This is a genomic window from Pollutimonas bauzanensis, assembly GCF_900129885.1.
Classification (GTDB): domain Bacteria; phylum Pseudomonadota; class Gammaproteobacteria; order Burkholderiales; family Burkholderiaceae_B; genus Pollutimonas; species Pollutimonas bauzanensis.
The window spans coordinates 261,870-317,511 of the sequence record NZ_FQXE01000005.1 but is presented as its reverse complement, the minus strand read 5'-3'; the positions used below and the strand labels follow the sequence as shown (position 1 = coordinate 317,511).

At 64.1% G+C, this 55,642-nt stretch carries 52 protein-coding genes and 1 pseudogene (2 of these 53 only partly in view); 22 read left to right on the top strand and 31 right to left on the bottom strand.

The window, feature by feature from the left end; all coding sequences use genetic code 11:
- Positions 1-748 carry the 5' portion of a CAF17-like 4Fe-4S cluster assembly/insertion protein YgfZ gene (gene ygfZ, locus BUB23_RS11985; protein ID WP_073103344.1) on the bottom strand. The gene continues 284 nt to the left of window position 1, outside the view, so 748 of the gene's 1,032 nt are visible here — the first part of the coding sequence; its start codon is at positions 746-748; its stop codon lies beyond the left edge, outside the window.
- A 150-nt stretch (positions 749-898) separates the two neighbouring features.
- Between ygfZ and mltG the strand changes: the two genes are divergently transcribed.
- The 5 genes from mltG to BUB23_RS11960 all read left to right on the top strand — a co-directional run bounded on the left by mltG (position 899) and on the right by BUB23_RS11960 (position 5,567).
- Positions 899-1,909, top strand: coding sequence for an endolytic transglycosylase MltG (mltG, locus tag BUB23_RS11980; protein ID WP_073103343.1), 1,011 nt, complete (start codon positions 899-901; stop codon positions 1,907-1,909).
- Positions 1,909-2,553 (top strand): dTMP kinase, encoded by a 645-nt coding sequence (tmk, locus tag BUB23_RS11975; RefSeq protein WP_073103342.1) that lies wholly within the window; start codon positions 1,909-1,911, stop codon positions 2,551-2,553. The genes mltG and tmk overlap by 1 nt, the downstream gene beginning before the upstream one ends.
- Positions 2,550-3,608 carry a DNA polymerase III subunit delta' gene (gene holB / locus BUB23_RS11970; protein ID WP_073103341.1) on the top strand — a complete coding sequence of 353 codons (1,059 nt, stop codon included), beginning with the start codon at positions 2,550-2,552 and terminating at the stop codon, positions 3,606-3,608. The genes tmk and holB overlap by 4 nt, the downstream gene beginning before the upstream one ends.
- Positions 3,609-3,705: 97 nt before the next feature.
- The gene (locus BUB23_RS11965; protein WP_073103340.1) at positions 3,706-4,476 is read left to right on the top strand and encodes a TatD family hydrolase; all 771 of its coding nucleotides are present in this window, start codon (positions 3,706-3,708) and stop codon (positions 4,474-4,476) included.
- 173 nt (positions 4,477-4,649) lie between these two features.
- The gene (locus BUB23_RS11960; protein ID WP_084135984.1) at positions 4,650-5,567 is read left to right on the top strand and encodes an ankyrin repeat domain-containing protein; all 918 of its coding nucleotides are present in this window, start codon (positions 4,650-4,652) and stop codon (positions 5,565-5,567) included.
- 379 nt (positions 5,568-5,946) lie between these two features.
- Here BUB23_RS11960 and BUB23_RS11955 read toward each other — a convergent pair whose 3' ends face one another.
- The 4 genes from BUB23_RS11955 to BUB23_RS11940 all read right to left on the bottom strand — a co-directional run bounded on the left by BUB23_RS11955 (position 5,947) and on the right by BUB23_RS11940 (position 8,637).
- Positions 5,947-6,747: a DUF3298 domain-containing protein gene (locus BUB23_RS11955; RefSeq protein ID WP_073103339.1), complete on the bottom strand. Its 801-nt coding sequence runs from the start codon at positions 6,745-6,747 to the stop codon at positions 5,947-5,949.
- Between the two features lie 10 nt (positions 6,748-6,757).
- Positions 6,758-7,456, bottom strand: a complete 699-nt coding sequence (locus BUB23_RS11950) for a glutathione binding-like protein (protein ID WP_073103338.1) — start codon at positions 7,454-7,456, stop codon at positions 6,758-6,760.
- A gap of 25 nt (positions 7,457-7,481) precedes the next feature.
- Complete coding sequence (locus BUB23_RS11945) at positions 7,482-7,973, bottom strand: glutathione peroxidase (protein ID WP_073103426.1); 492 nt, start codon at positions 7,971-7,973, stop codon at positions 7,482-7,484.
- 103 nt (positions 7,974-8,076) lie between these two features.
- Positions 8,077-8,637 (bottom strand): peroxiredoxin, encoded by a 561-nt coding sequence (locus BUB23_RS11940; RefSeq protein ID WP_178372308.1) that lies wholly within the window; start codon positions 8,635-8,637, stop codon positions 8,077-8,079.
- A 72-nt stretch (positions 8,638-8,709) separates the two neighbouring features.
- Between BUB23_RS11940 and arsC the strand changes: the two genes are divergently transcribed.
- Both arsC and BUB23_RS11930 read left to right on the top strand, forming a co-directional pair.
- A complete protein-coding gene (gene arsC, locus BUB23_RS11935) occupies positions 8,710-9,054 on the top strand; it encodes an arsenate reductase (glutaredoxin) (RefSeq protein ID WP_073103336.1) in 345 nt (114 codons plus the stop codon).
- A gap of 34 nt (positions 9,055-9,088) precedes the next feature.
- Positions 9,089-9,961, top strand: a complete 873-nt coding sequence (locus tag BUB23_RS11930; protein ID WP_073103335.1) for a DMT family transporter — start codon at positions 9,089-9,091, stop codon at positions 9,959-9,961.
- Positions 9,962-10,033: 72 nt separating this feature from the next.
- Here BUB23_RS11930 and BUB23_RS11925 read toward each other — a convergent pair whose 3' ends face one another.
- From BUB23_RS11925 to BUB23_RS11910, 4 genes are all read right to left on the bottom strand, one after another.
- Positions 10,034-11,101 carry a sulfate/molybdate ABC transporter ATP-binding protein gene (locus BUB23_RS11925; protein ID WP_073103334.1) on the bottom strand — a complete coding sequence of 356 codons (1,068 nt, stop codon included), beginning with the start codon at positions 11,099-11,101 and terminating at the stop codon, positions 10,034-10,036.
- Positions 11,102-11,103: 2 nt separating this feature from the next.
- A complete protein-coding gene (cysW, locus tag BUB23_RS11920; RefSeq protein WP_425439544.1) occupies positions 11,104-11,973 on the bottom strand; it encodes a sulfate ABC transporter permease subunit CysW in 870 nt (289 codons plus the stop codon).
- A 34-nt stretch (positions 11,974-12,007) separates the two neighbouring features.
- Positions 12,008-12,874: a sulfate ABC transporter permease subunit CysT gene (gene cysT, locus BUB23_RS11915; protein ID WP_073103332.1), complete on the bottom strand. Its 867-nt coding sequence runs from the start codon at positions 12,872-12,874 to the stop codon at positions 12,008-12,010.
- 75 nt (positions 12,875-12,949) lie between these two features.
- The gene (locus BUB23_RS11910; protein WP_073103331.1) at positions 12,950-13,960 is read right to left on the bottom strand and encodes a sulfate ABC transporter substrate-binding protein; all 1,011 of its coding nucleotides are present in this window, start codon (positions 13,958-13,960) and stop codon (positions 12,950-12,952) included.
- A 229-nt stretch (positions 13,961-14,189) separates the two neighbouring features.
- Between BUB23_RS11910 and BUB23_RS11905 the strand changes: the two genes are divergently transcribed.
- The 4 genes from BUB23_RS11905 (at position 14,190) to BUB23_RS11890 (ending at position 18,935) form a co-directional block, all read left to right on the top strand.
- Complete coding sequence (locus tag BUB23_RS11905; RefSeq protein ID WP_073103330.1) at positions 14,190-14,627, top strand: MbcA/ParS/Xre antitoxin family protein; 438 nt, start codon at positions 14,190-14,192, stop codon at positions 14,625-14,627.
- Entirely contained in the window at positions 14,602-15,336 is a 735-nt protein-coding gene (locus BUB23_RS11900; protein WP_073103329.1) for an RES family NAD+ phosphorylase, read from the top strand. The genes BUB23_RS11905 and BUB23_RS11900 overlap by 26 nt, the downstream gene beginning before the upstream one ends.
- Before the next feature lie 47 nt (positions 15,337-15,383).
- Positions 15,384-16,733: an NAD(P)H-dependent oxidoreductase gene (locus BUB23_RS11895; RefSeq protein ID WP_073103328.1), complete on the top strand. Its 1,350-nt coding sequence runs from the start codon at positions 15,384-15,386 to the stop codon at positions 16,731-16,733.
- Between the two features lie 99 nt (positions 16,734-16,832).
- The gene (locus BUB23_RS11890; protein ID WP_143160957.1) at positions 16,833-18,935 is read left to right on the top strand and encodes a DUF8189 domain-containing protein; all 2,103 of its coding nucleotides are present in this window, start codon (positions 16,833-16,835) and stop codon (positions 18,933-18,935) included.
- Between the two features lie 12 nt (positions 18,936-18,947).
- On the opposite strand, the gene BUB23_RS11885 is transcribed toward BUB23_RS11890, so the two are convergent.
- Positions 18,948-19,727: a PRC-barrel domain-containing protein gene (locus BUB23_RS11885; RefSeq protein WP_073103327.1), complete on the bottom strand. Its 780-nt coding sequence runs from the start codon at positions 19,725-19,727 to the stop codon at positions 18,948-18,950.
- A gap of 193 nt (positions 19,728-19,920) precedes the next feature.
- On the opposite strand from BUB23_RS11885, the gene BUB23_RS11880 reads away from it, so the two are divergent.
- A complete protein-coding gene (locus BUB23_RS11880; RefSeq protein WP_218598959.1) occupies positions 19,921-22,206 on the top strand; it encodes a heavy metal translocating P-type ATPase in 2,286 nt (761 codons plus the stop codon).
- On the opposite strand, the gene BUB23_RS11875 is transcribed toward BUB23_RS11880, so the two are convergent.
- Positions 22,197-22,421: a heavy-metal-associated domain-containing protein gene (locus BUB23_RS11875; RefSeq protein WP_073103325.1), complete on the bottom strand. Its 225-nt coding sequence runs from the start codon at positions 22,419-22,421 to the stop codon at positions 22,197-22,199. The two genes, BUB23_RS11880 and BUB23_RS11875, sit on opposite strands and share 10 nt — an antisense overlap.
- Before the next feature lie 123 nt (positions 22,422-22,544).
- Between BUB23_RS11875 and cueR the strand changes: the two genes are divergently transcribed.
- Positions 22,545-22,940, top strand: a complete 396-nt coding sequence (cueR, locus tag BUB23_RS11870) for a Cu(I)-responsive transcriptional regulator (RefSeq protein ID WP_073103324.1) — start codon at positions 22,545-22,547, stop codon at positions 22,938-22,940.
- A gap of 4 nt (positions 22,941-22,944) precedes the next feature.
- On the opposite strand, the gene BUB23_RS11865 is transcribed toward cueR, so the two are convergent.
- On the bottom strand, positions 22,945-24,228 hold the full coding sequence (locus BUB23_RS11865) for an arsenic transporter (RefSeq protein ID WP_073103323.1): 1,284 nt from the start codon (positions 24,226-24,228) through the stop codon (positions 22,945-22,947).
- Between the two features lie 2 nt (positions 24,229-24,230).
- Positions 24,231-24,566 carry a YnfA family protein gene (locus tag BUB23_RS11860; protein ID WP_073103424.1) on the bottom strand — a complete coding sequence of 112 codons (336 nt, stop codon included), beginning with the start codon at positions 24,564-24,566 and terminating at the stop codon, positions 24,231-24,233.
- A 187-nt stretch (positions 24,567-24,753) separates the two neighbouring features.
- On the opposite strand from BUB23_RS11860, the gene BUB23_RS11855 reads away from it, so the two are divergent.
- Positions 24,754-26,901, top strand: a complete 2,148-nt coding sequence (locus tag BUB23_RS11855; protein ID WP_073103322.1) for a TonB-dependent receptor family protein — start codon at positions 24,754-24,756, stop codon at positions 26,899-26,901.
- Here BUB23_RS11855 and BUB23_RS11850 read toward each other — a convergent pair.
- Positions 26,898-27,170, bottom strand: coding sequence for a hypothetical protein (locus BUB23_RS11850; RefSeq protein WP_073103321.1), 273 nt, complete (start codon positions 27,168-27,170; stop codon positions 26,898-26,900). The genes BUB23_RS11855 and BUB23_RS11850 overlap by 4 nt on opposite strands.
- Before the next feature lie 236 nt (positions 27,171-27,406).
- On the opposite strand from BUB23_RS11850, the gene BUB23_RS11845 reads away from it, so the two are divergent.
- Together BUB23_RS11845 and BUB23_RS11840 are read left to right on the top strand one after the other, a co-directional pair.
- Positions 27,407-28,660 carry a PQQ-dependent sugar dehydrogenase gene (locus tag BUB23_RS11845; RefSeq protein WP_178372307.1) on the top strand — a complete coding sequence of 418 codons (1,254 nt, stop codon included), beginning with the start codon at positions 27,407-27,409 and terminating at the stop codon, positions 28,658-28,660.
- On the top strand, positions 28,647-29,012 hold the full coding sequence (locus tag BUB23_RS11840; RefSeq protein ID WP_342743840.1) for a c-type cytochrome: 366 nt from the start codon (positions 28,647-28,649) through the stop codon (positions 29,010-29,012). Before BUB23_RS11845 ends, BUB23_RS11840 begins: the two co-directional genes overlap by 14 nt.
- A gap of 2 nt (positions 29,013-29,014) precedes the next feature.
- Here the strand turns inward: BUB23_RS11840 and BUB23_RS11835 are convergent, their stop codons facing one another.
- Positions 29,015-30,277 carry an NAD(P)/FAD-dependent oxidoreductase gene (locus BUB23_RS11835; RefSeq protein ID WP_073103319.1) on the bottom strand — a complete coding sequence of 421 codons (1,263 nt, stop codon included), beginning with the start codon at positions 30,275-30,277 and terminating at the stop codon, positions 29,015-29,017.
- Positions 30,278-30,566: 289 nt separating this feature from the next.
- Here BUB23_RS11835 and BUB23_RS11830 point away from each other — a divergent pair, with 289 nt between their 5' ends.
- Positions 30,567-30,989 (top strand): low affinity iron permease family protein, encoded by a 423-nt coding sequence (locus BUB23_RS11830; RefSeq protein WP_084135997.1) that lies wholly within the window; start codon positions 30,567-30,569, stop codon positions 30,987-30,989.
- Between the two features lie 161 nt (positions 30,990-31,150).
- Complete coding sequence (locus tag BUB23_RS11825; RefSeq protein ID WP_073103317.1) at positions 31,151-32,251, top strand: porin; 1,101 nt, start codon at positions 31,151-31,153, stop codon at positions 32,249-32,251.
- A 40-nt stretch (positions 32,252-32,291) separates the two neighbouring features.
- On the opposite strand, the gene BUB23_RS11820 is transcribed toward BUB23_RS11825, so the two are convergent.
- From BUB23_RS11820 to azu, 8 genes are all read right to left on the bottom strand, one after another.
- Positions 32,292-33,305 carry an FAD:protein FMN transferase gene (locus BUB23_RS11820; RefSeq protein ID WP_073103316.1) on the bottom strand — a complete coding sequence of 338 codons (1,014 nt, stop codon included), beginning with the start codon at positions 33,303-33,305 and terminating at the stop codon, positions 32,292-32,294.
- Positions 33,302-33,868: a nitrous oxide reductase accessory protein NosL gene (locus BUB23_RS11815; protein ID WP_342743838.1), complete on the bottom strand. Its 567-nt coding sequence runs from the start codon at positions 33,866-33,868 to the stop codon at positions 33,302-33,304. Before BUB23_RS11815 ends, BUB23_RS11820 begins: the two co-directional genes overlap by 4 nt.
- On the bottom strand, positions 33,865-34,695 hold the full coding sequence (locus tag BUB23_RS11810; protein WP_073103314.1) for an ABC transporter permease: 831 nt from the start codon (positions 34,693-34,695) through the stop codon (positions 33,865-33,867). Before BUB23_RS11810 ends, BUB23_RS11815 begins: the two co-directional genes overlap by 4 nt.
- Positions 34,692-35,600, bottom strand: coding sequence for an ABC transporter ATP-binding protein (locus BUB23_RS11805; protein ID WP_073103313.1), 909 nt, complete (start codon positions 35,598-35,600; stop codon positions 34,692-34,694). Before BUB23_RS11805 ends, BUB23_RS11810 begins: the two co-directional genes overlap by 4 nt.
- The gene (locus BUB23_RS11800; RefSeq protein WP_073103312.1) at positions 35,597-36,892 is read right to left on the bottom strand and encodes a nitrous oxide reductase family maturation protein NosD; all 1,296 of its coding nucleotides are present in this window, start codon (positions 36,890-36,892) and stop codon (positions 35,597-35,599) included. Before BUB23_RS11800 ends, BUB23_RS11805 begins: the two co-directional genes overlap by 4 nt.
- 6 nt (positions 36,893-36,898) lie before the next feature.
- The gene (gene nosZ, locus BUB23_RS11795; protein ID WP_073103311.1) at positions 36,899-38,812 is read right to left on the bottom strand and encodes a TAT-dependent nitrous-oxide reductase; all 1,914 of its coding nucleotides are present in this window, start codon (positions 38,810-38,812) and stop codon (positions 36,899-36,901) included.
- 104 nt (positions 38,813-38,916) lie between these two features.
- Entirely contained in the window at positions 38,917-41,145 is a 2,229-nt protein-coding gene (locus BUB23_RS11790; RefSeq protein WP_425439538.1) for a 4Fe-4S binding protein, read from the bottom strand.
- A 598-nt stretch (positions 41,146-41,743) separates the two neighbouring features.
- Positions 41,744-42,193, bottom strand: a complete 450-nt coding sequence (gene azu / locus BUB23_RS11785; protein WP_073103309.1) for an azurin — start codon at positions 42,191-42,193, stop codon at positions 41,744-41,746.
- Positions 42,194-42,553: 360 nt separating this feature from the next.
- Here azu and BUB23_RS11775 point away from each other — a divergent pair, with 360 nt between their 5' ends.
- Together BUB23_RS11775 and BUB23_RS11770 are read left to right on the top strand one after the other, a co-directional pair.
- A complete protein-coding gene (locus BUB23_RS11775) occupies positions 42,554-44,128 on the top strand; it encodes a methyl-accepting chemotaxis protein (RefSeq protein ID WP_073103307.1) in 1,575 nt (524 codons plus the stop codon).
- 76 nt (positions 44,129-44,204) lie between these two features.
- Positions 44,205-45,266: a DNA topoisomerase IB gene (locus tag BUB23_RS11770; RefSeq protein ID WP_245801242.1), complete on the top strand. Its 1,062-nt coding sequence runs from the start codon at positions 44,205-44,207 to the stop codon at positions 45,264-45,266.
- Positions 45,267-45,325: 59 nt separating this feature from the next.
- On the opposite strand, the gene BUB23_RS11765 is transcribed toward BUB23_RS11770, so the two are convergent.
- From BUB23_RS11765 to BUB23_RS27680, 5 genes and pseudogenes are all read right to left on the bottom strand, one after another.
- A complete protein-coding gene (locus BUB23_RS11765; RefSeq protein ID WP_073103421.1) occupies positions 45,326-45,628 on the bottom strand; it encodes a glycine zipper domain-containing protein in 303 nt (100 codons plus the stop codon).
- A gap of 65 nt (positions 45,629-45,693) precedes the next feature.
- A complete protein-coding gene (locus tag BUB23_RS11760; RefSeq protein ID WP_073103306.1) occupies positions 45,694-47,463 on the bottom strand; it encodes a thiamine pyrophosphate-requiring protein in 1,770 nt (589 codons plus the stop codon).
- Between the two features lie 70 nt (positions 47,464-47,533).
- Positions 47,534-48,523: an L-histidine N(alpha)-methyltransferase gene (gene egtD / locus BUB23_RS11755; protein ID WP_073103305.1), complete on the bottom strand. Its 990-nt coding sequence runs from the start codon at positions 48,521-48,523 to the stop codon at positions 47,534-47,536.
- The gene (gene egtB / locus BUB23_RS11750; protein WP_425439543.1) at positions 48,517-49,788 is read right to left on the bottom strand and encodes an ergothioneine biosynthesis protein EgtB; all 1,272 of its coding nucleotides are present in this window, start codon (positions 49,786-49,788) and stop codon (positions 48,517-48,519) included. The genes egtD and egtB overlap by 7 nt, the downstream gene beginning before the upstream one ends.
- Positions 49,789-49,903: 115 nt before the next feature.
- Positions 49,904-50,014 (bottom strand): annotated as a pseudogene (locus BUB23_RS27680) (SDR family oxidoreductase); the annotation flags it as partial.
- A 327-nt stretch (positions 50,015-50,341) separates the two neighbouring features.
- Here BUB23_RS27680 and BUB23_RS11740 point away from each other — a divergent pair.
- Entirely contained in the window at positions 50,342-51,187 is an 846-nt protein-coding gene (locus BUB23_RS11740; RefSeq protein WP_425439542.1) for a ZIP family metal transporter, read from the top strand.
- Positions 51,188-51,208: 21 nt separating this feature from the next.
- Here the strand turns inward: BUB23_RS11740 and BUB23_RS11735 are convergent, their stop codons facing one another.
- Positions 51,209-52,561: an APC family permease gene (locus tag BUB23_RS11735; RefSeq protein ID WP_073103302.1), complete on the bottom strand. Its 1,353-nt coding sequence runs from the start codon at positions 52,559-52,561 to the stop codon at positions 51,209-51,211.
- 223 nt (positions 52,562-52,784) lie between these two features.
- Here BUB23_RS11735 and BUB23_RS11730 point away from each other — a divergent pair, with 223 nt between their 5' ends.
- Positions 52,785-53,660 (top strand): SAM-dependent methyltransferase, encoded by an 876-nt coding sequence (locus BUB23_RS11730; protein ID WP_084135979.1) that lies wholly within the window; start codon positions 52,785-52,787, stop codon positions 53,658-53,660.
- 31 nt (positions 53,661-53,691) lie between these two features.
- On the opposite strand, the gene BUB23_RS11725 is transcribed toward BUB23_RS11730, so the two are convergent.
- Complete coding sequence (locus BUB23_RS11725; protein WP_073103301.1) at positions 53,692-54,642, bottom strand: aldo/keto reductase; 951 nt, start codon at positions 54,640-54,642, stop codon at positions 53,692-53,694.
- Positions 54,643-54,692: 50 nt separating this feature from the next.
- Positions 54,693-55,642, bottom strand: the 3' portion of a protein-coding gene (locus BUB23_RS11720; RefSeq protein WP_073103300.1) for an aldo/keto reductase. It continues 85 nt past the right edge of the window; 950 of the gene's 1,035 nt are visible here — the last part of the coding sequence; the start codon falls outside the window, past its right edge; it ends in the stop codon at positions 54,693-54,695.

Below are 55,642 nucleotides of genomic sequence, written 5' to 3'. Positions count from 1 at the left end.
TGCGCGCCACGACTTCCTGGCCGGGGTAGCAGCCCTTGGTGAAACTGACCGCGTCGATCAGGTCCAGGTTGAGCGTCTGCGGAATAAAGACATCCTGCGTGGCGGCTTCGATCCAGGGCAGGCCGGCGGCGATGTCGGCGGCGCGCCAGCAATCGGCGGCCTGCCGCGCCTGCGGTCCCGCCATGGCGGGCGCCGGCGCGGCGTCGTCGTCGGCGTCGTCGGCGTCGGCCGGGACAAACCACCAGCGCGCGGTATCGGCGCCGGCCGACGGCGCGGCAATCCAGCTTCCGGCGCTGGTCCGCGCCACGTCCCAGGCCCGGGCCTGGGACGAAAGCACGGCAGCCTCCTTGATGAGTTCTTCGCCCGGGAGCCGGCCGGATTCCGCGGCCAGCCCGCCGGCGGGCGCGCCGGCCAGCGTCACGCCCAGCACACGCAGGCGGGTCAGCCGCAAGCTGGCCTTGGCGCGCAGCACGAACATGGAAAGGCGCTTGACCAGGGCCGGCGCGATGTCGGCCCGGACCATGGCGTACAGGGCGGGGGACGGGCCCTGGCGCCCCTGCCACAGCACCATGCTGCCCAGCAGCCGCCCCTTGGCCGTGCAATAGCCAGCCAGGCGGGCACGGTCGGGCGCCAGGCCCGTCACGTCATGGGTCAACTGCCCATGCAGGAAACCGGCCGCGTCCGGCCCGGCGATTTCGATGACGGCAAGATCATCCAGCGGCGCAACAAAGCTTGAAAAATTGTTCATGTAAGAAATATGACTCGCAGCAACAGACAGGGGCAAAGCTAGCGTTTATGATAACGGGCTTCGGGAAATCATGCTGCGATAACCCTTGCCATCCCGAGGCCTGGTTTCCACCGGCGAGCGGGCCGCTGCGCTGGGCTACACTTTGCCTTAATGACGAAATTCAAATTATTCATCCTGTATCTGCTTTTGCTGCTGGCCATCATCGCCACCGGCCTGAGCGCCGCCGCCTGGTATTGGGTGGAGCATCCCGTCGCCATGGACAGCGAACGCGTCGACTACGTGGTCGAGTCGGGCAGCCGTCCGCGCTCCATCGCGCGACTGATGAACAAATCCGGCATCCATTTCAATGAAGATGCGTTCGTGGCGCTGGCCCGCTTGAGCGGGCGCGATATCCTGCTCAAAGCCGGGGCCTACGAGGCGGTGCGCGGCGACACGCCCCGGACGCTGCTGGAGCGCATGGCCAACGGCGACATGACGCAGACCCAGATAACCTTGCTGGAAGGATGGACGTATCAGCGCATTCGCCAGGCATTGCGGGAAGATCCGCAAGTCAGGCAAACGCTGCTGGCCGTGCCCGATGACGAATTGCTCAGGAAACTGGGCGCGCCGCAAGCCAGCCCCGAAGGCCTGTTCTATCCCGACACCTATGTCTTTGTTCCGGGTTCCACCGATTTCGACATCCTGCGCCGCGCCTACCATGCGCAGCAGCAACTGCTGGACGCCGCCTGGAATGAACGCGATCCGCAAGTGCCCCTGAAAACGCCTTACGAGGCGCTGATACTGGCCTCCATCATCGAAAAGGAAACAGGCCACAGTTCCGACCGGGACCGGGTCGCCGGCGTCTTCGTCAACCGCCTGCGCCTGAGCATGCCCCTGCAGACCGATCCCACCGTCATCTACGGCATGGGCGACGCCTATCAGGGGCGGATACGCAAGAAAGACCTGACGACGGACACGCCCTGGAATACTTATACGCGGGGCGGGCTGCCGCCCACTCCCATCGCCAGCGCGGGGCGCGCGGCGCTGCTTTCGGCCCTGCACCCCGAGGCGCACAAATTCCTCTACTTCGTTTCGCGGGGCGATGGCACCAGCGAGTTTTCCGAGAGCCTGCTGGATCACAACCGGGCTGTGTCTAAATACATATTGGGACGGCGCAACTAATGCAAGGTCGGCGCGGCTGCTTTATTACCCTTGAAGGGCTGGATGGCGCGGGCAAGAGCACGCATGTCGGATGGCTGGTCGAGCGCTTGCAGCAGCATGGGCTGGCGGTGGTTTCCACGCGCGAACCCGGCGGCACCGCGCTGGGCGAACAGCTGCGGCAATTGGTCCTGAGCCAGCCCATGAACCTCAAGACCGAAACCCTGCTCATGTTCGCGGGCCGCTGCGAGCACATAGAAACCGTCATCAAGCCCGCTTTGCTGGCAGGGCAGTGGGTCGTCTGCGACCGGTTCACCGATGCGACTTACGCCTACCAGGGCGGCGGACGCGAACTGGGCGGCGACCGCATCAGCGCGCTGGAGCAATGGGTGCATGCCGATCTGCAGCCCGACCGGACCTGGCTCTTCGATGTGCCTCTGGCGGTCGCCCGCGAGCGCCTGAGCCGCAGCCGCGAGCTGGACCGCTTCGAGCGGGAGGGCGAGGCTTTCTTCGAGCGGACCCGCCGCGCCTATCATGAGCGCGCGCGGCAGCATCCGGAGCGCCTGCGCATTGTCGATTCGACCTTGCCCATAGAGGATGTAAGGCGCAGCCTGGCCGAGCAGATCGACGAGCTGGTGCGAGCACAGCGGATGGGCGGCCAATCATGAGCGACCTCGCGCAATTCCTGCCATGGCAGGCGTCGCTGGCGGCGTCCTGGCTCAGCCAGCGCGAGCGTTTTGCCCATGCCTGGCTGATCCATGGCTTGCCGGGCATAGGCAAGCGCCAGTTCGCGCTGGCGGCGGCGGCAAGCCTGCTGTGCGAGTCGCCGCTGCAGGGCCTGGCTTGCGGCCATTGCGCGGCGTGCCTATGGCTGGCCAGCGGCAACCACCCTGATTTGCGCCGTATCCGGCCCGAAGCGGTGGCGCTGGAAGAGGGCGCCGCGGCCGGCGGCGCCGAGGACGACGGCGAGGCCGCGGCCAGCGCCGCCAAGAAGGCGCCGTCCAAGGATATCCGGGTCGAGCAGCTGCGCGTATTGAGCCCCTGGTTCAATACCGCGACCCATCGGGGCGGCTGGCGCGTCGCTGTGCTCTATCCGGCGCAGGCCATGAACAGCATCTCGGCCAATGCCTTGCTCAAAGTGCTGGAGGAGCCTCCGGAGCACACCGTGTTCCTGCTGGTGGCGGATGCCCCGGACCGCCTGCTGCCTACGCTGGTGTCGCGCTGCCGGCGCCTGCCGCTGCCCGTGCCGGGCAAGCCGGAAAGCCTGGCCTGGCTGGAAGCGCAAGGGGTGGCCGAGGCCGGGCAGTGGCTGGCCGCCGCTGGCGGCGCGCCCTTGCTGGCCATGCAACTGGCGCAAACCGGGGCCAGCCCTTGCCCCGAGTGGTTGAACCAGCTGGTCGCGCCGCTCGCCCGCGCGCAGGCGCCCGATATCGGGCAACTGGCCGACCATCTGGAAAAAATGCCCGCCGATGTGTGGATCGACGCCTTGCAGCGCCTGTTCCTGGACCTGCTGCTGGCGGCGTCGGGCGCGCCGGTGCGCTATTTTCCCAGCCTGGAAAAACAGACCCGGCTCGCCGCCCGGCACGCCGCCATGGCAAGCCTGGCCGACACGGCCAAATGGCTGGCGCAGCAACGCGCCGTCGCCGGCCATCCGCTCAATGCCAAGCTGCTGGTGCACAGCACTTTGCAGCGCGTGGCCATGGCCTGCCGCCCGGCCTCATAGCCCGGCCTCGCAGCGCGGTAAAACCGCTACACTACGTCATGGATGGCGGCCAGCCATGCGCCGCCCATTTTCCGACTGATTAGCGCAAGAAAAAATTATGTATGTAGACTCCCATTGCCATCTGGATTTTCCCGAGCTGGCCAAGAACTTGCCCGATATCTTGAGCCGCATGGCCCAGAACCGGGTAAGCCATGCCTTGGTGGTCAGCGTGAACCTGCCGAACTGGCCGGGGCTCATGGAACTGGTCGCCCCGCAGCCGCATCTATATGCCTCGGTAGGCGTGCATCCCGATTACGAGGATACGCCCGAGCCGACCGTCCAGGAACTGGTCGATCTGGCGCAGTCGCCCAAGGTCGTCGCCATCGGCGAAACCGGCCTGGATTACTTTCGCCTGTCCGAACCGCTGGAATGGCAGCGCGAACGGTTCCGCACCCACATCCGGGCCAGCCGGGCCAGCGGCTTGCCCCTGATCATACATACCCGCTCGGCCAGCGCCGACACGCTGCGCATCATGAAGGAAGAGGGCGCCGACCAGTATGGCGGCGTCATGCACTGCTTTACCGAGTCCTGGGAAGTGGCGCAAGCCGCGATGGAACTGAATTTCTATATTTCGCTCTCCGGCATAGTCACCTTCAAGAAGGCCGAGGACCTGCATGAGCTGGCCAGGAAGCTGCCGCTGGATCGCCTGTTGATCGAAACCGATTCGCCCTACCTGGCACCCGTCCCGTATCGCGGCAAGGTCAACGATCCCTCCAAGGTGATGCACGTGGCCGAGAAAATCGCCGACTTGAGGGGCATACCGGTAGCCGAGGTGGCGGAATGCTCCACGAACAATTTCTTTAATCTTTTCAGTAAGATAGAGAGATAAGCTAAAGTTTTGCATGATATAACGCTTCTAAAGTAAAATATTTAAAGCAATAGATTAACTTTACTTTAAATATTCATACAAATCATTAGGTTATAGAGATTATTTAAAGTAGTTCAGTTAAAGTAAATTATCCATAGCAGCCGTCGCTTCAATTGCGGCGCCGGGAATCAGTCATGACATTCTTTTCCAATCTCGCACCGGCGCTAGGCCGCTATTTCATAGGTCTGGCCGGCGCGCTGCTGTGCGTTGCGGCGCATGCCGCCAATCCCGCCGACTGGTGGGTGGATATCGCGAACGATCGCGTCGCCCGCGTCCAGGCCATGCTGGCGCAAGGCGCGGACCCGAACGAATTGAGCGACAAGGGCCAGCCCGCCATCATGCAGGCCATGCGCGATGGCGCCTGGAAGGTGTATGACGCGCTGGCGGCCAACCCCAAGACGGCGCTCAACGCCATCAACGTCAATCGCGAAACGCCCCTGATGTATCTGGCGGTGCTGGGGCAGACCAAGCGCGCCCAGGATCTGATACGGCGCGGCGCCATGGTCAACCGCCTGGGCTGGACGCCTTTGCAATATGCCGCCTCCACCGGCAAAGTCGAAACGGCCCGGATGCTGCTGGCCAAGAAGGCCCTGGTCAACGCTCCGGCGCCCGACGGCACCACCGCCTTGATGATGGCGGCCCATTCCGGCAGCGTAGCCATGGTCCAGCTGCTGCTGGATCACGGCGCGGAGGTCACGACGCGGAATTTGCAGAAGCTGGACGCGGCCGACTGGGCGCGCAACAATAAGCACGATGCGCTGGCGGCCAAGCTCGATGCCCTGACCGATAAAGTCCTGAAGCAGCGCGCCGCCTTGCGGGCGCAGGGCAAGGCGCCGGCAAGCCCTGGAACGCCCGCCACCGGCGGCAGCCGGCAGCAGGGCGCAAGCCGCGGCGGGTCGGGGGAAACGGGAACACTGAAGCTGGAAGATGCGGGCACCGCGCCGGCCGGGAAAACGATTCCGGCGGAATCCGCGGGAAAGCCGGCGCCGGAGCCCTCCTCGGGTTCGCGCTATTTCGATCTGGACCGTTTCAATGAAAAACCGAATCCGTAAAAGGGGGCGCGGCTTGTGCGGTGGATTTCTAAACCCGTCGCCGTGGGCGAATGTGGGTTGGGCTCAATATCGCTGCGGTCCCGGGCTTCGCCCGTGACTGCCCGCGCAGGCGGCCTGTTTCGGGGCGCCCGCGAACTCGCGGAACGGGCAGCCCCCGGCTGCCCGTAAGCACTCGCTCAAACAAGCGCGGGCTTGCCTCCCCGAAACAGGCCGCCTGCGCGGCTTGCTCAAACTTTCGCCCAACCCACATTCGCCCACGGCGCCTGGACATTGGGTTGGTGTCAGAAGAACCACAATGAAAACGACCCGGCATACGTCTAAACTAAAGAGCCACGACTCGTCACCCGCGCCTGGGCAGGCCTCGCGCCGGCTACATCGCTCATGCAGGCATGAACTCCGGCCGCAGTATCCCTTGTAAATCGCCATAAGGGATCAACAGCTCCGGCTGCCCCGACGAGTACGGCGCGATCTGATAGGAATCGTACTTCACCAGCAAACCCTGGTCGGTAAAAGCGAAATTCGTGCTCGCCTGGAAAGGCCAGATCCGGTTGTAGCTTTCCGGATCCTGCCGCGCGTCGGCGTTCTTTGCCAGCCAGAGGCCGTGCGCCGCTTTCAGCGCCGCGACATAGGCGTCCTGCTTGCCAGGCTCCAGCACATTGGCCAGGCTCAGCACCTTGCCGCTGCCATTGTCCCAGTTCAGGAACTGCGTCGCCGATATGCCGTGGGCCGCGCCCGTAAAGTATTGCCAGGTATTGAGCTCGACCACTGTCAGGTGCTTATTGCGGTAGCGCGTCTTGGCGGCCAGCAAGGTCGAATCGCGCGGCGCCGCCGTCTTCCAGAAATAATCCTCGTATTCGGCCACGGTAGCGTAGACCGGAGGCTGGCTGTTGCCTATGCCGGTCATGAGGGCCAGCGCGTGGTCCACCAGCGCGGTCAAGCGCGCAATGCCGGGGAAGACCACCGAATCCAGTTTCACGGTCGGGCAGTCGCCCTCGCAGCCGGGTTTTTTGTGCTCCCATTTGACCGCCTGGACGAACAGGCCCTCCTTGCTGGTCTGTTCCGCCGTTTCCGCCGGGATCAGGGATATATTGGGCGATGGCCCGCTCGCGCATGCCGTCAGCAGGCCCGCGGCGCCGGCCGCCAGCGCCAGGCGCAGTGCTTGGATAGGAAGTTTCATCATGCTTCTTTTCTTATTTGACGGTGGCGGCGTCCTGCCCGAAGAGTATCTTGCGCGCCGCCTCGTCGTGCGCCGCGGGCGCCGGGTTGATCTGTCCGGCCCTGTCGTAGGCGCGGATCGTGGCGGGGCGCGCGCGTATCGCGTCGAACCAGCGCTTCACATTCGGGAAGTCGTTCAGGTCCTGCCCCTGGCGCTCATGCGGCACTATCCAGGGGTAGCAGGCCATGTCGGCGATCGAATACTCATCGGCGATGAATTCGCGGCCGGCCAATCGGTGATCCAGCACTTTGTACAGGCGGCCGGTTTCACGCACATAGCGGTCGACGGCGTAAGGGATTTTTTCCACGGCGTAGTTGCTGAAATGGTGGTTCTGCCCGGCCATGGGCCCCAGCCCGCCCATTTGCCAGAAGAGCCACTGCAGCGCCTGCACCCGGTCGCGCAATGCGCCCGGTATGAACTGGCCGGTCTTGTCGGCCAGGTATAGCAATATGGCGCCCGATTCGAAGACCGAAACAGGCTCGCCGCCGTCGGCCGGGGCATGATCGACTATGGCGGGAATGCGGTTGTTGGGCGCGATTTGGAGGAATTCCGGCTGGAACTGCTCGCCCTTGCCGATATTGACGGGGAAGATTTTGTAGGGCAGGCCGCTTTCTTCCAGAAACAGGGTGATTTTGTGGCCGTTGGGGGTGGTCCAGTAATACAGATCTATCATGAAAGTCCTTGTGGTTCTTGTTCAGTCAGGCCTGGGCCGCCAGCGCTTTTTCGATGTCGCCGCGCAAGGCTTCGGGCTTGGTGATAGAGCCATAGCGCTGCAGCACCCGCCCATCGCGGCCCAGCAGGAATTTGGTGAAGTTCCACTTGATGTTCTGGCTGCCCAGCACGCCGGCCTTTTCGCTTTTCAGCCAGGCGAAGAGGGGATGGGCCTGCGGGCCATTGACTTCTATCTTGGCGAACATGGGGAAGCTCACGCCGTAATTGGTGGAGCAAAAACTGGCGATTTCGTCGGCGCTGCCGGGCTCCTGGTGGCCGAATTGATCGCAGGGGAAACCCAGCACGGCAAAGCCGCGCTCGCGGTATTCCCGGTACAGGGCTTCGAGGCCCTGGTACTGAGGCGTGAATCCGCACTCGGACGCCACGTTGACCACCAGCAGCACCTGGCCCTCGTAGCGCGACAAGGCGACCTCGCCGCCCGCCAGCCCCTGGGCCGAAAAAGAATAAATCGAGGTCATGAGATACCCATCGCTTTCTGGCCTATGATCGCCATACTTTACCATTGAAAGCGGCGCCGGATCATGCGCCCGCGGCGCCAGCCCGGCCCGCATCGGCACGCATTCAGGGCTTGGACGCCGCCCATTTCTTGACCGCCGCCATGGTGTTGGCGACGTGGCCGTCGGGGTCCAGGCTGGTGTATTCATAGTAGATTTTATGGTCCGGCGTAATGACATAGGAAATGCGGTTCGCCATGTTCGGCTTGAAAGCCATGTTGGCATCATAGGCCTTGATGACTTTGGCTTGCGGGTCGGCCCCCACGGCGAATTTGCTGCGGCAGGCGTCGACCGAGAATTCCTTCAGCTTGTCCAGCTTGTCGGCCGAGACGCCCAGCACGGTGGCGCCGTACTGCTTGTATTCGTCGGTCGCCTCGGCAAAATCGTGCGCTTCGATGGTGCAGCCTTTGGTGAACGCGGCCGGATAAAAATACAGCACGACCGGGCCTTTCTCGAGGGCCTCGTTCAGGGTGAACGGAAACGCGTTGCCGCCGAGCGTGGCTTCGAGAGTGAAGTCGGGCGCCGGCGCGCCGACTTTCAACTGGGCGTAGGCCGCGGATGGCGGCACGGCGCATGCGAGGGCGATGAGGGTGTGCGAGGCGATGCTGGCGGGTCGAAGAAACTTCATGATTGCTCCCTGGGCGCGATCGAAACTGGGCTAAGATGTCAGATCCATTACATATATTTGGCATGTACGGCGATGACCACGATCTATCATAATCCTCGTTGCGGCACTTCGCGCGACGCATTGCAAATGCTGCAGGACCGCGGCATCCAGGCCGAGGTTGTCGAATACCTCAAGACGCCCCTGACGCGCGGCGAACTGGCGGCTCTTATCCAGGGCGCCGGGCTGTCGGTGCGCGAGGCCATACGCAGCAAGGAAGCCTTGTTCGAGGAACTCGGGCTCGGCGACCCGGCCGTAAGCGACGGGCAATTGCTCGATGCCATGGCCGAACACCCCATCCTGCTGAACCGTCCTTTTGTCGTCACGGACAAGGGCACGCGCTTGTGCCGGCCGGCCGCCGTCCTCGCAGAAATTCTCTGAAGCCGGGCTGGCGGCCCATCATGGCACCGCGGCGATGACGCTCCAGGTGTTCCTGCTGGTCGTCATCGCTGCCGGCCTGCATGCGGCCTGGAACCTGATTTCCAAGCGGGCGGCCGGCGCCGGGGCATCGTTCGTCTTCGCCTATCGGCTTTGCTCGACGGTAATCTACGCCCCATGGGTCGCATACATCCTGTGGAACGACGGCATGGCCTGGAGCTGGCCGGTGGCGGCGTTCATCGGGCTGTCCAGCGCCTTGCATCTTGGATACAGCATCTGTTTGCTGCGCGGCTACAACGTGGCCGACCTTTCCGTGGTCTATCCCATCGCGCGGGGCACCGGCCCCTTGCTGGCCAGCGCCGGCGCTTTCCTCTGGCTGGCCGAAATCCCTTCGGCTTTGGGCGTGCTGGGGATATGCAGCGTGGTGGCGGGCATACTCCTGATCGCCACGCAGGGCAACTGGCGCCAGTTTGCCCAGCCCCAGGCCTGGATAGGCATACGCTGGGGCCTGCTGATAGGCTTGTTCATCGCCGCCTACAGCCTGAGCGACGCCTATAGCGTCAAGGCGCTGCTGGTCGCCCCCGTTCTGCTGGATTGGCTTTCCGCCTGTTGCGGCACGCTGCTGCTGGCGCCCAGCACCTGGGTGAGGCGCGCCCACATGCTGCGGCAGATGCGCGGCAAATGGGGGCTGGCGCTGGCGGTGGGCATACTCTCGCCCATGGCCTACATCCTGGTCCTGTACGCCTTGCAGCAGGGGGCCGACGTCAGCGTGGTGGCGCCCTTGCGCGAAATGTCCATGATGATGGCGACATTCGCCGGCTTCTTCATCCTGAAGGAAAAGGTCTCGCCCGTGCGCTGGCTGGGATGCGCGGTCATCATCGCCGGCGTGGTCCTGCTGTCCACGCACTGAGGCGTTGCCGCCCGAAGCGCCACGGCAGGCCGCGGCGCCCGAGCGCCCCGGCGCCGCACAAACGGCCGGCGATCAGGCCGCCTGGTCCAGGAAGATATGCACCTGCCTGGGCCTGACCACCAGGGTTTCATGTTCCTTCAATTGCAGCTGGGAGTAGCGTTCCTGCGAGATCACGGCCTCGATCAGCTCGGCGTTGTCGCTGCGCCTGAGTTCCAGCTGGGCCAGCGGCCCTATGGCATGGACCCGCTCCAGCCGAACCACCAGCCCCCGGGCGCCCTCGGTGTAGCGCTCGATGTCGATATCGTGCGGGCGCACGTAGGCCGTGCCGCTGGTATCGCGCGCGTCGCGGTGCTCGGGCGCGTCGAACGCCGCGTCGCCGGTTTCCAGGAAGCCATTGTGGACGCGGCCGTGGAACAGGTTCACATTGCCCAGGAAGCTGTACACGAAAGGCGTGGCCGGCTGGTTGTATACGGAGGCGGGCGCGCCCGCCTGCTCTATCCTGCCGCGGTTCATGACCACGATCTCGTCGGCGACCTCCAGGGCTTCTTCCTGGTCGTGGGTGACGAATATGCTGGTGACCTGCAGTTCATCGTGCAGCCGGCGCAGCCAGCGCCGCAGTTCCTTGCGCACCTGGGCGTCGAGGGCGCCGAAGGGTTCGTCCAGCAGCAATACGCGCGGCTCCACGGCCAGGGCGCGCGCCAGTGCGATGCGCTGGCGCTGGCCGCCCGACAGCGCGGACGGCTTGCGGTCGGCCAGCCAGTCCAGCTGCACGAGTTCCAGCAGCCGGGTGACTTTTTCGCGTATCTGCGCTTCGGAAGGGCGGTTCCTGCGCGGCTTGACGCGCAGGCCGAAGGCAATATTCTCGAATACGCTCATGTGCTTGAACAAGGCATAGTGCTGGAACACGAAGCCGACCTGGCGCTCGCGCACATGCCTTTCCGTCGCGCTTTCATTGTCCAGCAGGATCTGCCCGGAATCGGGGAATTCGAGCCCGGCGACGATGCGCAGCAGGGTGGTCTTGCCGCAGCCGGAAGGCCCCAGCAGCGCGGTCAGCTTGCCGTCGGGGAATTTAAGGGAAACGTCGTTCAGCGCGGCAAAATTCCCGAACCGCTTGTGTATATTGCGTACTTCTATGCTCATGTTCAATGCTCCTGCGCAGAAGGTGTGGGCGTGCGCTGGGTGCGCCATTCGATCCAGGACTTCAGGGCGAGCGTGACCAGGGCCAGCAGGGCCAGCAGGGATGCCACGGCGAACGCCGCTGAAAAATTGTATTCGTTGTAGAGGATTTCGACGTGCAGCGGGATGGTGTTGGTCATGCCGCGTATATGCCCCGACACCACGGACACGGCGCCGAATTCCCCCATGGCCCGCGCATTGCAAAGAATGACGCCGTACAGCAGCCCCCACTTGATATTGGGCAGCGTGACGTGCCAGAACGTCTGCCAGCCCGAGGCGCCCAGCACCAGCGCGGCTTCCTCCTCTTCGCTGCCTTGCGACTGCATCAGCGGTATCAGTTCGCGGGCGACGAAGGGAAAGGTGACGAAGATGGTGGCCAGCACGATGGCGGGCACGGCGAACAGGATCTTGATATCGTGCTCGTACAGCCAGGGCCCGAGCCATCCCTGGGCGCCGAAGATCAGCACATAGATGAGGCCGGAAATGATGGGCGATACGGAGAAGGGCAGGTCGATCAGCGTAATCAGCAGGTTCTTGCCGCGGAATTCGAACTTGGCGATGGCCCAGGCCGCGCTGACGCCGAACACCAGGTTCATGGGCACCGCTATCAGGGCGGCCAGCAGCGTCAGGCGGATGGCCGAGACGGCATCGGGCTCGACGATGGCGGCGATATAGGCGTCCCAGCCTTTTCTGAAGGCCTCGGCGAAGACCGCCAGCAAAGGCACGAACAGGAACAGCGCGAGGAAAAGGAAAGCGGTGGCGATCAGCGCATACCGCAGCCAGCGCGGTTCCAGTATGGCCGAGGGCATGCGGGCGGGCTTGGCGGACGGGATCATTGCCGCGGGAAGGGCGATGTCGAAGGCGGCCATATTATTTGTTCCTCGTCGCCTGGGTGCGCTGGCGCGTCCAGGCTTGCAGCAGGTTGATGGCCAGCAAAAGAATGAAGGAAATGGACAGCATGACGACGGCGATGGCGGTGGCGCCGGCGTAATCGTATTGCTCAAGCTTGGTGACGATAAGCAGAGGGGTGATTTCCGAGATCATGGGCATGTTGCCGGCAATGAAGATCACCGAACCGTATTCCCCGGTGGCGCGGGCGAAAGCCATGGCGAAGCCGGTCAGCAGGGCGGGCAGTATGGTGGGGAACACGACGCGGACAAACGTCTGCAGGCGGTTCGCGCCCAGGCTCGCGGCGGCTTCCTCCAGTTCGCGCTCGGCTTCTTCCAGCACCGGCTGCACCGTCCTGACGACGAAGGGCAGGCCTATGAAGGTAAGGGCGACGACTATGCCCAGCGGGGTGAAAGCGACTTTGATGCCTAGCGGTTCGAGATGCTGGCCTATCCAGCCGTTGGGCGCGTAAAGGGCGGTAAGGGCGATGCCGGCGACCGCCGTGGGCAGCGCGAAAGGCAGGTCGACCAGGGAATCGACCAGCCTCTTGCCGGGGAAGCGATAGCGCACCAGCACCCAGGCCACAATGCTGCCGAAAACCACGTTGATGGCGGCCGCCGCCAGGGACGCGCCGAAGCTCAGGCGGTACGAGGCCATGACGCGGTCCGATGTGACGGCGGCCCAGAACCCCTCCCAGCTCAGGGTGAAGGTTTTCAGGAATACGGCCGACAGGGGGATCAGCACGATCAGCCCCAGGTATAACAAGGTAAATCCCAGGGTGATATTGAACCCTGGGATGACGCGAAAGGCAGAAGAGCCCTTGACGAGAGGGCCGGCGATGCTGGGCATAGGTATGGCTCTTTGGGTTGCGGCGGAACGCCGGCCGCAAAGGGCCGGCGCGGTGTGTGGTGTTGTGGGCGCTGCCTATTTCTTGCCGGGCTGGTAGATCTGGTCGAACACGCCGCCGTCGCCAAAGTGGGCTTTCTGCACCTTGTCCCAGCCGCCGGCGATGTCATCGATGGTAAACAGCTTCACGTTCGGAAACTGGCTGGCATACTTGGCGGCGATTTTTTCCGAAGTGGGCCGGTAGTAATTCTTGCCGGCGATGTCCTGGCCCTCGTCGCTGTACAAGTATTGCAGGTAGGCTTCGGCGACTTTGCGCGTGCCTTTCTTGTCGACGACCTTGTCGACGATGGCGACCGGAGGCTCGGCCAGGATGCTGACCGAAGGCGCCACGATTTCGACCTTGTCCGGGCCCAGTTCCTTGATGGCCAGAAGGGCTTCGTTTTCCCATGCCAGCAGCACGTCGCCTATGCCGCGCTCGACAAAGGTGGTGGTCGATCCGCGGGCGCCGGAATCCAGCACTGGCACTTGCTTGAACAGCTTGGCGACGAATTGCTGGGCCTTTTCCTCATTGCCGCCGGGCAGTTTCAGCGCATAGCCCCAGGCGGCCAGATAGTTCCAGCGCGCGCCGCCCGAGGTTTTCGGGTTGGGGGTGATGACGGAAATGCCCGGCTTGACCAGGTCGTCCCAGTCCTTGATTTGCTTGGGATTGCCCTTGCGGACCAGGAAAACGATGGTGGAGGTGTATGGCGAACTGTTCAGGGGATAATGTTTTTGCCAGCCGGGCTTGATGGCGCCGCGTTCGGCGATGGCGTCGATGTCCGAGGCCAGGGCCAGCGTCACCACATCGGCGTCGATGCCGTCTATGACCGAGCGCGCCTGCTTGCCGGAGCCGCCGTGCGACTGCTTGATGGTCACGGTATCGCCCGTGCTTTCCTTCCAGTGCTTGGCGAAGGCCTGGTTGAATTCCTGGTACAGCTCGCGCGTCGGGTCGTACGACACATTGAGCAGGGAAACTTCCGCGGCATTGGCGCCATGCGCGGCGAATAGTCCGGCGACTATCAGTGTCTTGATCAGCTTGGGCAACAGCATGTGTGCATCCTTTAGGTATGGGCATTTCCCGGTACAGACTCAAGACTAAAGAGATACGCATCAAAACAGAACGAATACTTTGCTCATTATTTATAAGCTGGGGGCATAATGCGCCCAAGCTATATGAAGAATGACGCCCGCGGAGCCGGCGCGCCGCGTAGGGCGGGGCGGGCCGGCTCTTGATGTATCCGTAAATGGAGTATAAAATATCCATAACCGGAGGAATACCATGAGTCTGGCCTATGCTTATCCCCTTAGCCGCTTCGAGCCCGCGGCCGTCATCGACCTCAACGACAAGGCCGCGCGCGAACGACTGTCCAAATCGGCCCTGCAAGGCTTTTTCAAGCTTGCCCAGGCATGGAAGCTGCGCGACGAAGAAGCCTGCAATTTGCTGGGCGGCGTGTCCAGCAGCGCTTTCTACGAATGGAAGAAAAAGCCCGGCCGCGTGCTCGAGGTCGATCGCATCACGCGCATTTCCTACCTGCTGGGCATCTACAAGGCTTTGCATATTCTTTACGGCGACAATCTCGCCGACCAATGGGTAGGCATGCCCAACCGCAACGTCATTTTCGGCGGCAAGACACCTTTGCGCTATATGCAGGAAGGCGGCCTGCTGGCCATGCAAACGGTGCGCGCCCTGCTTGACGCCCGCCGCGGCGGCATGTAGCGTGCGCGCGCCGCCGCTAGCCCTGGTCCGCCAGCTCGATACCTGGCGCCTGTTGCCTTCGCGCTTCGCCGACCAGGAAGACTCCGTGCTGGCCCCGCTGGCCAACAGCGCCGCCCACCTGAAGGACTTGTTCGATCTCGACAACGCCACCAACCAGCGCCTCGCCGCCGAACGCGGCGCCATGCCGGGCATAGGCGTGGACGAACTGGTCTTCGGGGTGCCGAATTTTCGCATGATCAACGCCGCCTACACCTACCCCCGCCCCGAAGGCAGCCGTTTCAACACTGGCGCCCGTGGCGCCTGGTATTGCGCCTTCGACGCGGACACCGCCCTGGCAGAGATCATTTTCCATAAAATCGTGGAATACGCCGAAATCGACTATTTCCACGACACCGTCAGCTACCAGGCGCTGCTGGCCGATTTCAGCGCCGAATTCCACGACCTGCGCCATGCCGCGAGTTTCAAGGCCTGCCTGGACCCGGTCAGCTATGTCGCTTCGCAGAAGCTGGCGGTGCAACTGCTCGAGCAGGGGTCCATGGGCATCGTGTATCCCAGCGTCAGGCTCGCGGGCGGCACCAACCTGGCCTGCTTCCGTCCGGCGCTGGTCGGCAATGTGCGCCGCGGCGCCGCTTACACGCTCAGCTGGACGGGCGCGCCCCAGCCAATGGTGAACGCTATTGCGCCTCCAAGAAAAAAGCCCCCACGCTAACCGCTGCGCGGCGGCAAAAAAATGAATCGTCAACGGAAGGAGACTTCATGAGCCTTTACACGCAACTCCAGCAGCGCGCCGCCGCTGGCAAGCCCATACGCGTCGGCCTGATCGGCGCCGGCAAATTCGGCTCCATGTACCTGGCGCAGGTTCCGCGCACGCCGGGCGTGCACCTGGTGGGCATTGCCGATCTTTCCCCGGAAGCGGCGCGCATCAATCTTGCCCGCGTGGGCTGGCGGCCCGAACAATGCCAGGCCGAGTCCGCCCAGGCCGCCCTGCGCACGGGCGCCACCTGGATCACCGACGACTGGCAAGCCTTGGTCGGCCTGCCGGAAATCGACGTCATCGTCGAATGCACCGGCAATCCCGTCGCGGCGGTCGAGCACTGCCTGGCGGCCTTTTCCCAGGGCAAGCACGTGGTCAATGTCACTGTCGAGGCCGACGCTTTCTGCGGCCCGCTGCTGGGCCGCAAGGCCGCCCAGGCCGGCGTCGTCTATTCCATGGCTTTCGGCGATCAGCCCGCGCTCATCTGCGATCTGGTCGACTGGGCCCGCACTTGCGGGTTTCCGGTGGTCGCCGCGGGGCGCGGCCATAAATGGCTGCCGCATTTTTCCGCATCCACGCCGCTCACCGTATGGGGCTACTACGGCCTTACGCCCGAACAGGCCGAACGCGGCGGGCTCAATCCCAAGATGTTCAACAGTTTTCTGGACGGCTCCAAGCCTTCGATCGAAAGCTGCGCGGTGGCCAACGCCACCGGCTTGTCGGTGCCGTCCAATGGCTTGCAGTATCCCCCGGCCAGCATCGAAGACATTCCTTTTGTGACCCGGCCCGTCAGCGAAGGCGGCGCGCTGGAACGCAAAGGCATGGTGGAGGTCGTTTCATCGCTGGAAGCCGACGGCCGCCGCATTCCCTACGATATACGCATGGGAGTCTGGGTCACGGTGGAAGCCGAAACCGACTACATCAAGAATTGTTTTGAAGAATACAACGCCCATACCGATCCATCGGGGCGCTATTTCACCCTCTACAAGCGCTGGCACCTGATCGGCCTGGAAGTCGGCATATCGGTGGCTTCGGTTGCCTTGCGCGGCGAAGCGACAGGGGTCGCCGCTGGCTGGGTGGCCGATGTCGTGGCCACGGCCAAGCGCGATCTGCAGGCGGGCGAAATCCTGGACGGCGAGGGCGGCTATACCGTATGGGGCAAGTTGCTGCCCGCGGCAACATCCGCGCGGATCGGCGGCCTGCCGCTGGGCCTGGCGCACAATGTAAAGCTGCTGCGTCCCGTCAGGCAGGGGCAATGCCTGGCCTGGAGCGATGTGGCCATGGATACGTCCACCCATGCCTTCAAGGTGCGCCGCGAAATGCAGGCCTTGTTCAGCGCCGCGGCGCCATAGGCGGCCGGGCCCAAGGCGGGGTCGCGCCATCTTGTATTTTGTTCCACCAGCCGGATGAAAAAGGAATAGAATCGCACTACCTCATTTTCCAGAAAAATCTTGAAAGTCATTCGCTTACTGTTGGCCTGGTGTTGCGCCCTGGTTCTGGCGGGCGGCGCTGGCACGGCCATGGCAGGGCCGTCGCTGATCCAGTGCCATGGCATGAAAGATCTGGTGTTCGTTCCGCACCAGGATGACGACCTGCTGTTCATGAACCCCGATATCGGCTCCACCATAGACGCCGGCGGCTGTGTGCAGGTGGTGTATCTGACGGCCAGCGAAAGGGGCGAAGGCGAGGGCTACATGCTGGGGCGGGAGCGGGGGGTGCGCGCCGCCTACGCCTATATGGCGCAGGAACCCAATATCTGGGCCGAAGGCTACGCCACCATAGGCACGCGGCGCCTGGCCCGCTTCACATTGAACGGCAACAAGCGCGTGCGGCTGCTGCACATGCGCCTGAAAGACCCCTGGCTGGGCAAGGGCTGGGGCAGCCTGACTCCCTTGAGCCGGGCCGAATCGGTGCCCGGCAGCGCGGTGGAGTCCCTGGGGCCCGCCGTCGAAACCTATACGCGCCCGGAACTGGTGGCCACCATCCGCCAGATCATCCAGGAATACCAGCCGTCGACGATCCGGCACATGGATGACAGCATCACGATTCCCTACGCCGACCTGTGCTGGCGCTGCATAGGGCACGACCACCCCGATCATATCGCCAGCGCGCGCCTGGTGCACGAGGCCATTGCGCAGGAACACGGCAATTACGCGGAGGTGGCCTATGTGGATTACCCCAGCCAGGAGCGCGTGGCCAACCTTTCCCCCGCTGAAACCGTCGACAAGACCGATGCCTTCCGGCGCTATGCCTGGGACGATTACCGCTATTGCACGGATCGCGAGCTGTGCCGGGAGCCGGCGGGGCCCGCGGCCGCCTGGGTGGGCCGCAGCTACTATGTATCGCGCCATAATGTGGCGCCGGCGATCCTGCCCGACCTCGCCGGCGGGTTTGTATTGTTCGCGGCGGGCGAAGCCAACTGCGCCGCCAATGTCTGGCAAAGCGCGGTCCAGCGCTGGGCCAGCCTGGGCGGGCGCACGGCCGATCCGATCGCCGCGTTCGATTACCGCGATGGGCGGGCCGGGGTGTTCGCGCGCGACGCGACAGGCCTGGTGTGGGCCAATACCCAGGGATCCGCCGCGGCATGGCAGGGCTGGCAACTGATACCGGGCGGCCGTTTCATATCCTTGCCGGCCGCTAGCCGGCAAGGGCCCTTGCTGGCCGTGGCCATGGGCAACGATGGTTTTTTCCACTATACACAGCCGGCGGGCGCCTCGAGCGCCTGGACGCCATGGCTCGCCCTGCCGCCTTTGCCAGGGGCGCTGCCCGGCGTCGCCGTGGCGGCCGACAGCACTGGCGCGCCGGCCATATTCGCGGCCGATTCAAGCGGCGGGCTTTGGGTCAGCTCGTATCTGGCCATCAAGAATCCGCCGCTGCCGGCTCTGCCCATTCCCGGGGAAGACGGCGGCCTGCCCCTGATTCTTTCCGCGCAGGTCGACAAGGCGGCATGGACGGCCTGGCGCAGGATTCCGGCTCCGGATACCGATGACGGCCTGGCGGCGCTGCGCAATGCCGACGGCCTGATCGAACTCTACCTGCGCGACAAGGCCACTGGCCATATGCAGCGCATCGTGCAGGCCTCGCCCGGCAATGCCAGCGCGGCGTGGTCCAGGCCCACCGACCTGGGGGTGACGTATGCCGGCAAGCCCGCCGTGGCCCTGAACGAAAAAGGCGCTGTTGCCGTCGCCGCCATGGAGCATCGCGGCGGCGCGTTATGGTTGTTGGAAGCGGGGCAGGCCACCCGCCTGGCGGCCAGCGTGGCCTCTATCCCCGCCCTCGGAACCATGCATGGCGTGCTGTATGTGGCTGCGCGCAGCGCCGACGCCGGCCAGGCTTATTGGGTCAGGGCCAGACGACAGGGTGCGTGGGGCGACCCGGTGCTGGTGGGCCCGCCGCCGGCAGGCGGGGGAGGCGCCTTCAGCCGCGCCCAGCGCCATGCCGCGCTCCTTATCGAGCCCTTTAAAGCATCGGTGTATGCGGCCGCCGCACGCAAACCCGCCACGCTGGCGGTCAACGCCAGCGTGGCGGCGGCACCTCTGCCTACTGTTCCTTAGCGGGCCGGCGGCTCAATCCCAATAGCCTTCCTTGCCATAGAAGTCATGCAGCCGGGTTTCGTAATCGCGATCCAGGGGCACATCCTCGTCGTATTCCGGGCTGTTCTTGATCTGCTCGCGCGTCAATTTGGTCTGGACGGTGGAATCGGTCCAGTCTATCCGCTCTATCCAGCGCGTCGCCAGCAGGACTTTCTTGCCTCCCGGCCACCAGTTGCGGGTATCGACCAGCAGATAGCGGATGGCCCAGTCCTTGTCGTCGAAAAGGAAGTCCTTGACGTGGCCGATTTCCTCGTCCGTGCCCAGGATGTGATAGCCGCCGACCTTGTCGCTGCTGCGCAGATGGCTGTCCTGCGGCTGGTCCGCCACGCGCTCGGCGAGGTCTTCGGGGCGCTCGGCAACGGGCGGGACATTGCCGCCTTCCGGCAAAGGAAACTCGGGGTATCCCGCCACGCCCCATAGATACGGGCCGGTCCAGTAATTGCCATAGCCGTAATACTGCGAGTAGTCGCCTTCCAATTGGCGCGAGATAGGCTTATGGGTATCGATATCGGGGCTGTTCTTCACCTGGTCGCGCGTCAGCGAGACTTCTATGGTTTCGTCCTCGTCATCGATGTTCTTTATCGAATAGGGAGAAATAAGCACCTTCCGGCTCGAGAGCCACGAGCCCGTTTCCACGACAAGGTAGCGGACACCCCAGCGCTCGTCATCGAAATAAACCTCTTTCACGCTGCCAAGCTCATCGTCCGTTGCTTGGATGGTGTAGCCATTCAGGCTGTCTACGGTACGTAACATACGCGTTCTCCTTATCGGTTGTCGGTAGGCAGATACAGCAAGCGCCGTGCCCGCGCCAATGAATTGCGCCGACACCGCCCCGAGCCTGTGGCGCGCCGCCTGCTACGCCATGCTTGACCTTGACACCATGGCAAGCTTTATCATTGCTGGCAAATGGCGCATCCGCCAAGCGCCGCCTTTCAAGGAAACCGCAATGTCCTCCGCCAGCACCGCTGTCAATTCCGCCGCCGGGCTTACCGCCAGCCTGAATATCGAAGGCATGTCCTGCGCTTCCTGCGTAGGGCGGGTGGAGCGCGCGCTCAAGGCCGTGCCGGGCGTGGCAAGCGCCAGCGTCAATCTGGCCACCGAACGCGCCGAACTGACTTTCGTGGGAAACGCCGACACCGCCGCCGCCGTCAAGGCGGTCGAGGCGGTCGAGGGCGCGGGCTACAAGGCCTCGGTCGTCGCCGATCCGGCGGGCAATGCGGATGAATTGTCCCTGCGCCATGCCGCCGAGATGGCGGCGCTCAAACGCGCTTTGCTCGTGGCGATCATCTTCGCCTTGCCGGTATTCCTGCTGGAAATGGGTTCGCACTTGGTTCCGGCGCTGCACCACTTCATCATGGAAACGATAGGCCGGCAGGCAAGCTGGCATGCGCAATTCGTGCTGGCCAGCATCGTGCTGGCGGGGCCGGGCCGGCGCTTTTTCGTGACGGGGATTCCCGCCTTGCTGCGCGGCGCGCCCGACATGAACGCCCTGGTGGCGGTGGGCGCCGGCGCCGCCTATGCTTATTCCGTGGCCGCCACTTTTGCGCCGGGATGGCTGCCCGCCGGCACCGTCAATGTATATTACGAGGCCGCGGCGGTCATTGTCGCGCTGATCCTGCTGGGCCGCTTTCTCGAGGCGCGGGCCAAGGGCCGTACCTCCGAAGCGATCAAGCGGCTGGTCGGCCTGCAGCCCGCGACCGCGCGGGTGTCGCGCGGCGGCGTGGTGGTGGAAATCCAGATTGCCGATGTGCGTGCCGGGGACCTGGTCGAGGTGCGTCCCGGCGAACGGCTGCCCGTCGATGGGACGGTCGTGCAGGGCGCCAGCTTTGTCGATGAATCCATGATCAGCGGCGAACCGGTGCCGGTGCAAAAAACCGCGGGGGCCCAGGTGGTCGGGGGCACGGTCAACCAGAACGGCGTCCTGATGTTCCAGGCCACCAAGGTGGGCGGCGATACCGTGCTGTCGCAGATCATACGCATGGTCGAACAGGCGCAAGGCTCCAAGCTGCCCATACAGGCCCTGGTGGATCGCATCACCATGTGGTTCGTGCCCGCCGTCATGGCGGCGGCGGCGCTGACCTTCGCCATCTGGCTGATGTTCGGGCCGCAACCCGCCCTGACGTTTGCCCTGGTCAACGCGGTTGCCGTGCTGATTATCGCCTGCCCTTGCGCCATGGGCCTGGCCACGCCCACTTCCATCATGGTCGGCACCGGCCGCGCGGCGCAAATGGGCGTGCTGTTCCGCAAGGGCGAGGCGCTGCAATTGCTCAAGGATGCCAAAGTGGTGGCGGTGGACAAGACCGGCACCCTTACCAAGGGCAGGCCGGAATTGACCGACCTGATTCTTGCGCCGGGTTTCGAGCGCGCGGACGTGCTGGCTTGCGTGGCCGCCGTCGAGGCCAAGTCCGAACACCCCATAGCCCGGGCCATCGTCGCCGCCGCCGCGGCGCAGGGCCTGGCGCTCGCCGCCATCGAGGATTTCGAGTCGGTAACGGGGTACGGCGTGCGCGCCGTGGCCGATGGCAAGCGCATCGAAATCGGCGCCGACCGCTATATGGCAAAGCTGGGCCTGGATGCCGCGCCGTTCGCCGCCGAGGCGGCGCGTCTTGGCGACGAGGGCAAGACGCCTTTGTATGCCGCCCTGGACGGCAAGCTTGCCGCCATGATCGCCGTATCGGATCCCATCAAGGAGACCACGGCGCCGGCGATCAGGGCCTTGCACGAGCTGGGGCTGAAAGTCGTCATGATTACCGGCGACAACCGCCGCACGGGCCAGGCCATCGCCCGCCAGCTGGGTATCGATGACGTCATCGCCGAAGTGCTGCCCGGCGGCAAGGTGGACGCGGTCAAGCGCCTGCAAGAAGAGTACGGCGTGCTGGCTTATGTGGGCGACGGGATCAATGATGCGCCGGCGCTGGCCCAGGCCGATGTCGGCATGGCGATAGGCACGGGCACGGACATCGCCATCGAGGCGGCCGATGTGGTGCTGATGTCCGGCGATATGGGCGGCATACCCAAGGCCATTGCCTTGTCCAAGGCGGTCATCGCCAATATCCAGGAGAATCTGTTCTGGGCCTTCGCCTACAACGCCGCGCTGATTCCGGTGGCCGCCGGCGCGCTGTATCCGTTCAACGGCACTCTGCTCTCGCCCATCTTTGCCGCCGGCGCCATGGCGTTTTCCAGCATATTCGTGCTGGGCAATGCCTTGCGCCTGCGGCGCTTTCAGCCTTGATCCGGGACGCCGGGCCGGGCTTTCGCCACGGGGGAATAGCCCGCCGCGCGAATGGCGCTTTCTATGGCCGCCGCGTCGGGCGCGCCGCTGACGCGGACGCTGTGGCCGGGCAGGTCTATGGCCACCGTGGCGCCGGGCGCCGCCTGGCTGAGCGCCTTGGTGATGGTGGCCACACAGTGTCCGCAGGTCATGTCCTTGACTTCGAATTCGAGCATTGCATTCTCCATGCTTCGCAGGCGGGGCCTGCGCAAGTCGGGGTAGCTTAAAGCTTCCCATGGTGGTAATGTCAAGCCATCCATTTCCGCCTCGGGCGGCGCATACTTTGCAGGGGTCACACGATGAATATAGGGCAGGCGGCGGCGGCTTCCGGGGTTACGGCCAAGATGATCCGCTACTATGAAAGCACGGGCCTGATGGCGCCCGCCATGCGCACCGGATCCGGCTACCGCCAGTATTCGGAAGCAGAGGTGCAGACCCTGCGCTTCATCAAGCGCTCGCGCGACCTGGGGTTTTCGCTCGGACGCATCAAGACGCTTATCGGCCTGTGGCAGGATACCAGCCGCAAAAGCGGCGATGTCAAAAAGCTTGCCCGCCTGCACATCGCCGAACTCAACGAGGATATCTCCAAGCTGCAGACCATCCGCGATCAGCTCGAGCACCTGGCCGACTGCTGCCATGGGGACAACCGGCCCGACTGCCCGATACTCGCCGACCTGTCCAGGCCGGGCCGCTGACTGCTCAGCCGCCCAGGCTCACGGCCAGCGCCGCCAGCGTCAGCAGCAGCACGGGCAGGGTCAGCACGATGCCTACCCTGAAGTAATAGCCCCAACTGATCGCCATGCCCTTGCGGGCCAGCACATGCAGCCATAGCAGGGTGGCCAGGCTGCCGATGGGCGTGATTTTCGGGCCGAGGTCGCTGCCTATCACGTTGGCGTAGACCATGGCCTCCTTGACGGCGCCGCCGGCCTGGCTCGCATCGATGGACAGGGCCCCTATCAGCACAGTGGGCAGATTGTTCATGATGGAAGACAGCACAGCGGTCAGCATGCCGGTGCCCAGGGCCGCCGCCCAGATTCCCTGGCCGGCCAGATAGTCCAGAAGCAGGGCTATCAGCCCTGTCAGGCCCGCATTGCGCAAGCCGTACACCACAATATACATGCCCAGGGAAAACACGACGATGTGCCAAGGGGCTTCGCGCATTACCTTGCGGGTGCTGATGACATGCCCGCGCCCCGCCACCAGCAGCAGGGCCAGCGCGCCCAGCGCGGCAATGGCGCTTACCGGCACGCCGGCGCCTTCGAGCCAGAAAAAGCCCGCGAGCAGCAGCGCCAGGACTATCCAGCCAGCGCGGAAAGTGCCGATATCCCGAATCGCCGCGCGCGGCGGCCGCAACTGGCTGGCGTCGTAGCGCGGCGGTATGGCTGAACGGAAATACCATAGCAGGACCAGCAGGGTAGCCGCCACTGAAACCATGTTGACGGGCACCATGACGGCCGCATAGCGGGCGAAACTGATGCCGAAGAAGTCCGCCGTGACGATATTCACCAAGTTGGACACTACCAGGGGCAGGCTGGCCGTGTCGGCGATAAAGCCGGCCGCCATGACGAAGGCCAGGGTCGCCGCCGGGCTGAAACCCAAAGCCAGCAGCATGGCCATGACGATGGGCGTCAGGATGAGCGCCGCGCCGTCGTTGGCGAATAGCGCCGATACCGCCGCGCCCAGCAATACGATCAGGGCGAACAGCAAGCGCCCATTGCCCTTGCCCCAGCGCGCCACATGCAGCGCCGCCCATTCGAAAAACCCGGCTTCGTCCAGCAGCAGGCTGATGATGATGATGGCGACGAACGCCCCCGTGGCATTCCAGACGATGTGCCAGACCACGGGGATATCGCCCATGTCCACTACGCCGCTGGCCAGCGCCGCCGCTGCGCCCATGCAGGCGCTCCAGCCTATGCCCAGGCCGCGCGGCTGCCAAATCACCAGCGCCAGCGTTGCCAGAAAAATCAATGCGGCGAGTATCATGCTCAAGCCTGGCCCTGCCAGCCCGACGCAATGACGGCCATTCCCAGCAGGGCCAGGCCGGCGCCCGCCCAGTCCAGGGCCGACAGTCTTACGCCGTCGACGAGCCGCAGCCACACCAGCGCGCTGGCCACGTACACGCCCCCGTAGGCGGCATAGACGCGGCCGCTGGCCGCCGGGTGCAAGGTGAGCAGCCAGGCGAACAAGGCCAGGCTGAGGGCAGCCGGAATCAGCAGCCATAGCGGGCCGCCTTTGCGCAGCCACAGGTAGGGCAGGTAGCAGCCGACAATTTCGGCCAGCGCGGTGACGACGAACAGGGCGAAGGTTTTCAGGACCAGCATGCAAGCATCCTTCACAGTCGGCAAACTGGGAATAGTACAGCCGATAAGGCGGACGATTCCGGGAGGGAGGAAATCTTTTGTGGAAATATCCGGCTCCATGGCCCGGTCGAATATAGAATGCAGTTGTGCCCGGCCGCTCTGATCGATAGAGCGCGCAAAATACATAATCCACAAAGGGGAGACTCCCATGCAAACGCATCATCGTGGCAGGTATGCCTTGTCCCTGCTGGCATTGCCCGCCAGCCTGTCCCTGGCCTGGGCGCAGGAAGCGCCGCAGACCCTGGCCCCTATCGTGGTGACGACCACGCGCATGGACACCTCCGTGCTGGACACGCCCGCCTCCGTTACGCTCGTCGACGGGCCGGACATGAGGGACGCCAAGCTGCAGATCAATCTGTCCGAAAGCCTGGCGGGCGTGCCCGGCCTCCAGATCCAGAACCGCCAGAACTACGCCCAGGACCTGCAGGTCTCGATACGCGGCTTCGGCGCGCGATCGACCTTCGGCGTGCGCGGCCTGCGCTTGTATGTGGATGGCATACCCGCGACCATGCCCGACGGGCAGGGCCAGACTTCCAATATCGACATCGCCTCGATAGACCGCGTGGAAATCCTGCGCGGGCCCTTCTCGGCCTTGTATGGCAATTCCTCGGGCGGGGTGATCCAGGTCTTTACCGAAGACGGCGCGGCTCCGCCTGAGCTGTCGGCAGGCTTCGCGGCCGGCAGCTATGGGACCTACCGCTATGGAGTCAAGGCCAGCGGCGTCGCCGGCGCGGGAGACAGCGGCATCGATTACCTGTTGAGCGCCACGCGCTTCACCACCCAGGGCTACCGCGACCACAGCGGCGCGCGCAAGAACCTGGGCAATATGAAGCTCGGGCTGCAGTTCGATGACGACAGCAAGCTGACTCTCATCGCCAATAGCGTCGACATGAAGGCGGACGACCCCCTGGGCCTGACGCGCCAGCAATACGAGTCATCGCCGCGCAGCGCCCAGCTGGCGCAAGAGTACGACACGCGGAAAACCGCCAAGCAGACGCAGGGCGGGCTGGTATACGACAAGCAGGTCGATGCCGACAATGCCTTGCGCGTCATGCTGTACTACGGGCAGCGTGAAACCGTGCAGTATCAATCGATACCGCCGGCCGCCCAGTTGAACAGCCCCGGGCACGCCGGCGGCGTGATAGGCCTCAAGCGCGAGTACGGCGGCGCCGACCTGCGCTGGACGTCGAAATTGTCGCTGGCGGGGCGGCCGCTCACCCTGATCGGCGGCCTGGCCTACGATGAAATGACGGAAAAGCGCAAGGGATACGAAAACTTCCTCGGCAGCGGGCCGGCGCGGCAACTGGGCGTGCAGGGCGCCTTGCGGCGCAATGAAAGCAATAAAAGCGCCAATATAGACCCCTACATCCAGGGTACGTGGCAGTTCGCCGAAAAGTGGACGTTCGACGCCGGCCTGCGCTACAGCACAGTGCGCTTCGATTCAGACGACCGCTACATCACCGCGCTGAATGCCGACGACAGCGGCGACGCCCGCTACCGCAAGGCGCTGCCCATGGCCTCGCTGCGCTATGCGGCCACGCCGGAGATAAGCTTGTATGCCTCCGTCGGGCGCGGCTTCGAAACGCCCACCTTCAATGAAATTTCCTACCGCGACGACGGTTTGTCAGGCTTGAATTTCGCCTTGCAGCCGGCGGTGAACACCAGCGTCGAAATAGGCGCCAAGGCCGCGCTGGCCGGCGGCTTGCTGACCGCGGCGCTGTTCCAGACGCGCACGCAGGACGAGATCGTCTCGGCCGACAGCAGGGACGGCCGGGCTTCTTTCCAGAACGCCGGGCGCACGCGCCGCAGCGGCTTCGAACTGGGCTGGAGCGGCAAGCTCGCCGGCCATTGGCGCAGCGACCTGGCCTACACCTGGCTGGACGCCAAGTATCGCGACGACTGCATGACCCCGGCCTGTCTCGATCCGGCCAGGCCCGACAAGCATCTGCAAACCGGCAATCGCATCCCGGGCATTGCGCGGCAGGCCCTCTACGCCGCGATAGGCTGGGTGCCGCCCACCGGCTGGCGCGCGGGAGCCGAGGCGCGCTATCTGAGCAAGATCTATGTGAACGACGGCAATACTGATACGGCGCCCGGTTATTTCCTGGCGGCGCTCAATGCCGGATACGTCTGGCGCACAGGCGCGTGGGAACTCAATACCTTTGCGCGCGTGGACAACCTGTTCGACCGGAAATACGCAGGCTCGGTCATCGTCAACGAAGGCAACGAACGCTACTATGAGCCTGCGCCCGGCCGCAACTGGAGCGCCGGCGTCAACGCCAGCTATTCCTTCTAGGACTTCAGGGCCTTTTCCAGCAAGGCGCCTATGATTTCATTGGTGCCGGTGTTCTGCGCCGTGGCCTGCGCGCGGATTTCATCCACCAGCGTCTGCTTGATCTTGACAGGGAAGGAAACCAGTCCCTGCGCCTGGTCGAGCTTGCGCTGCTCGCGGCGATCGACGGGCGCGCCGGCCGAATCAGCGGAAAAGCGCTGGGGTGTGCCGCCCTTTTTCATTTTTTCCACTATCTTCAGTGCCTTGTTCTTTTCCAGATCGGTTTTCTTCATGGGATTCCATCGCTAGGGTTCTATGGCAGGTCAGTCGCGCCATGCGGTGGATTATACGGCGTCGCCGCGAGGCCGCCGCCGCTGAACATTTCGTAACCATAAGGTTCAATATTCAACGATTCTAGGGTAAACGACCTAGTGCCTCGAAAAAGAATGGGAGTAGCATCGAACCGCGTGCAGGCAGAGGTACAGACCAAGCAAGAGTTTTCATAACACTGGAGACAACAATGAACGTCATGACGCGTATAACAACTGTTGTAGTCGGCCTTGCGTGCGGCGCTTGCGCCGGCGCCGCCACGGCCGAGGATAATGTTCAGAAGCTCATGAACATGAATACCACGGGTGCGTCGCTGGATATCGAATCCGTGCCGCAGACAGGCCCCCAGGCCGAGGCCATCAAGCGCAATCTGGAGAATGTGAAACTGCCGGACGGCTTCAAGATAGCGCTGTATGCCATCGTGCCCGACGCGCGCCAGATGGCGGTGGGGCCATCGACCGGCGTAGTGTTCGCGGGCACCCGTAAAACCAAGATATGGTCTGTCACCGACAGGACCAAAAGCCGTGTCGCCGACGACGTCAAGCGCTTCGCCCCGTCAGTCACCATGAAAGTGCCCAATGGCGTCTGCTTTTCGCGCGACGGCATGCTGTACAGCGTCGAACATAATCGCGTGCTGGTATATCCCGCCGCCGAATTCTTCTACGAAGGGCCGGACGTTGCGGCCGGGGTGGTCGTGCCCCAGGGCGAGCTGGTGCCGGTCCAGGAAGAAAGCTTCAATCATGGCGCGCGCACCTGCCGCGTCGGGCCCGACAACAAGCTCTATATCACTTTAGGAAATCCGTTCAATGTTCCGCCCAAGGACAAGGCTGAGCTCTACGACAAAAACGGAATGATGGGCATCATACGCATGGACCAGGACGGCAAGAACCGTGAAATCTATGCGCAGGGCGTGCGCAACTCGGTGGGCCTGGATTTCAACCCCAAAGACAAGACCTTGTGGTTCACCGACAACCAGGTCGACGGCATGGGCGATGATGTTCCTCCGGGAGAGCTGAATCGCGCCACCGAAATGGGCCAGAACTTCGGCTTCCCGTATTACGGCGGCGGCAAGGTCAGGACGGTGGAGTACAAGGACGCTGAACCGCCCGCCAGCGTCGTATTCCCGCAGATTGAAATGGCGGCTCACGCGGCGGACCTGGGAATGATGTTCTACACCGGCCAGATGTTCCCGGAACAATATCGGGGCGGCATTTTCTCGGCCCAGCACGGCTCATGGAACCGCAGCACGCCCGTCGGCGCGCGCGTCATGTTCACCAGCCTGAAAGAAGACGGCACCGCCGACAAGACGGAAGTCTTCGCGGACGGCTGGCTGACGGCCAATCACGAATACCTGGGCCGTCCAGTGGATGTCGCCATGCTGCCTGACGGATCATTGCTGGTGTCGGACGACTATGTCGGCGCCATTTACAGGATCTCGTATGCGGGCAAATAGCCGCGGCGCGGCCAGGCAGGGCAGGGCGGGGGCGCTGATGGCGGGCGCCCTTTGCCTGGGCGTTTCGATGCCGCTGGCGGCTCCCGCGGCGGCGGCCGATGTGGCCGCGGGCCGCGCCAAGGCCGTGCAATGCGCCACATGCCACGGCGCGAACGGGATGGCGACCCTGCCCGAAGCGCCCAACCTGGCCGGCCAGAATGAAATATACCTGGTCAAGGCCCTGCAGGACTTCAAATCGGGCGCCCGCAAAAATGAAATGATGTCGCTGATGGTGTCCGGCCTGTCGGACAGCGACATCGAAAACCTCGCGGCCTTTTATCAAAGCATAGAAATCACCGTGAAGCAGCCTTAGGCCTACGGCCGGATGGCGGGAAGCTGCTCGGGGAAATCGCGCTTTTTGTGCGTGCTCGCCAGGTTCCTGCCCTTGATCAGCACATTCCAGTAGAAAAACGGCAGGAAGGATTTTTTCAGCCACCAATAGAAACGCCGCGGCACCCGCGGGTCCAGTGGCAGGCTGGGCGAGACGACGCCGCCGTAGCAGAATTCGGCCAATAAAACCTTGCCGGCGGAGGTCGTTAGCGGGCAGGCGGCATAGCCGTCGTACTGCGCCGTGGCCTGGCGGCCGCCCAGGGCCTGCAGCAAATTGCCGGCGAGCACCGGCACCTGGCTTTTTACCGCCGCCGCCGTTTTGCTGTTGGGCGTCGAGGTGCAGTCGCCCAGGCCGAAAATATTCGGATAGCGCACATGCTGCAGGGTGGACTTGTCGACATCCAGCCAGCCGGCGGCGTCGGCCAGCGGGCTGTTGCGGATGAAGTCGGGCGCGCTTTGCGGCGGCACCGCGTGCAGGAAGTCGAAAGCCACTTCTTCGCGCTGCTTCTGGCCATCGACCACGGTTTCGAAAACGGCGGTCTTGGACGGCCCGTTGACCGCCACCAGATTGCGCCCCAGCTGCGCCTGCGCGCCATACGAGGCGATGACTTTGTCCAGCGCCTTCGAGTAGAACGGCACGCCGAACATGGCGCCGGCCGCCGTGTAGAACCTGAGATCGGCCTGGATCTTGCGCTTCCTGAGGAAATCGGCGGCGAGATACAGCGCTTTCTGGGGCGCGCCGGCGCATTTGATCTGGCCGGGAGGCTGGGTGAACAGCGCCACGCCGCCACGCAGCTTCTGTATGCAGTCCCAGGTGTAGGGCGCCAGGTCATAGCGGTAGTTGCTGCTGACGCCGTTTTTCCCCAGGGCCTCGGATAGGCCTTCAATGGCATCCCAGTTCAGCTGTATGCCCGCGGCCACCACCAGGAAATCGTAGCCCAGGCGGTTTCCGCCACCCAGCGCGAGCTGGTTGCGGTCCGGATCGAATGAGGTCACGTGGTCTTGAAAATAGGCGACATTGGCCGGCAGGACGGCCTTGGTGGGACGGCGCGTGCGGGCGACGGCGTATTGCCCGCCGCCCACCAGGGTCCAGGCAGGCTGGTAGTAATGGAATGGCGACGGATCGATGATGGCGATGTCCAGGTCCGGCTTGGCGCGGCGCAGGCGGGCCGCCACGGCAGCGCCGCCGGTGCCGGCCCCTATGATGACGACGGTATGTTTGGCGGCAACTGCGTATGGTGTGCTCATTCTGTGTAGTCGGAATCCGTGGTGATGAAAAGGCGCTGCCTTATAAAAAAACGCTATCGAACCGATTGGTTTTAGCTATTTTAAGGATGACCTTATATATACAGAACGATTAACTGGATATTTGGTTATTACTTTTTCAGAGGTACTTGCTTACCGAATACACAAAGTCTTGCAGTCCATTGCAGGCGCAGGCACTACAATTCAATGGCTCGCGCGACCCGACGCTCTGTACCATCACAATAACAAGCGGCTTTTCTTGCCGCCGGAGCTTTTTTCGATGGATGCTGTCATGGAAGAAACATTTCGCGCACTGGCCGAACGTATATCCAATATCGTCGGCACCTCCTGGTCGTTCATGACCGCCATAGGCCTGGTCGTTGTATGGGCGGTGACCGGCCCGCTATTCGGGTTTTCGGACACCTGGCAACTGGTGATCAACACCGGCACCACCATCATTACTTTCCTCATGGTGTTCCTGATCCAGAACACCCAGAACCGCGAAGCGGTCAGCGTCCAGCTCAAGCTGGACGAACTGCTCTGCGCGGTGCAGGGCGCGCGCACCGAAATGGTCAATCTGGATGCGCTGAGCGACGCGGACCTGGCGCGCCTGAGAAAGGAGTTCGAGCGGCTCGGCAAAGAAAATGGCTCCGATGCCATCATGTCGATGGACACCGCCTCCAGAACCGAAATCAGGCTGCGGGACGACGACTGATTTCGATCTAGATCAACAGATCTCCAGATATTCCGGCATTCAATCCAGTATTCAGTTTCCCGTTAGCCAGGCGTCAATATCATCAAAATATCGAGAACGATTGTTATTTCTCTTTATTTCTCCGACGTCATCAGCGCCTTTCACAGCGGGAAGGGAAAGACATGAATGCCAAGCTCTTATGGGCGATCCTCCCGATCGCCATGTCCGGCGGCGCAGCCGCCGCGGAATCCAGTGTGGCCTTATACGGCCTGGTCGATATGGGCATGGGCTCGACCCACGTCCGTGGCCCGGACGGCGACAGGCAGAAGAAAACCGGGACTATCTCCGGCGGTCTGAGCGATACGCTGCTGGGGCTCAAGGGCCAGGAAGGGCTGCCCGGCGGATGGTCGGCCACGTTCCAGCTCGAGACGATGTTCGACGGCTCGACGGGAAACTATAACGATGAGGACCGCCTGTTCGACAACGCGGCCTGGGTGGGATTGGCCAACGAAAGCTACGGCGAGCTGCGCCTTGGCCGGCAGCACACCGTGGCGCAGGAGCTCGGCGGCGAGCTGGAAGTGGCTTCGTGGAAGGACATGGGCATGGGCGCCACCTTCAGGGCTTCGGACAATCATTCGGTCGACAATGCCGTCAATTATTTCTCGCCTTCGTGGGGCGGGCTGCGCCTGGGGCTAGGCTATAGCTTCGACGTGGCCGGCGACCAGCTCAATGGCAGCAAATTGCCCTCCTACAGCGCCGGGGTGCTCTACGAGCAGGGCCCGCTGCTGCTGGCGGCGACCTGGGACAAGACGCTGCTGAAGAACTCCGGGCTGGAAGGCGCGCGCGACCCGCAGGCGTGGCAGTTGGGCGCGTCCTATGATTTCGAGGTGGCCAAGGTATCCATCGCCTGGAGCCGCCAGAAGAACGGCTACGCCGGCCTGAACGGCGGCGACCCGTCCGAACTGGGCCTGGGGCTGGGCGCGGCCGAGTTCGCCTATGGCGGCCATCTCGATGCGTATCTGCTGGGCGTGGCCGTGCCGGTCGGCGGCAAGGGCACGGTGGTGGCGCAGTGGTCCCTGGTCAAGCCCGACTGGTCATGGGCGGACGGCGCAAAGGCCAGGAGCGGCCAGGTGGCGACCCTGGGCTATGTCCATAGCCTGTCGCCGCGCACCAATCTTTACGCCATGGCCGGCCTGGCGCGGCGCTATTCCCTGGATGACCAGTTAGTGCAGGGGCAGGGCACGACCACGCGCTACATGGCCGGCATCAACCACAGCTTTTAGTGTCCTGTTTGGCTAATCCGAATACTCGCCAAACAGAACACTAGGCTCCGCCCAGCACCTTCCTGGACCCGTCCGGCAGAACGAACCAGGCCTGGACGCCCAGCTTTTTGATCACCGGCGCGGCCTGCGCCAGCGTCATGGTGGAAAACGCGGTGGACAGCGCGTCGGCCGCCGTGGCTTGCTGCGCCATGACGGAAACGCTGCGGTAGCGCGGCTGGTCCAGGCCCGTCTTGGGATCGAAGATATGCGTAAAGCGGCCGGCGGCGTCCAGCGTCGTGCCATAGCCGCCCGAAGTAGCCAGGGCCTGGTTGCGCAACTCGACGGTTTCGAAGGTCCGCTCCGGATGCTCGGGGTCGGCCAGGCCCACGCGCCATGGCGCGCCGGCTGCCCGGCTGTCCAGGCCCCGGATCTCGCCCATGTCGACCAGCGCGCGGTCCAGTCCGGCATTGTGCAATAGCTGTGCGACGCGGTCGGTGATATAGCCTTGGGCGATGCCATTCAGGGTCAGGCCCATGCCGGCTCGCCGGTAGCGGATTTGCGCCGGGTCCAGGGCCAGCCCGTCATGGCCCACCAGCGCCAGCGCCCGCGCTATGGCCGCCCCGCCCGGGCCGTCCGGATCGGCATCGGCCCTGGAAAAGTGCCCGGCGTACAGATTCCACAAGGGCTGCACCGTGGGGTCGAAGGCGCCGCCGGTCAGTTCGCTGAAATACTGGCTTTCGCTCAGCAGGCGCAGCAGGTCGGCGGGCGGGTTGTCTAGGTAGCCTTGGCGGTTCAGCACGAAAAGCGCGCTGTCTTCGCGGTACAGGCTGAATACTTTCTCCAGGCGGCGCACTTCGGCCAGCGACTGGGCTATCAGCGCCTGCGCCGTCGCGGGGTCGGAATGGTAGATGTGCAATTGCGCGTCGGCGCCCAAGGCTATGCCGCGCCAGCTGGCCGAGGGGGCGGGCGGCGAAACGGATGCCAGGGCATGCCGCAGGGCGCCCGGCGCCATGGCCAGGCCGGACGCCGCGGCGATAATGCCTATGAAGCGGCGGCGCGAGGGAAGGGATTTCATTGCGAGGGTTCTCCGGATAATGGCTTTGGACCCGGGGCCGAGGGCGGGACTTGCGCCGCATCGTCGTGATGCAGGATGTAATCCTCCGGCATGTCCGCAAAGCCGACGACGCGCCCATGGTATTTTTCGGCGAACTGCCGGGCCAGCGCTTCGTCGCTGAAGGGCAGGGCGTCTTCGGCGCCCATTCCGCCTATGAACTGGCTTTCTATCACGTAGTAGGCGTGTCTGGCGTCCATCCATGTGCCGGCTTCGGGCTGGTCCCAATTGCGGGCCTTGCCCATGTCGTGCACGTAGATGGCGCGGATGCCCTTGGGCTCTTCGGGCAGCAATGTGTAGGCGAACACTTGCTTGATGGCGGTGAACCACACGGGCTGATCGCTGCCGTTGATGAATATCTGGCCCTTGGGGCCGGCATGTTCGATCAGGTTCATGCCGCAATAATGGCCAACCGCGGCTATGGTGACCTCCTGGGGCTCAGGCGCCGCGGCGATTTTTTCCCCGCTGTCGCAAGCCGCCAGCATCGATAGAGCCAGCGCCATGCCGGCGATGCGGCGCATCATCATAGCTGCCTCCGCTTGAAGAGGGCCGCGGCCAGTGAAAACGGCAGGGCTATCCACAGCACTTGCGCAAGTATCAGCACCGGCATGCTCAGACTGGCCTGGCCGCTCAGGCCCGCCATTCCCGCGAACATGGAAATATTCTCGTAGCCCGTCAGATTGAGCAGCCGGTAGACGTCCGAGGGATTGAACAGCAATATGGCGTTCAGCAGCGGGGCGTCCAGGAAGCGCCCGCCGTCCGCGACCAGAATGCCCAGCAGCGCCATGTCGTAGATCACCACGAAAAACAGCCACACGCCTATGGCAATGCCGGCGGCGGTGGCGCGTTCGCGGACCACGGCGCTGATCATGTAGCCCATGGCCAGGAAGCTTGCGCCCAGCAATACGCTGGCAAGGATCAGGAAGGCAAAGGGCTGCCAGGCGCTGACGTCGGAACCGCCGTGAGCCAGTTGCAGCGCTATGCCCGCCGAACCATAGCCCACCGTCGTCGCCAGGGCCAGGACGGCCAGGTGGCCAATGAATTTCCCCACCACGATCTGCCATCGCGATACCGGATAGCTGAGCAGCAAGGCCATCGTTCCGCGGTCTATCTCGCCGACAATGGCGTCGTAGGCCAGCAGCATGGCGATCAGCGGCACCAGGAAAATCGACAGGCTCGACAGGCTGACCACGGTGACGGTCAGCGGATCGACCTTGACGGCGCCGGTGGGCGAACTGCCCAGGAAGCCCAGCGACAAGGCCAGCATGGCCAGAAGCAGGGCGGTCGCAAGCACCCAGCGGTTGCGCAAACCGTCGCGGATTTCCTTGCCAACAATGATGAATACAGCGTTCATACGTCTTCTCGCCTAAGGAAGTGGGCGTACATATCGTCCAGGCTGGGAGTATGGATTTCGATATCGTCCATGGGCAGGCCTATGGCGCCGATGCCGCGTATCGCGGCGACCTTGTCGCGTTCGGAGCAGGCCAGTTCGAATTGCGTTTCATCGACGCGGCGCCAGGCGTCGGGCAATGCGCCCGGCGCCCATGCTCCGGCCGCGAGCCTCAGGCGGATGCGTATGGGCAGATCGGCGACATGCCTGAGCTGCGACATCGAGCCATCGGCGATCTTGCTGCCGTTTTTCAGGACGACGATGCGGTCCGTATGGCCGTCGAGTTCGGCCAATGCGTGCGTGCTCAGCAATACCGTAGAGCCATTGTTGCGCAGTTCGCGCACGATTTCATAGAACAGCAGGCGCGATGCGGGATCCAGCCCCGTGGTGGGTTCGTCGAACAGCAGCACTTTGGGCGCGCCCAGCAAAGCCTGGGCCAGGGCCAGGCGCTGCCGCATGCCCTTCGAGTAGCCGCCCACGCGGCGCTTGGCTGCCTGTGATATGCCGACGCGGGCGAGCAAGGCGGCATTGTTGGCCAGCGGCTGGCGCTTGAGGCGGGCATAGAACGCCAGCGTCTCGGCGCCTGTGAGGGACGGATGCAGCGCCACGGTTTCCGGCAAGTAGCCGATATCGTTGCGCATGCGCACGGCCGCGCTGCCCGATGCTTCGTGCCCCAGCAGCAGCACCTGGCCGCTGCTGGGGCGGATCAGGCCCAGGATCAGCTTGATGAGCGTGCTTTTTCCCGCCCCGTTGTGGCCGGCCAGGGCAACGCATTCGCCGGGCCGCAGGTTCAGGTCTATCCCGTCGACGGCGCGCTGCTTGCCGTAGTCTTTCGTGACGCCCGATAGCGCCACATGAAATGTCGTCATGGCAATTCCTTGTATTTCTCGAGGGCGGGCGGCTCGGGCGCGCTCATGAGCGGGGCGCTGTCTATGACCCCGCCCGGCAGTATGGCCGGGAATTGCGACTGCGCCCAGCGCACGATGGACACGGCGGGGCTGTTGAGCAGAACCCGCGCGGCGGGCGCGCGCCATATCACCTGGTCGATGATGTCGTTGGGCCTGTAGGCGGTGTCGGCGATGCCGTTGCCATCCAGGTCGAACGCGGTATTGTCGCTCCAGTAATTGCCCCGGCCGCCGCTGGACCAGTCGAGGTAGCGCGTGCCCACATACTTGACCTGGTTGCGGTTGTTCACGAAGGCATTGTTGCTCATGGCATTGCCTTCGGAGCCGGCGGTGAAGTGGATGCCGATGGCGCAGTCCTCGAAATGATTGCCCTCGAAGCGGTTCTGGTTGGCGTTGTAGATGAACACGCACTTTTCGCCGCCGATGACGGCGTTGCCGGTGATGGTCGAGTTGTTCGCGTAATTGAGCATCAGGCCCTGCTCGCGGCTGCGGATGGAGAGATTGTCCTTGACCAGCAGCCCGTGCGAATACATGATCGCATAGGCGATTTCATTGTCCTCGGATATATTGCCGCTGACTTCGCTGTCGTTGGTGTACATATAGTGCACCGCATAGCGCAGGTGCCTGAAGCGATTGCCGCTGAAGACGTTCTGCTTGCTGGTGTTGACGAATATGCCGTCGCGGCCCATCGAAATATCATTGCCGATGATGCGCGAACCGGGAGCGTTCCAGAGCGTGACGCCGTTGCCGCGCTCGGCCACGCGCAATTCGGTGTTGCCAACGATGCGGTTGTTGCGCACCAGCGCGTCGTGGGGGCCCCAGACATACACGCCCACGGAGTTGTCGAGCACGTCGTTGTTTTCTATCAAGGCCTTGTCGGCCGTCTTGTCGAGGAAAATCCCGGCGTCCATCTCGGAGAGGCTCAGGCCGGAATTCTTTACTGTCATATTGCGCACCGTCACATCGGCGGCCCGGATCCAGAGCGAACGGCCCTGGCGGGTGCCGATGATCGCCGCCGAACGATCCGCCGGCCCTTCGAGGACCAGCGGCTTGTCGACGACGATATTGCCCGGATAATCGCCCGGAGCGAGCCGCAGCACATCGCCGGGCGCGGCCGAGGCGATGGCCTGCTGCAGGTCTGCGCCGGCCGCGACATTTATCGCCGCGGCGGACACGGCGCCGGAAAGGCCCAGGCCGATCAGCAGCATGCCGATCGGCGCCAGCCGCTTTCCATCAGGATAGGCGGGCAGTTTCATGCGGGCTTACACGGATTTCTTGGGATGGACCAGCATCTGGCCCGACATTTCCATATGAAGCGCATGGCAGAACCATTGGCAGTAGTACCAATGCACCCCGGGACGGCCTGCCGTGAAGGTGACCGACGACGTGGCCTGTGGCCCGATTTCCATGGCGATGCCGTGGGCCTCCAGCGTGAAGCCGTGGGTCAAGTCTTCGATGACTTCCATGTTGGTGACCACCACCGTGACTTCGTCGCCTTCGTTGACTTCGAATTTCCGCAGGCTGAACATCGGCGCCACGGCTATCATGTAGACGCGCACCTTGTTGCCGTCGCGGATGACATTGGCCGCGCCTTCCAGCGTGACCTTGTCCTTTTCCGCCATCTTCCTGGCGTCTTCCCACATGGGGTCGTCGCGCTTCCAGACGCTCACGGGATGGATCTTGGAACGGTGCACCAGGCACATATCGTGAGGTTCGGCGAAGCTGGGGCCGTCATGCACCAGCTTCATTTCGTCTCCGGAAATGTCGATCAACTGGTCGTTCTCGGGCTTGAGCGGGCCGACGTTCAGGAAGCGGTCCTTCGAGAACTTGTTCAGCGAAACCAGCCACTTGCCGTCGGCCTCTTTGGTTTCACCCATGGTGGAATGGTTATGGCCAGGCTGGTAGTGCACGTCCAGCTTCTGGATGATGGGGTCGACCTTTTCGCCCTTGTAGGCGCGCTTGGCCTTGTCGATGTTCCACTTGACCATCTGGCTGTCGATGAACAGCGTGGTGTAGGCATTGCCGCGGCCATCGAAGGCGGTATGCAGGGGCCCCAGGCCCAGTTGCGGTTCGGCCACGACGCAGTCGCGCGGCTTGATCTTGTCGTCGAACAGGTCGTCCAGCTTGCGCACATCGACCACCGTGACGGTGGGCGACAGCTTGCCGTTGAGCACCAGGTGTATGCCGTCAGGGGCGGCGTTGCAGCCGTGCGGCGAGTTGGGAACCGGGATGTAGCGGGTGTACTTGGAACCGTGGCGGCCATCGACGACGGGAACGCCGCCCATTTCCTTGAAGTCGCCATTCTTGACGGCTTCCTCGATGCGCTTGAGGTTGAACACCACCACCCAGTCCTGTTCGTTGGCGGTCGACTCTTCGACCGTGAGGCCTTTTTCCGAGTTGTAGCAAGTCGCGAAGGAATATTTGCCCTGGTAGTCGGCGTCGCCGTTGTCCAGGTTGCCGTCGACCAGGACTTGCCATGCAATCTTCATGGTGTCGCCGTCGACAGCGGTGTAGATGGCCCAGAAGTTTTCCTTGGGATTATCCAGTATCGAGCCATCGTTGACCAGGGGCGAAATGTGCTCGCCATTGGCGAAGACATAGCCGGTCCGGGGATAGCGCTGCGGCCGCAGGCCGTGTATGCCGTGGGCGTTGGGGATCTCGATGATCTTGTCGGTCTTCATGACGTCCAGGCGGATGCGGGCCACGCGGTTATTGGCCTTGTCCTGGATGAATAGATAGCGCCCGTCGTAGGTCTGGTCGGTGAAGGACAGATGCGGGTGATGCGCATCGCCGTTGTGGTACACGCCGCCCTGGTCCTTCAGGAACGCTTTGGTTTCCGGCGTCAGCCCTTCGCTGAGGATCTTGCGGCTTTCATTGGTGCGGCCCCAGCCCGTGGCGCTGCAGTAATTGAATACGGGGATGCGCAGCAGTTCGCGCATGGACGGCAGGCCCAGAACCCGGACTTCGCCGGTCTGTCCGCTGGAGTTGAAGGCATAGTATTCGTCCAGCTCGCCGGGACCGACCTCGGCCGACTGACCTTTGGGCGACTTTTTCTCGCTCTTGGCAAAGGCCGGCAGATGGGCGCCGCCAACCAGACCCGCCGCTCCCGAAAGCGCTGCCGTCCCGAGGAAGCCTCGGCGACTCAGTACGTTTTTATCGGATGTTTGATCAGACATGAAAAACTCCTAAGAGATATGGCGGCCGCGTACGAGCCATCGCATAGCGGCGCCGTTGTGAAGTTACAGCTGTTAAAGACAGAGCCGCAGACCGTCCGGCAGAATCAGGATTCGGTTTCAATTTGCCGCTCCTTGACGGTCGGCGCTGCGGGAATGAATCGGACTATGGTTTCCCCTGGCATGGCGCTGGGCGGCGGCGCCTTGTGCTGCTTCTGCCGCCTGGCGTTCTTCTGTATCAGGTGCGGGCATTTCTGCTCGTGGTGATACAGCATCTGGCAATGCAGGCACTGGATGCATTCATTGGGGTTGATGTCGCCCTCGGGGTTGATCGCCTGCACAGGACATTCGATATTGCAGCGTTGACAGGGGTTGCCGCATTCGCGGTAGCGGCGCAGCCAGTTGAAGACGCGCAGCCGCGCCGGAATGGCCAGGGCGGCGCCCAGGGGGCAAAGGTAGCGGCAGAAAAAGCGTTCGATGAACAGGCCCGCCAGGAGCAGCAGCACGGCAAACAGCACGAAAGGCCAATACCGCATGAAGCGCAGGATGATCGCCGTTTTGAACGGCTCGACTTCGGCCAGCTGCTCGGCGAGCGACAGTTCGTACAGGGAAAAGGCGAACAGCACCAGGAAGATGACGTATTTGAGCGTGGACAGGCGCTGGTTCACCATGTAGGAAATGGTGATCTGCTTGACGCCCAGGCGCTTGGCTATGCGGTTGGTCAGCTCCTGCAGGGCGCCGAACGGGCACAGCCAGCCGCAGAATGCGCCGCGGTTCCAGAAAACCATGGATATCGCCGTGGCGCACCACAGGATGAACACCACGGGGTCCATCAGGAAATACTCCCAGCGGAAGTCGCTGCGCAGGGCGGAAGTGAAGGTCAGCACGTTCACCACGGACAACTGCGCCTGCCCGTACCAGCCCAGCCAGAACAGGGTGAAGGTCAGGAATGCGAGCCGGAAGCGGTCATAGAAAACCGGCCTGCTGGTCAGTTGATCCTGGAAGAAGAACACGCCCACCAGCAGCAGCAGGGCGGCCAGCACGGCGGAAATCTGCCCGGTCTTGGCGCGCCAGATCTGCCTCCATATGGGAGGAGCGGTGTCGAACTCGGCTTGTTGCGCGGCGGCCGCGTCGGCGCCCGGGGCGGCCGCCGGCGGGCCATCGGCCGCCTGCTGCGCAGAGGCCGGGGCGGGGGCCGCGCTGGCGGCGGGATCGGCCATGGTGTATTGGCGTGGCAGTTCGTAATCGAGGTCGAAGGTGACGAAGGCCTTGTCCTTGACGCTGATCACGCGCTGCACCATGAGCTGCAGCCGCCACGGCGAGATGGGATCCAGCGCCGCGTCCTCGGGCACCACGAACAGGGCGATTTCCTTGAAGCCCGGCGCGCCTTGCGCGGCCAGGTCGGCCAGCCGCTGATGATTGCGGTCCCTGAAGCGAAAACTGCTCTCGTTCTGGATGACTTCAATGCGGTCGAAGATGCCGCCGCGCACATAGCCCGACCCTTTGAAGGAATAGCTGCCGTTGCCGGCCACCAGCACCGCCTGTTGCCCGGGCTGCAGCCGTTCGCGCAGCAGCTTCCATTCGGCGTCGCCCAGCAGGCTGCGCCCGATGGAGGGGACGCTGACCAGCGCGACATACAAGTCGACGAAGTCATCGTCGGGGTCGCCCGGTTCGGGATGGTCGATGGCGCCTTGCCTGCCGGTTTCTTCAAACGCCTTGTTGACCGCGCTGACGGTCAGGTGCAGATTGCGCAGCGCGCCGCTGGCGAGCAGGGCATCCCAGCTTTGGACTTCGGTCTGCGCCTGGTCCACCACCCGGCTGGCCGCGGGAGCCGCTTGCGCGGCGCCGTCCGGCGCCTTGCCTATGCCGTAGGCGCGCGCCACGCCTATGGCCGAACGGGTGATGCTGTCGCCTATCACCATCATGGTGACGGTCGCGCCGCTGACGATATCCACCGGCGTGGGCGAGCCGTGGCGCGGCGGGGCGTCGACGAAATTCATGCCGACATAGCCCTGGATGAAGTGGTCGACCTTGGCTTGCGGGATGCCTATCAGCACGATGGGCTCGTGGTGCTGGACCAGTTTCGCGCCGACGATTTCGCCGCTGTTGGCGATCGCCACCAGGGTATCGATAGGCTTGCTGGAATAGCCCCGGGTATTGACGATGTCGGTCGTCAGGTAGACATAGCCCAGCTGGCGATCGCCGGCGTAGGCCCGGGCGGCCATGGGCTTGCCCTCGGCCGGGCCGAGGCGGTCGGCGCCGGGGAAGATGTCGCCGGCCTTGACGGTGTCGAGGAATTCGGGAAGACGCTGGGCGTGCGCGGCTTGAACAACCAAGAAGCCTGCCAGCAAGAAAATGATGATAAGAAACTGTACTGCTCGAATGAGCCCGGTATCTGCGTGGGCGCGGCTGGCCATGCTACTACTCTTTCTTCGATTGACTTGCATGCATGCTACGCATGTGCAGCCGCCGCCATATTGACACAAGTCAAGGGAGCGAGGATTTGCTTATAACGAAAGAAGGGTATGCGGAACCTGGCGCGCGCTCGCTACGAAACGAGATGTTTCCGGCGGGTCCGGCGTTTTTTTATCGCCCGGGAGGGGGTATTTTTTTGCCGCCGGGCCGCCCCAAGGCAAAAAGCGCCCCCCAACTTGGGGGGCAGCGAACCGCGCTAGCGGTGAAGCGTGGGGGGCATCTTTTGCCGCCGGGCCGCCCCAAGGCAAAAAGCGCCCCCCAACTTGGGGGGCAGCGAACCGCGCGAGCGGTGAAGCGTGGGGGGCATCTTTTCCCGCCGGGCCGCCCCAAGGCAAAAAGCGCCCCCAACTTGGGGGCAGCGAGCCGCGCTAGCGGTGAAGCGTGGGGGGGGTATTTTTTCCCGCCGGGCCGCCTCAATAAAAAGCGGCCCGAATCCGAGCGGCATGCGGAGTGCGAGGATCAGCCGCCCAGCTTCACGGTGCCGGTCATGATGGCCCAGTGGCCGGGGAAGGAGCAGAAGAAGGAGTAGGCTTCGCCGGCGGCGAGCTTGGACGTGTCGAACGTCACCGAGTCGGATTCCCCGCCGCCTATCACTTTGGTATGGGCGATGACGCGGGCATCTTCAGGCTTGACATAGTCTTTATCCAGTCCGGCGGTCATGCCGTCGGTGGCCACGCCCTGCTTGTCGGCGGTCTTGCTCAAGACCCAGTTGTGGCCCATGGCGGCTTTGGGCAGCTTGCCCACGTGCTTGAGGTGCACCGTGAACTTCGGGCAGCTTTTGTCGACGGTTATTTCCTTGGTGTTGAACTGCATGGCATCGTTGCCTTCGATGGTGGCTTCACAATTGGCGGCCAGGACGGGCAGGCTCATGACGGACAACACGGCGGCAAAAGCGACTTTAGCAAACATAATAAATCTCCGGTGACAAGAACGGTAATGGGAAGGCTATGCTTCAAATGTACGAACGACTATATCGCAGCTGGATATTTAATAACAAGAATTGGCAATAAGTCTTGATCGGCATCAAGTCCGCCGGCTTAAGGGGAGGCCCGCGCACGGCGGCCCGCCTCCCGAATTGCGGCATCTCCGGGCCATTGTACGAGCATCGGGCCGATTTAAATACGGATGAACTGTGGGGGTATTCGCCGCCGATTAGCAGGGCTTTCTTGACCTGCGTCATATCGTGTGCAGATATCATATTGTACTGGCTGGGCATCGACCGCAGAATAAGCGGTCCCAAAAACAAAAAACCGCTCACAAAGGCTATACATGCGCCTCAACTTACCGGTAACCCAGCAAGAGTATGTATTTCCCGCCGATACCACCTTGATGTCGGTGACCGATACCAAGGGCCGCATCACCTACGCCAACTCCGCGTTTGTGGAGGTCAGCGGGTACAGCCCCGACGAACTGCGCGGCAAGGCGCACAACCTGGTGCGCCATCCCGACATGCCGCCGCAAGCCTTCTCCGATTTGTGGCTTACCTTGCAGCGCGGGCAATCATGGACGGCGCTGGTCAAGAATCGCCGCAAGAATGGCGATCACTATTGGGTGCGGGCCAATGTCACTCCCGTGGTGCGCGACCATGAGCTGGTGGGCTATCTGTCCGTGCGCACCCGTCCCGACGCCGACGAAATCGCCAGCGCCGAGGCGCTGTATGCGCAGTTCCGCCAGGGCAGGCAGGGCAAGCGCGGCTTCCATCAGGGCCTGCTGGTCCGCACGGGCTGGTTGCGCGGCTTGTCCTGCCTGAAAACGATGTCGCTGCGGGCGCGCCTGTTCGGCGGAGCGCTGGGCGCCTGCGCGCTGTCGTGGGGGCTGATCGCCATGCTGGAATTGCCGTCTGCGCAGGCGCTGACGCTGGCGGGCGCGCAGTTGGCGCTGGCAGGCCTGCTGATGCTGTGGCTGGACGCCCAGATCAATCGCCCGCTGAAAACTGTATTGAAACAAGTGCAGGAGCTCGCCGCTGGGCAGCCGGGGCAGCAGATCCACATGGACCGCGTCGACGAAATCGGTTCCATCCTGCGCGGCGTGAACCAGGCCGGGTTGAACCTCAAGGCCCTGGTCGACGACGTGGACGAGCAGGCCTGCGGCGTGCAGCTTGCCAGCCAGGACGTGGCGCGGGGCAACGACCAGCTGCATGCCCGCACCGGCCAGGCCGCGGCCAATCTGGTGCAGACCGCGGCTTCGCTCGAAGAGTTGACCTCCAGCGTCGACAATAGCGCCCAGACCGCGCTGCAGGCCGCGCAACTGGCGGCCTCTGCCAGCCAGGCGGCAAGCGAGGGCAGCGCGGTGGTCAACCAGGTGGTGGGCACCATGGAGACGATCACGGCGTCCAGCAATAAAATTTACGACATCATCGGGGTCATCGACAGCATCGCTTTCCAGACCAATATCCTGGCCCTGAACGCCGCCGTCGAGGCCGTCCGGGCGGGCGAGCAGGGGCGGGGCTTCGCCGTGGTGGCGGCCGAGGTGCGCAGCCTGGCGCTGCGCAGCGCCCAGTCCGCCCAGGAAATCAAGGAATTGATAGGCGCCAGCGTAGGGCAGATCCACACGGCGCGCGCCCTGGTCGACAAGGCGGGGGCCGTCATGCACGATGTTGTCGGCCAGGCGCAGCGGGTATCGAATTTCATCGATGAAATCAGCCTCGCGTCGACGGAGCAATCCAGCGGCATCGGGCAGATCAACATCGCCGTGAATCAGCTGGAGCAGGCAACTCAGCACAATGCCGCCATGGTCGCCGAATCCGCTCATACTTCCGACGGGCTGCGCACTCAGGCCGCGCGCCTGGGCCGTGCCATCGCCGTGTTCAACCGCGGGCCGACGCGGATCAAGCCCACGGCATGAAGTCCCTGGCGGGCCGGGCCCGCCGGCGCGGGCATGCGGCTTGCAGCTATCGGCAACCACCGATCCCGGGCAGCGAATGCACACAGCTATGGGCAGACACGACGAGGAAGCCGATACGCCAGGTCCCATGCAGGGCCTGATCTACGTGACGGACGACGGCCCGGGCATCACCCGCAGGAAATCGGGCCAGCGGTTCGCCTATCTCGACGCCAAGGGTTGCCCGATCAAGGACCCGGCGGCCATCAGCCGCATCGACGCCCTGGCCATTCCGCCCGCCTATAGCGACGTATGGATATGCCCCGATCCGCGCGGTCACATCCAGGCGACAGGGCGCGATGCACGCGGGCGCAAGCAGTATCGCTATCATCAACAGTGGACGGCGGTGCGCGACAGCAACAAATACCAGCAACTGGAGGAGTTCGGGCATGCGCTTGCGCGCATACGGCGCCGCGTCGCGCGCGACATGCAAAGCCGCGTGATGACGCATGAAAAAATCGTGGCGGTCGTGGTGCGGCTGCTCGAATCGACCCTGATCCGGATCGGCAGCCGCGCCTATGCGAAAGCCAACAAGTCCTATGGCCTGACAACGCTGCGCCGGCGCCACGCCTCGATTGCGGGCAGCCAGGTGCGTTTCCGGTTCCGCGGCAAGGGCGGAGTGCAGCACGACGTCACGGTGACCGACCGCCGGATCGCCGCAGTGATAAAACGGTGCATGGAAATCCCCGGCCATGAGCTCTTCCAGTTCGAAGATCCCGACGGCACGGTACACGGGGTGGATTCCGGCTGCGTCAATGACTATCTGAAGGAAGCCGGAGGCGGGGATTTCACCGCCAAGCACTATCGGACCTGGGCGGCATCGGTCTTCGCATACGGCCAGTTGCAGCGCCGCCAGAGCGGCGGCGCCGAACCCGCGCGCGGCACCGTCAACGACGTCGTCAAGGAGGCGGCGCGGCTGCTGGGCAACACACCCGCGGTATGCCGTGACTGCTATATTCACCCGGCCATCATCGCCGCCTACCTCGACGGCGGGCTGGCGCCTCGGGCGCCCATTGCCGGGCCGCGCGGGCTGGACGCCGACGAACGGCGTTTCTTTGCCTTCCTGCAGGCCGTCAACCGCAGCCCTGACGCGCCTGCCTGAAACAGGCCGGCCGCGCCGGCCTGCACGCGGCGGGCGAGGGGCCCGGCATAGGCAGGCCGCTAGCGCCGCGGCCGCCGCGCCAGGCACGCTCCGGCGGCCAGGGCCGCCACGGCGACGATGCCTATCGCCTGCCAGGGATATTCACGCAAGCACCGATCCACGGTCCTGGCGGCGGGGTTGCAGCAGGCCGCGCTCAACAGCCTGTCTCCCGCCCGCTGGCCGCGCAGCGCTTCCAGCTGGCGCTTGATCCCGCCCCGCGCGGCTTCGATCTCCGCGCCGCCATAGCTGGCCGTGGCCCGCAAAAGCCCTTCGGCCCGCGCCATCCGCTCCTTGCGGCTGCTTCCCTTGTCATCTGTCATCATGCTCGCTCCTGTAGGATATGCCGGCGCCTTCCATGGCAATGGCGCGGAAGGCGCCGCCGCCGGGTTCAGCTCGCCCACCATTGCTTGATGGTCGCCCGCAAGACGGCGCCGCCCGAGGCCTTCTCTTTGCTTATCGCCTGGAAATAGGCCTTGGCCTGCTTCAAGGCGATATGCGGGGGCAGGGGCGGCACGTCCTTGTCCGTCACCATCTCGAGCAGCGTCGGCCGGTCCGCGTTGATCGCGGCGTCCCAGGCGGGGCCGACGTGGTCGGGATCGGTGATTTTTATGCCATCGAGGCCGAGCAGCTTGGCGTATTCGGCGTAGGGAAATGCCGGCAGCAGCTGGGACGCGTCAAAACGCGGATCGCCGCCCAGCACGCGCTGTTCCCAGGTCACCTCGTTCAGGTCGCCGTTGTTCAGCACCATGATGACCAGGGTCGGCGATGGCCAGTCCTTCCAGCGGCTGGCGATGGTGATGAGCTCATTGATGCCGTTCATCTGCATGGCGCCATCGCCCACCAGGGCGAAGACGGGGCGATCGGGAAAGGCGAGCTTGCCTGCCAGGGCGTAGGGCACCGCGCAGCCCATCGACGCCAGGCCGCCCGACACCGAGGCCAGCATGCCCTCGCGCATTTTCAAGTCGCGCGCATACCAGTTGGCCGAGGAACCCGAGTCGCAGGCAATGATGCTGCGATCCGGCAAGCGCTGCGACAGCTCCCAGAAGACCCGCTGCGGATTGATCGGCTCGCCCTGGACCATGGCCCGCGCTTCCAGGGTGTCCCACCAGCGCGCCACGCTCTTGGCTATTTTTTCCTGCCAGGCGCGGTCGCTCTTGCGCGTCAGCAAGGGCAGCAGGGCCTTCAAGGTCGCCTTGCTGTCGCCCACCAGTCCAACCTCTATGGGGTAGCGCAAGCTGAGCATGCGCCCGTCGCGATCGATCTGCACGGCCCGCGCCTGTCCTTCGACCGGCAGGAACTCGGCATAGGGAAAGGAAGTGCCCACCATCAACAGGCGGTCGCAGCCGCTCATCAGCTCCCAGCTGGGCTGGGTGCCCAGCAGGCCGATGGAGCCCGTCACATAGGGCAGCGCATCGGCGATGGCGGCCTTGCCCAGCAAAGCCTTGGCGACGCCGGCGCCCAGCAGTTCGGCCGCCTGCTGGATTTCCTCTTCGGCCCCCAGCGCGCCGGCGCCGACGAGAAGCGCGACCCGTTCCCCGCTGTTGAGGATTTCAGCGGCATTGCGCAGGCCATGTTCCGCGGGGACATGCGAATGCGCGGTGTAGCCGATGCCGCTGTGCACCGTGCCATGCTCGTGCGGCGGCGCTTCGACGGCCGGTAAATCCTGCACATCATTGGGCAAAATGACGCAGGTGACCGTGCGCCGCTCCATCGCGATGCGCATGGCCCGGTCTATCAAATGCCGGACCTGGACGGGGCTGCTCGCCACATGCACGAAATCGGCCGCCACATCCTTGAACAGGCTCGCAAGGTCGACCTCTTGCTGGTAATCGCCGCCTATCGCGGCGCGCGCCTGCTGCCCGACGATGGCGACCACCGGCTGGTGATCCATCTTGGCGTCATACAGCCCGTTGAGCAAATGGATCGCGCCCGGGCCGGACGTGGCCATGCACACCCCCACCTGCCCGGTGAATTTCGCATGGGCGCAAGCCATGAAGGCGGCCATTTCCTCATGCCGCACCTGGACGAACTCGAGCGGCTCCTTGCTGCGGCCGAAAGCGCCGATCAAGCCGTTGATGCCGTCGCCCGGATAGGCGAATATCCGCTTTATCCCCCATTCAGATAAGCGCTTGAGAATAAAGTCCGATACGGTGTCCATGTCTGCTCCCTGAGTTGATTGCCGCCATGTCCGCGGAGCAACTGGCATGCCGCGCCCGGGAGCGGGCCCATCAAGCCGGCGCTTGCAGCCAGTGCAGGCAGAACTGTCCTTGCGGGTCGGTCCAGGCGGGGCCCGGCTCGAAACCGGCTTTGACGGCCAGCTCGCGCAGACCGCCCATGGTGAATTTATAGGAATTCTCGGTATGCAGCGTCTCGCCTTCGGCAAAGGCAAAGGACTGTCCGCAGACCCGCAGCCGCTGGGCGCGCCGGCTCATCAAATGCATTTCCACGCGCTGCAGCGGCGCGTTGTAAAAGGCGCTGTGAACGAAGCCGGAGACGTCGAAATCCGCATCCAGTTCGCGGTTCGCGCGGCCGAGCAGGTTCAGATTGAAGGCCGCCGTGACGCCTTGCGCGTCGTTGTAGGCCGCATGCAAGACAGACGGGTCCTTGACCAGGTCGACGCCCAGCAGCAAGGCCCCGCCGCGCAAGGCGCGGCCTGCCTGCTTCAGGAAGGCCAGGGCTTCGGCGGGGCTCAAATTGCCTATGGTCGAGCCCGGGAAAAAACCGACGCGGCGCGCCGCGCCCCCGGCCTTCTGCGGCAAGGGCAGCGCGGCAGTGTAGTCGGCCACCACGGGCAACACCGACAGGCCGGGATAGCCGCGCTGCAGCGCCTTGGCGGAGGCGGCCAGATGGGCGCCGGAAATATCGAGGGGCACATAACGCACGGGGTGGTCCAGCGCATCGAGCAATAGCCGTATCTTGCGCAGCGAACCGGCGCCGAATTCGACGATCTCGGCGTCCGGCCCTATCTGTCCGGCGATTTCGGCGGCGTGCGCTGCCAGCAGCGCCAGTTCGGCGCGCGTCGGATAGTATTCAGGCAATTGGCATATCTGGTCGAACAGCGCGGAGCCTTTTTCATCGTAGAAATATTTGGGCGACAGGCAGCGCGGCCGGGCCGCGAGCGCGGCAAGCATATCGGCGGCGAAATCGCCGGCCGGCGGCCTGTTGGCCGGCACGCTCACCAGGGCGGCCGGACGATGGGTTTGTTGACGGGTCAGCATGGCTTGTCCTTGGCCAGCCGCAAGCCGGAAAACTGCCAGCGCGCGCCAGGCGGAAAGAAATTTCGATAGGTGACCCGCGTGTGGCCGGGCGGCGTCGCAAAGCTGCTGCCGCGCAGCACGAGCTGGCCGACCATGAACTTGCCGTTGTATTCGCCTACCGCGCCGGCCGGCGGATGATAGCCGGGGTAGGGGTCGTATGAGGAGCGGGTCCATTGCCAGGCATGGCCGGTGGCCTGCGATATGCGCAGATCCCTGGCCGCGGCCTCCCATTCGAATTCGGTCGGCAGGCGCGCTCCCGCCCACTCGGCGTAAGCGGCCGCTTCATAAAAACTCAGGTTGGTCACCGGGGCGGACGGCGCCAGCGGGCGCAGGCCCTGCAGCCCGAATACCTGCCAGTCCGCGGCGTCCGCGCCGGAGCCGCCGCCCGCCACCCAGTATGCCGGCGCTTGCCAGCCTTGCGCCTGCACCGCCGCCCATCCATCCGAGAGCCACAAGCCGGCCTGCCGGTAGCCGCCATCGCCGATGAATTGGGCATACTCGCCGCAGGTCACCAGCCGGCTGCCCAGTTGATACGGCTGCAGCAGCACGTCGTGGCGCGGGGTTTCATTGTCGAAGGCGAATTCATCATCGCCGGGGGCGTCGCTGCCTATAGCCGCCGCCGCGCCCGGAAATTCCAGCCACACCGGGCCGGGAGCCGCATCCAGGGACGGCGACAGCGAATCCTTGTCGTCGCCCTTGCGGTATGCCGGCAGCAGCGGGTTGCAGCTGAGGACATGCAGGATATCGGTCAGCAGCAGTTCCTGGTGCTGCTGCTCATGATTCAAGCCCAGCAGCAGCAATGGCCGCAGCTCCAGCCACAGCCGGGCGTCGCAATTTTCGATCAGGTCCTCCATGGCGGCGTCGACATAGTGGCGATAGGCATGGATCTCTTCCAGCGAGGGGCGGGTCAGCAGCCCGCGCCGCGGGCGCGGGTGGCGCGGCCCCAGCGTTTCATAATAGGAATTGAAAAGATAGGCGTAGCGCTCGTTGAAAGGCCGGTAGGCCGGCGCGTGAGGGCCCAGCAGCAGGGTTTCGAAGAACCAGGTGGTATGGGCCAGATGCCATTTCGTGGGGCTGGCATCGGGCATGGACTGCACACATTGGTCTTCCGCCGAGAGCGGCGCGGCCAGCTCCAGGCTGTAGGCCCGCACGCGCATGTACTGGCGCAGCATGAAGGTGCGCGGCAAGGTGGCCAATGGCTGTTCGGCGGCTAGCAAGGAAGTCATTGTCATAATCGAAATCGCCTCAGCAACTTTTGTACCCGCGCCTGCGCGGGGGGACCATTCCACGTCGGTGTTTCAATCCTTGCTCCCGTGCCTGGACGCGCAGCGCAAGGCCGCGCAGGCGGGCGCCGCGCCGGGCGGCCTCGCGCGCCGTCGCCAATCCTATCCCGCTGCTTGCGCCGGTGATTACGATGAGCTGTTCCTTCAATGGCTTGAGCGAAATCTTCACGTGAGTTTTCCTTGACGCGGGTAAGGCAGGAAAGCTGTCCTCCAAGCAACTTTCGATCCCGGCGCTTCAATCGCCTCGTCTGGAGCGCATGACGCGAGGGGCCGGTCCGCGTCCTTCATTTGGCGGGTATGTCGATTGCTGTCTCCTGGCCAGGATTTCCCCGGGGCTTCAAGCTTTAGTGGAGCTTCCAGCTTTAACTATAATGCTGGGAATCGCAATGCCACTGGCCGTTCCCGGGCCTTTCATGGATGCCATATGGAAGAATCGTTATCGACCGCCGCGCAAAACTCGCCATCCGGCGCGCAGCGCACGAAACTGCGCAACTGGATGGCTTTTTCCATCCTGGCGATAGGCGCGATTTTGTTATGCGTCGCCTTGTATACCGCGCTGGTCGACCCCGACCACAAGATGTCGGGAGCGCTATGGGGCGGTTCCATGGCGGCCCTGGCGACCGCGCTGGGCACCGTGCCGGTCTTCCTGTCATTGAGTTTTTCGCAGCGGGCCTCGGACAGCATGCTGGGCTTTGGCGCTGGCGTGATGCTGGCGGCCAGCTCATTCTCCCTGATCATTCCGGCCCTGGCGGCGGCCAAAGCGCAGGGCGCCGGCGAATGGGGCGCGGGCGGCATCGTGGCTTGCGGAGTGCTGCTGGGCGCCATGGGTTTGCTGTTGATAGACCGCGTCATGCCCCATGAGCATTTCGTGAAAGGCATAGAAGGCGTGCACGCCAAGAAGCTCAAGCGCGTCTGGCTGTTCGTACTGGCCATTTCCCTGCACAATCTCCCCGAGGGGCTGGCCATCGGCGTCGGATTCACCGGGCCCGACGCACTGGCGGCGCAGGCATTGGCCATAGGGATTTCCATCCAGGATGTGCCTGAAGGCATGGTGGTGGCCCTGGCGCTCAGGGGCATAGGGTACGGACGCGGTCTCTCGGCGGGCATGGCGGTGCTGTCGGGAATGGTGGAACCCCTGGCCGCCGTCATCGGCGTGGCGGTAATCGGCATCTCGGCCTATCTGCTGCCGTGGGGCCTGGCCGCCGCCGCGGGCGCCATGCTGTTTGTCATCAGCCACGAGATCATTCCGGAGTCCCACCGCCAGGGCCACGAAGCGGCCGCCACCATAGGCTTGATACTGGGCTTCGTGCTGATGATGCTGCTGGATACCGCGCTGGGCTAGCGGCAGCGCGGCCGCCGAGACTCATCCGGGCCGGCCGGGCGCGCGCCTGGCCAGGGCGATGACAGGCATGCCTAGAACCAGCACCCCCAGGCCCACGAGCGCGCCGGTTCCCGCATAGAGGGTGCTGGACCACACCAGGCCCGCGCAGACCAGCGCGAAAAGGGCGGGGGTGAACGGGTAGGCCGGAGTCCTGAACGGGCGCGGTCGATCGGGATCGATGCGCCGCAGGCGCCAGACGGACAGCGCCACCAGCATCATGAACAGCCAGAATACCGGCGCCGTGTACGCCACCATGGCCTGTACGCCGTTGTCGGCGACCGCGCCGAAGATGATGAGGGCCAAGGTGATGGCGCCTTGCAACAGCAAGGCGCGCACCGGGGTCTGGCCGCGTTCGTTCCAAGCGCCCAGGGCGCGCAGGCGCGGCAGGTCTCGCCCCAGGGCGTAGTACACGCGCGCCCCGGTCATGATCGTGCCGTTGATGGTGCTCAGGGCCGTGCAGCAAACCAGCACGCTCAGCGCGGTTGCAGCATACGGCCCCGCCGTCAGGCGCAATACGTCGGCCCCCACAGCCTGGCTCTGGCGCAGGCCCTGCAGCCCGAAGATTTCGAGAAACGCCAAATTGATCAGGAGATAGGCGCCGGTCACGACCACTGTGCCGATGATCAGCACCCGGCGCAGGTCGCGCGCGGGATTGCGCAATTCGGCGGACAGGTAGGCGGTTTCATTCCAGCCGCCATAGGTCAGCAGCACGAAAACCATGCCCATGCCCCACGCGCCCGCCCAGCCGTCCGCCGCAAGGCCCGCGGCCGGCGCGAGCGGCGCGGGCCCGGTGTCGGTCAATAGCCCGGCCACCACCACGGAACTCAGCGCCGCCAGGGTCAGCGCCGTGAACGCCAACTGCATCCATTTCGATTGGCGCGTGCCGGCGATGTTCAGCGCCGTGAGCAGGACGACGCTGAGCGCGGCGTGGATGGAGCCGCCTTGCGGACCCAGCCCATACAATTGCTGCGCGTAGTCGCCATAGATGAAGGCAACGGCGGCAATGGCGCCGGTCTGGATGACCGTGCCGCGCGCCCAGGCAAACAGCAGGCCGGTGCGCAAGCCCCAGGCGCGGCTCAGATAGTGATATTCCCCGCCGGCATTGGGATAGGCCGAGCCCAGTTCCGCGTAGCATAGCGCGCCCACCAGCATGACCGCTCCGCCCGCCGCCCACAAGGCCATGTAGATCAGGGGGGAATCAGTGTATTGGGCGACTAGCGGCGGGAAGCCGAATATGCCTATGCCTATGACCACGCCGACCAATACGGCCACCCCGTCGAGCACCGTGAGCGCGCCGGCGCGCGCGCTCACGGTGGCGGTAGCGCCCGTATTCATGACGCCGGCCCGCAGGCATGGCAATTGCTGGCACGGCAAAAAATCTGGCAGCGAGCGCTCGCGGTCATCCAGTAACCCCCCCGAATGTGGTCAATGAAATTCCCCGGTCTGCTTCTTGTATGGCAAACATCCCCAATTGTCGGTACGATTATGCAGTAAAGGGATAGGCGCCGGCAACCGGAATCAGGCCGCCTGCGCCAAATAACCTGAAAGGAGCAGCATCATGCAAATCTCTCTCCCTACGGCGGCGCAAGGGCTGCCGGCAAGGCCGGGCGAAAATGCCGGGCACATGGGCCATGGGCTCCGGAAACTGGGCCGGGCGCTGCTGGCGCAGGCATTCGCCCTGGTCATGGCCCTTCCAGGAATGGCGCCAGCGGCGGAGTATGAGCCAGCCGTAGGCCAGGAAGGCAAGGATGTAATCTGGGTGCCCACGCCGCAGCCGCTGGTCGAAAAAATGCTGGACATCGCCAAGGTGACACCGCAGGATTATCTGATCGACCTGGGGTCCGGCGACGGCCGCACCGTCATCACCGCGGCCCGGCGCGGCCTCAGGGCCCACGGGATCGAATACAACCCGGATATGGCCGACCTGGCCCGCAGGAACGCCAAGCAGGCTGGCCTGGCCGAGCGCGCCACCTTCGCGACGGCGGACCTGTTCGAAACCGACCTCTCCGAGGCGCAAGTCATCACGATGTTCCTGCTTCCCGAAATCAACGCCAAGCTTCGTCCGCGCATCCTCGACCTCAAGCCCGGCACCCGCGTCGTTTCCAATTCGTTCAGAATGGGCGATTGGGAGCCCGACGACGCCACGTCCGTGAGCAAGGATTGCCAACACTGGTGCACAGCCTTCTTGTGGATAGTACCGGCGAAGGTCGAAGGCTCATGGCAGCTCGGCAATCAGGAGCTTAGACTGACGCAGCGCTTCCAGATGCTCAGCGGCACCTTGGGCGAGCAAGCCATTTCGGAGGCCCGCATGGAGGGCAACACCATTTCCTTCACGGCCAACGGCGCCCGCTATACCGGAACGGTCAACGGCAAGACCATCACAGGCCGCGTCGCCAGCGGGCAGGGCGGCGCCTGGTCGGCCAGCCGGACCTGAACCCGGAAAGGGGGTAATGCGCCGCGGCGCATCAGCTCATGACCTCGGCCTGGCGCTGCCGCCAGAAGTCCGCTTCCGGAAGCGGGCCGCGGCCGGCGGCGGCGTTGTCGCGCATGTGTTCGGGACTGCCCGTGCCAGGGATGACGCAGCTGACCGCCGCCTGGCTCAGGACGAACTTGATCAGGACCTGGGCCCAGCTCGAGCATCCGATCTCGCCGGCCCAGCCGGGCAGCGGCCGGCCGCGCAGCCGGCGCATCAGGCCGCCGCCGCCGAAAGGCCTGTTGACCACGACGGCGACGCCCCGGTCCGCGGCGAGCGGAAACAGCCGCGCCGCCGCATCCGGTTCGTCCATGGAGTAATTGATCTGCAGGAAATCGACCGGCTCCGAGCGAAGGACAGCCTCCACGGCCCGGTGCGCCGAACTCTCGTAATGCGTAATGCCTATGTAACGGATGCGCCCCTCGGCCTGCCATAGCCGCAAGGTGGAGAGCTGGGTGCGCCAGTCCACCAGGTTGTGGACTTGCATGAGGTCCAGCCGGTCCGTGCGCAGGTCTTGCATGGACTGCCGCATCTGGCGCAGCCCGGCCTCGCGCCCGGACGACCAGACCTTGCCCGCCAGGAAGACCCGGCCGCGCAGCTTGCCCGCGTCGAGGATCTCGCCGATGCTGCGCTCCGCGCGGCCATAAATGGCCGCCGTATCGACGACCTTCCCGCCGGCGTCGAGCAGCGATTCCAGCACACCCGGGAGCCGCGCATATTCCTCGCTGCCCGGGCCATGATCGAAACCGCGGTAGGTCCCGCAGCCCACCACGGGCAGCGCTTCGCCCGTCGACGGTATGGGTCGCGTGTTCATCGTCCCGGCCCCGGGGGACAGGGCGCAGGCCGTTTTCGGCAGCATGGCGGCGACCGAAAGGCCACCGCACAAGCGCAGGAATTGCGCCCGGGTGAGCGTACCGCGCAACAGGGTAGGGGATTGAACCATGGTCGCTCCTGGAATGCCGGCGCCAGCGCCGGGGCGGAAGTTCGAGGGCGCTACGCCATCTGCTCGCGCCGCGGCGCGCCCTGGCGCTCGAGCATCCACCCCGGATATTCGGACGGCAGCGCGCTGACTTTGGCCAGTGTAGCGAGTTCTTCGTCGTTCAGCCTGACCTGCGTCGCCCCGATATTGTCCTGGAGCTGCTCGACACGCTTGGCGCCGACGATCACGCTGGTCACCGTCTTCTGGTGCAGCAGCCAGGCGAGCGCGATCTGCGCCACGGAAACGCTTTTGGCCTGGGCGATATCGCGCATCGCATCGACGCAGTCATAGGCCCGCTCCACATTGACCGGAGGAAAGTCGAATTTGCTGCGGCGGCTGCCTTCTTCGGGCTGCACATTGCGCCCGTACTTGCCGCTAAGCAGGCCGCCGGCGAGCGGGCTCCAGACCAGCAGGCCGACGTCTTCGCTCTGCAGGAGCGGAATCAGTTCGCGTTCGAGATCGCGGCCGGCTATGGTGTAGTAAGCCTGCAGCGACTCGAACCGCGCGAGCCCGAGGCGCTCCGAGATGCCCAGCGCTTTCATGATCTGCCAGGCGGCCCAGTTGGATACGCCGATGTAGCGCACATGGCCTTGCTGGACCAGGCTGTCGAGCGCGAGCAGCGCCGCTTCGATCGGCGTGGCGGGGTCGAAGCCATGGATCTGGTACAGATCGATATGGTCCAGTTGCAGGCGCGCAAGGCTGGCCTTGACGCCCTCCATGATGTGGTAGCGGGACAAGCCGCGCGAATTGACGCCTTTGGCGCCGGTCTCGCCAAACACTTTGGTGGCGACGACCACGTTCTCGCGCGCGACTCCCAGATTCCTGAGCGCCTGGCCCGTAATGATTTCCGAGCGGCCGTCCGAGTAGACGTCGGCGGTATCGATGAAGTTGATACCGGCGTCCAGGGCGTGGCCGATCAGCTGGTCGGCCTGCGCCTGCTGCAGATCACCGATCTGGCCCCAAA

What these genes read in the sequence shown, in the direction of transcription:
- BUB23_RS11775 (WP_073103307.1), top strand. Translation starts at nt 42,554, where the DNA reads ATGCGCCTCAACTTACCGGTAACCCAGCAAGAGTATGTATTTCCCGCC.
- egtD (WP_073103305.1), bottom strand. Translation starts at nt 48,523, where the DNA reads ATGCTGACCCGTCAACAAACCCATCGTCCGGCCGCCCTGGTGAGCGTG.
- BUB23_RS11835 (WP_073103319.1), bottom strand. Translation starts at nt 30,277, where the DNA reads ATGAGCACACCATACGCAGTTGCCGCCAAACATACCGTCGTCATCATA.
- BUB23_RS11930 (WP_073103335.1), top strand. Translation starts at nt 9,089, where the DNA reads ATGACGCTCCAGGTGTTCCTGCTGGTCGTCATCGCTGCCGGCCTGCAT.
- BUB23_RS11735 (WP_073103302.1), bottom strand. Translation starts at nt 52,561, where the DNA reads ATGAATACGGGCGCTACCGCCACCGTGAGCGCGCGCGCCGGCGCGCTC.
- cueR (WP_073103324.1), top strand. Translation starts at nt 22,545, where the DNA reads ATGAATATAGGGCAGGCGGCGGCGGCTTCCGGGGTTACGGCCAAGATG.
- BUB23_RS11860 (WP_073103424.1), bottom strand. Translation starts at nt 24,566, where the DNA reads ATGCTGGTCCTGAAAACCTTCGCCCTGTTCGTCGTCACCGCGCTGGCC.
- arsC (WP_073103336.1), top strand. Translation starts at nt 8,710, where the DNA reads ATGACCACGATCTATCATAATCCTCGTTGCGGCACTTCGCGCGACGCA.
- BUB23_RS11765 (WP_073103421.1), bottom strand. Translation starts at nt 45,628, where the DNA reads ATGATGACAGATGACAAGGGAAGCAGCCGCAAGGAGCGGATGGCGCGG.
- BUB23_RS11865 (WP_073103323.1), bottom strand. Translation starts at nt 24,228, where the DNA reads ATGATACTCGCCGCATTGATTTTTCTGGCAACGCTGGCGCTGGTGATT.
- egtB (WP_425439543.1), bottom strand. Translation starts at nt 49,788, where the DNA reads ATGACTTCCTTGCTAGCCGCCGAACAGCCATTGGCCACCTTGCCGCGC.
- BUB23_RS11810 (WP_073103314.1), bottom strand. Translation starts at nt 34,695, where the DNA reads ATGAACGCTGTATTCATCATTGTTGGCAAGGAAATCCGCGACGGTTTG.
- nosZ (WP_073103311.1), bottom strand. Translation starts at nt 38,812, where the DNA reads ATGTCTGATCAAACATCCGATAAAAACGTACTGAGTCGCCGAGGCTTC.
- BUB23_RS11855 (WP_073103322.1), top strand. Translation starts at nt 24,754, where the DNA reads ATGCAAACGCATCATCGTGGCAGGTATGCCTTGTCCCTGCTGGCATTG.
- BUB23_RS11880 (WP_218598959.1), top strand. Translation starts at nt 19,921, where the DNA reads ATGTCCTCCGCCAGCACCGCTGTCAATTCCGCCGCCGGGCTTACCGCC.
- BUB23_RS11925 (WP_073103334.1), bottom strand. Translation starts at nt 11,101, where the DNA reads ATGAGCATAGAAGTACGCAATATACACAAGCGGTTCGGGAATTTTGCC.
- azu (WP_073103309.1), bottom strand. Translation starts at nt 42,193, where the DNA reads ATGTTTGCTAAAGTCGCTTTTGCCGCCGTGTTGTCCGTCATGAGCCTG.
- BUB23_RS11815 (WP_342743838.1), bottom strand. Translation starts at nt 33,868, where the DNA reads ATGATGATGCGCCGCATCGCCGGCATGGCGCTGGCTCTATCGATGCTG.
- BUB23_RS11730 (WP_084135979.1), top strand. Translation starts at nt 52,785, where the DNA reads ATGCAAATCTCTCTCCCTACGGCGGCGCAAGGGCTGCCGGCAAGGCCG.
- BUB23_RS11820 (WP_073103316.1), bottom strand. Translation starts at nt 33,305, where the DNA reads ATGAAATCCCTTCCCTCGCGCCGCCGCTTCATAGGCATTATCGCCGCG.
- BUB23_RS11725 (WP_073103301.1), bottom strand. Translation starts at nt 54,642, where the DNA reads ATGGTTCAATCCCCTACCCTGTTGCGCGGTACGCTCACCCGGGCGCAA.
- BUB23_RS11950 (WP_073103338.1), bottom strand. Translation starts at nt 7,456, where the DNA reads ATGATAGATCTGTATTACTGGACCACCCCCAACGGCCACAAAATCACC.
- BUB23_RS11955 (WP_073103339.1), bottom strand. Translation starts at nt 6,747, where the DNA reads ATGATGAAACTTCCTATCCAAGCACTGCGCCTGGCGCTGGCGGCCGGC.
- mltG (WP_073103343.1), top strand. Translation starts at nt 899, where the DNA reads ATGACGAAATTCAAATTATTCATCCTGTATCTGCTTTTGCTGCTGGCC.
- BUB23_RS11770 (WP_245801242.1), top strand. Translation starts at nt 44,205, where the DNA reads ATGCACACAGCTATGGGCAGACACGACGAGGAAGCCGATACGCCAGGT.
- BUB23_RS11845 (WP_178372307.1), top strand. Translation starts at nt 27,407, where the DNA reads ATGACGCGTATAACAACTGTTGTAGTCGGCCTTGCGTGCGGCGCTTGC.
- cysW (WP_425439544.1), bottom strand. Translation starts at nt 11,973, where the DNA reads ATGATCCCGTCCGCCAAGCCCGCCCGCATGCCCTCGGCCATACTGGAA.
- BUB23_RS11760 (WP_073103306.1), bottom strand. Translation starts at nt 47,463, where the DNA reads ATGGACACCGTATCGGACTTTATTCTCAAGCGCTTATCTGAATGGGGG.
- cysT (WP_073103332.1), bottom strand. Translation starts at nt 12,874, where the DNA reads ATGCCCAGCATCGCCGGCCCTCTCGTCAAGGGCTCTTCTGCCTTTCGC.
- BUB23_RS11910 (WP_073103331.1), bottom strand. Translation starts at nt 13,960, where the DNA reads ATGCTGTTGCCCAAGCTGATCAAGACACTGATAGTCGCCGGACTATTC.
- BUB23_RS11830 (WP_084135997.1), top strand. Translation starts at nt 30,567, where the DNA reads ATGGAAGAAACATTTCGCGCACTGGCCGAACGTATATCCAATATCGTC.
- BUB23_RS11965 (WP_073103340.1), top strand. Translation starts at nt 3,706, where the DNA reads ATGTATGTAGACTCCCATTGCCATCTGGATTTTCCCGAGCTGGCCAAG.
- BUB23_RS11885 (WP_073103327.1), bottom strand. Translation starts at nt 19,727, where the DNA reads ATGTTACGTACCGTAGACAGCCTGAATGGCTACACCATCCAAGCAACG.
- BUB23_RS11840 (WP_342743840.1), top strand. Translation starts at nt 28,647, where the DNA reads ATGCGGGCAAATAGCCGCGGCGCGGCCAGGCAGGGCAGGGCGGGGGCG.
- BUB23_RS11905 (WP_073103330.1), top strand. Translation starts at nt 14,190, where the DNA reads ATGAGTCTGGCCTATGCTTATCCCCTTAGCCGCTTCGAGCCCGCGGCC.
- BUB23_RS11740 (WP_425439542.1), top strand. Translation starts at nt 50,342, where the DNA reads ATGGCTTTTTCCATCCTGGCGATAGGCGCGATTTTGTTATGCGTCGCC.
- BUB23_RS11850 (WP_073103321.1), bottom strand. Translation starts at nt 27,170, where the DNA reads ATGAAGAAAACCGATCTGGAAAAGAACAAGGCACTGAAGATAGTGGAA.
- BUB23_RS11825 (WP_073103317.1), top strand. Translation starts at nt 31,151, where the DNA reads ATGAATGCCAAGCTCTTATGGGCGATCCTCCCGATCGCCATGTCCGGC.
- BUB23_RS11800 (WP_073103312.1), bottom strand. Translation starts at nt 36,892, where the DNA reads ATGAAACTGCCCGCCTATCCTGATGGAAAGCGGCTGGCGCCGATCGGC.
- BUB23_RS11805 (WP_073103313.1), bottom strand. Translation starts at nt 35,600, where the DNA reads ATGACGACATTTCATGTGGCGCTATCGGGCGTCACGAAAGACTACGGC.
- BUB23_RS11960 (WP_084135984.1), top strand. Translation starts at nt 4,650, where the DNA reads ATGACATTCTTTTCCAATCTCGCACCGGCGCTAGGCCGCTATTTCATA.
- BUB23_RS11895 (WP_073103328.1), top strand. Translation starts at nt 15,384, where the DNA reads ATGAGCCTTTACACGCAACTCCAGCAGCGCGCCGCCGCTGGCAAGCCC.
- BUB23_RS11940 (WP_178372308.1), bottom strand. Translation starts at nt 8,637, where the DNA reads ATGAAGTTTCTTCGACCCGCCAGCATCGCCTCGCACACCCTCATCGCC.
- holB (WP_073103341.1), top strand. Translation starts at nt 2,550, where the DNA reads ATGAGCGACCTCGCGCAATTCCTGCCATGGCAGGCGTCGCTGGCGGCG.
- BUB23_RS11875 (WP_073103325.1), bottom strand. Translation starts at nt 22,421, where the DNA reads ATGCTCGAATTCGAAGTCAAGGACATGACCTGCGGACACTGTGTGGCC.
- BUB23_RS11945 (WP_073103426.1), bottom strand. Translation starts at nt 7,973, where the DNA reads ATGACCTCGATTTATTCTTTTTCGGCCCAGGGGCTGGCGGGCGGCGAG.
- tmk (WP_073103342.1), top strand. Translation starts at nt 1,909, where the DNA reads ATGCAAGGTCGGCGCGGCTGCTTTATTACCCTTGAAGGGCTGGATGGC.